Annotated in this window: 50 protein-coding genes (1 of these 50 only partly in view); 19 read left to right on the top strand and 31 right to left on the bottom strand. The window is 72.4% G+C overall.

Annotated elements, in window-relative coordinates:
• Nucleotides 1–290: 290 nt before the first annotated feature.
• Genes ACGFIM_RS29155 through ACGFIM_RS29145 form a run of 3 tightly spaced genes read right to left on the bottom strand, consistent with a single transcriptional unit; the run spans nucleotide 291 to nucleotide 3346 of the window.
• On the bottom strand, nucleotides 291–773 hold the full coding sequence (locus ACGFIM_RS29155; protein ID WP_393206349.1) for a CoA-binding protein: 483 nt from the start codon (nucleotides 771–773) through the stop codon (nucleotides 291–293).
• Nucleotides 770–2107 carry an O-acetylhomoserine aminocarboxypropyltransferase/cysteine synthase family protein gene (locus tag ACGFIM_RS29150; protein ID WP_393207749.1) on the bottom strand — a complete coding sequence of 446 codons (1338 nt, stop codon included), beginning with the start codon at nucleotides 2105–2107 and terminating at the stop codon, nucleotides 770–772. Before ACGFIM_RS29150 ends, ACGFIM_RS29155 begins: the two co-directional genes overlap by 4 nt.
• An 18-nt stretch (nucleotides 2108–2125) precedes the next feature.
• Nucleotides 2126–3346: a homoserine O-acetyltransferase gene (locus tag ACGFIM_RS29145; RefSeq protein ID WP_393206346.1), complete on the bottom strand. Its 1221-nt coding sequence runs from the start codon at nucleotides 3344–3346 to the stop codon at nucleotides 2126–2128.
• A 79-nt stretch (nucleotides 3347–3425) separates the two neighbouring features.
• Here ACGFIM_RS29145 and ACGFIM_RS29140 point away from each other — a divergent pair, with 79 nt between their 5' ends.
• From ACGFIM_RS29140 to ACGFIM_RS29130, 3 genes are all read left to right on the top strand, one after another.
• The gene (locus tag ACGFIM_RS29140; protein WP_393206343.1) at nucleotides 3426–3974 is read left to right on the top strand and encodes an OsmC family protein; all 549 of its coding nucleotides are present in this window, start codon (nucleotides 3426–3428) and stop codon (nucleotides 3972–3974) included.
• Nucleotides 3971–5227: an FAD-dependent oxidoreductase gene (locus tag ACGFIM_RS29135; protein ID WP_393207746.1), complete on the top strand. Its 1257-nt coding sequence runs from the start codon at nucleotides 3971–3973 to the stop codon at nucleotides 5225–5227. Before ACGFIM_RS29140 ends, ACGFIM_RS29135 begins: the two co-directional genes overlap by 4 nt.
• Before the next feature lie 198 nt (nucleotides 5228–5425).
• The gene (locus tag ACGFIM_RS29130; protein WP_393206340.1) at nucleotides 5426–5734 is read left to right on the top strand and encodes a YbaB/EbfC family nucleoid-associated protein; all 309 of its coding nucleotides are present in this window, start codon (nucleotides 5426–5428) and stop codon (nucleotides 5732–5734) included.
• A 205-nt stretch (nucleotides 5735–5939) separates the two neighbouring features.
• On the opposite strand, the gene ACGFIM_RS29125 is transcribed toward ACGFIM_RS29130, so the two are convergent.
• From ACGFIM_RS29125 to ACGFIM_RS29105, 5 genes are all read right to left on the bottom strand, one after another.
• Nucleotides 5940–6890, bottom strand: a complete 951-nt coding sequence (locus ACGFIM_RS29125) for a hypothetical protein (RefSeq protein ID WP_393206338.1) — start codon at nucleotides 6888–6890, stop codon at nucleotides 5940–5942.
• A 10-nt stretch (nucleotides 6891–6900) separates the two neighbouring features.
• A complete protein-coding gene (locus ACGFIM_RS29120; RefSeq protein WP_393206336.1) occupies nucleotides 6901–7302 on the bottom strand; it encodes a hypothetical protein in 402 nt (133 codons plus the stop codon).
• 197 nt (nucleotides 7303–7499) lie between these two features.
• Nucleotides 7500–8513 (bottom strand): NADPH:quinone reductase, encoded by a 1014-nt coding sequence (locus ACGFIM_RS29115; protein ID WP_393206333.1) that lies wholly within the window; start codon nucleotides 8511–8513, stop codon nucleotides 7500–7502.
• A gap of 28 nt (nucleotides 8514–8541) precedes the next feature.
• Entirely contained in the window at nucleotides 8542–9315 is a 774-nt protein-coding gene (locus ACGFIM_RS29110) for a BBE domain-containing protein (RefSeq protein WP_393206330.1), read from the bottom strand.
• A gap of 92 nt (nucleotides 9316–9407) precedes the next feature.
• A complete protein-coding gene (locus ACGFIM_RS29105; RefSeq protein WP_393206327.1) occupies nucleotides 9408–10490 on the bottom strand; it encodes an LLM class flavin-dependent oxidoreductase in 1083 nt (360 codons plus the stop codon).
• A 101-nt stretch (nucleotides 10491–10591) separates the two neighbouring features.
• Here ACGFIM_RS29105 and ACGFIM_RS29100 point away from each other — a divergent pair, with 101 nt between their 5' ends.
• Nucleotides 10592–10975, top strand: a complete 384-nt coding sequence (locus ACGFIM_RS29100; RefSeq protein WP_393206324.1) for a winged helix-turn-helix transcriptional regulator — start codon at nucleotides 10592–10594, stop codon at nucleotides 10973–10975.
• A 305-nt stretch (nucleotides 10976–11280) separates the two neighbouring features.
• On the opposite strand, the gene ACGFIM_RS29095 is transcribed toward ACGFIM_RS29100, so the two are convergent.
• Entirely contained in the window at nucleotides 11281–12231 is a 951-nt protein-coding gene (locus tag ACGFIM_RS29095; protein WP_393206321.1) for a teichoic acid biosynthesis protein C, read from the bottom strand.
• A 223-nt stretch (nucleotides 12232–12454) separates the two neighbouring features.
• Here ACGFIM_RS29095 and ACGFIM_RS29090 point away from each other — a divergent pair, with 223 nt between their 5' ends.
• Nucleotides 12455–13960 carry an alkaline phosphatase D family protein gene (locus ACGFIM_RS29090; RefSeq protein ID WP_393206318.1) on the top strand — a complete coding sequence of 502 codons (1506 nt, stop codon included), beginning with the start codon at nucleotides 12455–12457 and terminating at the stop codon, nucleotides 13958–13960.
• Here the strand turns inward: ACGFIM_RS29090 and ACGFIM_RS29085 are convergent.
• Nucleotides 13950–14972: a zinc-dependent alcohol dehydrogenase family protein gene (locus ACGFIM_RS29085; RefSeq protein WP_393206316.1), complete on the bottom strand. Its 1023-nt coding sequence runs from the start codon at nucleotides 14970–14972 to the stop codon at nucleotides 13950–13952. The two genes, ACGFIM_RS29090 and ACGFIM_RS29085, sit on opposite strands and share 11 nt — an antisense overlap.
• A gap of 179 nt (nucleotides 14973–15151) precedes the next feature.
• On the opposite strand from ACGFIM_RS29085, the gene ACGFIM_RS29080 reads away from it, so the two are divergent.
• The 3 genes from ACGFIM_RS29080 (at nucleotide 15152) to ACGFIM_RS29070 (ending at nucleotide 18918) form a co-directional block, all read left to right on the top strand.
• Nucleotides 15152–16984 (top strand): serine hydrolase, encoded by a 1833-nt coding sequence (locus ACGFIM_RS29080; protein WP_393206313.1) that lies wholly within the window; start codon nucleotides 15152–15154, stop codon nucleotides 16982–16984.
• Nucleotides 16985–17224: 240 nt separating this feature from the next.
• Nucleotides 17225–18463, top strand: a complete 1239-nt coding sequence (locus ACGFIM_RS29075) for an Ig-like domain-containing protein (RefSeq protein ID WP_393206310.1) — start codon at nucleotides 17225–17227, stop codon at nucleotides 18461–18463.
• 146 nt (nucleotides 18464–18609) lie between these two features.
• Nucleotides 18610–18918: a hypothetical protein gene (locus ACGFIM_RS29070; RefSeq protein ID WP_393206307.1), complete on the top strand. Its 309-nt coding sequence runs from the start codon at nucleotides 18610–18612 to the stop codon at nucleotides 18916–18918.
• A 177-nt stretch (nucleotides 18919–19095) separates the two neighbouring features.
• Here the strand turns inward: ACGFIM_RS29070 and ACGFIM_RS29065 are convergent, their stop codons facing one another.
• From ACGFIM_RS29065 to ACGFIM_RS29055, 3 genes are all read right to left on the bottom strand, one after another.
• Nucleotides 19096–19371, bottom strand: a complete 276-nt coding sequence (locus ACGFIM_RS29065) for a hypothetical protein (protein ID WP_393206304.1) — start codon at nucleotides 19369–19371, stop codon at nucleotides 19096–19098.
• On the bottom strand, nucleotides 19368–20018 hold the full coding sequence (locus tag ACGFIM_RS29060) for an SPFH domain-containing protein (protein WP_393206301.1): 651 nt from the start codon (nucleotides 20016–20018) through the stop codon (nucleotides 19368–19370). The genes ACGFIM_RS29065 and ACGFIM_RS29060 overlap by 4 nt, the downstream gene beginning before the upstream one ends.
• 399 nt (nucleotides 20019–20417) lie before the next feature.
• Entirely contained in the window at nucleotides 20418–20810 is a 393-nt protein-coding gene (locus ACGFIM_RS29055; protein ID WP_393206298.1) for a hypothetical protein, read from the bottom strand.
• Between the two features lie 164 nt (nucleotides 20811–20974).
• Between ACGFIM_RS29055 and ACGFIM_RS29050 the strand changes: the two genes are divergently transcribed.
• Nucleotides 20975–21772 carry a GNAT family N-acetyltransferase gene (locus tag ACGFIM_RS29050; RefSeq protein WP_393206295.1) on the top strand — a complete coding sequence of 266 codons (798 nt, stop codon included), beginning with the start codon at nucleotides 20975–20977 and terminating at the stop codon, nucleotides 21770–21772.
• A gap of 48 nt (nucleotides 21773–21820) precedes the next feature.
• The gene (locus ACGFIM_RS29045) at nucleotides 21821–22252 is read left to right on the top strand and encodes a nitroreductase family deazaflavin-dependent oxidoreductase (protein WP_393206292.1); all 432 of its coding nucleotides are present in this window, start codon (nucleotides 21821–21823) and stop codon (nucleotides 22250–22252) included.
• Between the two features lie 183 nt (nucleotides 22253–22435).
• On the opposite strand, the gene ACGFIM_RS29040 is transcribed toward ACGFIM_RS29045, so the two are convergent.
• From ACGFIM_RS29040 to ACGFIM_RS29005, 8 genes are read right to left on the bottom strand one after another with little or no spacing between them, the layout of a single operon-like run.
• Nucleotides 22436–22720, bottom strand: a complete 285-nt coding sequence (locus ACGFIM_RS29040) for a YciI family protein (protein WP_393206289.1) — start codon at nucleotides 22718–22720, stop codon at nucleotides 22436–22438.
• 34 nt (nucleotides 22721–22754) lie between these two features.
• The gene (locus ACGFIM_RS29035; protein WP_393206286.1) at nucleotides 22755–23648 is read right to left on the bottom strand and encodes an amidohydrolase family protein; all 894 of its coding nucleotides are present in this window, start codon (nucleotides 23646–23648) and stop codon (nucleotides 22755–22757) included.
• Nucleotides 23649–23653: 5 nt separating this feature from the next.
• Nucleotides 23654–24769 carry a VWA domain-containing protein gene (locus ACGFIM_RS29030; RefSeq protein WP_393206283.1) on the bottom strand — a complete coding sequence of 372 codons (1116 nt, stop codon included), beginning with the start codon at nucleotides 24767–24769 and terminating at the stop codon, nucleotides 23654–23656.
• Nucleotides 24762–25691 carry an AAA family ATPase gene (locus ACGFIM_RS29025; protein WP_393206281.1) on the bottom strand — a complete coding sequence of 310 codons (930 nt, stop codon included), beginning with the start codon at nucleotides 25689–25691 and terminating at the stop codon, nucleotides 24762–24764. The genes ACGFIM_RS29030 and ACGFIM_RS29025 overlap by 8 nt, the downstream gene beginning before the upstream one ends.
• Nucleotides 25681–26697: a xanthine dehydrogenase family protein molybdopterin-binding subunit gene (locus tag ACGFIM_RS29020; RefSeq protein ID WP_393206278.1), complete on the bottom strand. Its 1017-nt coding sequence runs from the start codon at nucleotides 26695–26697 to the stop codon at nucleotides 25681–25683. Before ACGFIM_RS29020 ends, ACGFIM_RS29025 begins: the two co-directional genes overlap by 11 nt.
• A gap of 3 nt (nucleotides 26698–26700) precedes the next feature.
• Nucleotides 26701–28086: a xanthine dehydrogenase family protein molybdopterin-binding subunit gene (locus ACGFIM_RS29015; protein WP_393206275.1), complete on the bottom strand. Its 1386-nt coding sequence runs from the start codon at nucleotides 28084–28086 to the stop codon at nucleotides 26701–26703.
• Nucleotides 28083–28592 carry a (2Fe-2S)-binding protein gene (locus ACGFIM_RS29010; RefSeq protein ID WP_393206272.1) on the bottom strand — a complete coding sequence of 170 codons (510 nt, stop codon included), beginning with the start codon at nucleotides 28590–28592 and terminating at the stop codon, nucleotides 28083–28085. The genes ACGFIM_RS29015 and ACGFIM_RS29010 overlap by 4 nt, the downstream gene beginning before the upstream one ends.
• A gap of 11 nt (nucleotides 28593–28603) precedes the next feature.
• Nucleotides 28604–29401 (bottom strand): FAD binding domain-containing protein, encoded by a 798-nt coding sequence (locus ACGFIM_RS29005; protein WP_393206269.1) that lies wholly within the window; start codon nucleotides 29399–29401, stop codon nucleotides 28604–28606.
• An 83-nt stretch (nucleotides 29402–29484) separates the two neighbouring features.
• On the opposite strand from ACGFIM_RS29005, the gene ACGFIM_RS29000 reads away from it, so the two are divergent.
• The 7 genes from ACGFIM_RS29000 (at nucleotide 29485) to ACGFIM_RS28970 (ending at nucleotide 37238) form a co-directional block, all read left to right on the top strand.
• Nucleotides 29485–30177 carry a GntR family transcriptional regulator gene (locus ACGFIM_RS29000; protein ID WP_393206266.1) on the top strand — a complete coding sequence of 231 codons (693 nt, stop codon included), beginning with the start codon at nucleotides 29485–29487 and terminating at the stop codon, nucleotides 30175–30177.
• Nucleotides 30178–30314: 137 nt separating this feature from the next.
• Complete coding sequence (locus ACGFIM_RS28995) at nucleotides 30315–31826, top strand: serine/threonine protein kinase (RefSeq protein WP_393206263.1); 1512 nt, start codon at nucleotides 30315–30317, stop codon at nucleotides 31824–31826.
• Nucleotides 31826–33346, top strand: coding sequence for a protein kinase (locus ACGFIM_RS28990; RefSeq protein WP_393206260.1), 1521 nt, complete (start codon nucleotides 31826–31828; stop codon nucleotides 33344–33346). The genes ACGFIM_RS28995 and ACGFIM_RS28990 overlap by 1 nt, the downstream gene beginning before the upstream one ends.
• A 160-nt stretch (nucleotides 33347–33506) precedes the next feature.
• The gene (locus tag ACGFIM_RS28985) at nucleotides 33507–33899 is read left to right on the top strand and encodes a hypothetical protein (protein ID WP_393206258.1); all 393 of its coding nucleotides are present in this window, start codon (nucleotides 33507–33509) and stop codon (nucleotides 33897–33899) included.
• Nucleotides 33900–34013: 114 nt separating this feature from the next.
• The gene (locus tag ACGFIM_RS28980; protein ID WP_393206256.1) at nucleotides 34014–34304 is read left to right on the top strand and encodes a hypothetical protein; all 291 of its coding nucleotides are present in this window, start codon (nucleotides 34014–34016) and stop codon (nucleotides 34302–34304) included.
• Nucleotides 34305–34618: 314 nt separating this feature from the next.
• A complete protein-coding gene (locus tag ACGFIM_RS28975) occupies nucleotides 34619–35338 on the top strand; it encodes a leucine-rich repeat domain-containing protein (protein ID WP_393206254.1) in 720 nt (239 codons plus the stop codon).
• A 571-nt stretch (nucleotides 35339–35909) separates the two neighbouring features.
• A complete protein-coding gene (locus ACGFIM_RS28970) occupies nucleotides 35910–37238 on the top strand; it encodes an LLM class flavin-dependent oxidoreductase (protein ID WP_393206252.1) in 1329 nt (442 codons plus the stop codon).
• A 153-nt stretch (nucleotides 37239–37391) separates the two neighbouring features.
• Here ACGFIM_RS28970 and ACGFIM_RS28965 read toward each other — a convergent pair whose 3' ends face one another.
• From ACGFIM_RS28965 to ACGFIM_RS28955, 3 genes are all read right to left on the bottom strand, one after another.
• On the bottom strand, nucleotides 37392–39884 hold the full coding sequence (locus ACGFIM_RS28965) for an Hsp70 family protein (RefSeq protein ID WP_393206250.1): 2493 nt from the start codon (nucleotides 39882–39884) through the stop codon (nucleotides 37392–37394).
• Nucleotides 39881–40240 carry a hypothetical protein gene (locus ACGFIM_RS28960; RefSeq protein ID WP_393206248.1) on the bottom strand — a complete coding sequence of 120 codons (360 nt, stop codon included), beginning with the start codon at nucleotides 40238–40240 and terminating at the stop codon, nucleotides 39881–39883. The genes ACGFIM_RS28965 and ACGFIM_RS28960 overlap by 4 nt, the downstream gene beginning before the upstream one ends.
• 91 nt (nucleotides 40241–40331) lie before the next feature.
• Nucleotides 40332–42035 carry a hypothetical protein gene (locus ACGFIM_RS28955; protein WP_393206246.1) on the bottom strand — a complete coding sequence of 568 codons (1704 nt, stop codon included), beginning with the start codon at nucleotides 42033–42035 and terminating at the stop codon, nucleotides 40332–40334.
• Nucleotides 42036–42307: 272 nt separating this feature from the next.
• Between ACGFIM_RS28955 and ACGFIM_RS28950 the strand changes: the two genes are divergently transcribed.
• A complete protein-coding gene (locus ACGFIM_RS28950; RefSeq protein WP_393206243.1) occupies nucleotides 42308–43129 on the top strand; it encodes an FHA domain-containing protein in 822 nt (273 codons plus the stop codon).
• Nucleotides 43130–43240: 111 nt separating this feature from the next.
• On the opposite strand, the gene ACGFIM_RS28945 is transcribed toward ACGFIM_RS28950, so the two are convergent.
• From ACGFIM_RS28945 to ACGFIM_RS28920, 6 genes are all read right to left on the bottom strand, one after another.
• On the bottom strand, nucleotides 43241–44812 hold the full coding sequence (locus ACGFIM_RS28945; RefSeq protein ID WP_393206240.1) for a glycoside hydrolase family 31 protein: 1572 nt from the start codon (nucleotides 44810–44812) through the stop codon (nucleotides 43241–43243).
• Between the two features lie 75 nt (nucleotides 44813–44887).
• On the bottom strand, nucleotides 44888–46096 hold the full coding sequence (gene manD / locus ACGFIM_RS28940; protein WP_393206237.1) for a D-mannonate dehydratase ManD: 1209 nt from the start codon (nucleotides 46094–46096) through the stop codon (nucleotides 44888–44890).
• Nucleotides 46097–46883: 787 nt separating this feature from the next.
• Entirely contained in the window at nucleotides 46884–47645 is a 762-nt protein-coding gene (locus ACGFIM_RS28935; RefSeq protein ID WP_393206234.1) for an ABC transporter permease, read from the bottom strand.
• Nucleotides 47642–48418, bottom strand: coding sequence for an ABC transporter ATP-binding protein (locus ACGFIM_RS28930; protein WP_393206231.1), 777 nt, complete (start codon nucleotides 48416–48418; stop codon nucleotides 47642–47644). Before ACGFIM_RS28930 ends, ACGFIM_RS28935 begins: the two co-directional genes overlap by 4 nt.
• 34 nt (nucleotides 48419–48452) lie before the next feature.
• Nucleotides 48453–48842 (bottom strand): DUF1048 domain-containing protein, encoded by a 390-nt coding sequence (locus tag ACGFIM_RS28925; RefSeq protein ID WP_393206228.1) that lies wholly within the window; start codon nucleotides 48840–48842, stop codon nucleotides 48453–48455.
• The gene (locus tag ACGFIM_RS28920; RefSeq protein WP_393206225.1) at nucleotides 48839–49174 is read right to left on the bottom strand and encodes a PadR family transcriptional regulator; all 336 of its coding nucleotides are present in this window, start codon (nucleotides 49172–49174) and stop codon (nucleotides 48839–48841) included. The genes ACGFIM_RS28925 and ACGFIM_RS28920 overlap by 4 nt, the downstream gene beginning before the upstream one ends.
• Before the next feature lie 462 nt (nucleotides 49175–49636).
• Here ACGFIM_RS28920 and ACGFIM_RS28915 point away from each other — a divergent pair, with 462 nt between their 5' ends.
• A complete protein-coding gene (locus tag ACGFIM_RS28915; protein WP_393206222.1) occupies nucleotides 49637–55909 on the top strand; it encodes an RHS repeat-associated core domain-containing protein in 6273 nt (2090 codons plus the stop codon).
• 196 nt (nucleotides 55910–56105) lie between these two features.
• Here the strand turns inward: ACGFIM_RS28915 and ACGFIM_RS28910 are convergent, their stop codons facing one another.
• Nucleotides 56106–56628: the 3' portion of a low temperature requirement protein A gene (locus ACGFIM_RS28910; protein WP_393206219.1), read on the bottom strand. Its footprint extends 641 nt past the window's final position; the window shows 523 of its 1164 coding nt (coding positions 642–1164); the start codon falls outside the window, past its right edge — the gene reads right to left on this strand; the stop codon is at nucleotides 56106–56108.

The raw sequence follows: 56628 nt of genomic DNA, 5'->3' as shown, positions 1-56628 counted from the left end.
CGCCGGACCGGCCGCCGCGCCCCACGCCCTCGCTGTTTGCGTCCCCCCGCCGCAGTTCGTGCCCGGCTCGGCACGCCGCCCGTCCGCCTGGCCACTCCGCCACGGGGCGTGTGAGGGGGCGTCCCGCCTGTGGGGGCGCCGGGCTGTGAGTGGTCGGGCCGGCGGAACGGGCTGTTGGTGTTCGGCCTGAGGGTGACCGAGCTGGCGATCGCGGGCCGGGCAGTGACCGGGCAAGGGCACGTCGTACCCTCACCCGGACAGACCGGCGGCCCGCCGGGAACTCATCGGAGCTACTGCAGTCCCGACCGCACCGACGTGATGCGCTGGGTGTTGAAGCCGAGCCAGTGCATGCGCCCGACGTAGCGGGCGTGCTCGACCTTCAGGCACCTGTCCATGATCACGGGCAGGCCGGCGTCCTCGGCGATCCGCGCGCCCTCCTCGTTGATCACCCCGAACTGGCACCACAGCGCTCCGGCCTTGACCTCGACGGCCTCGCGGGCGATGGCGGGCAGGGCGTCGGGGGCGCGGAAGACGTCGACGAGGTCGATCGGCACCGGGACGTCGGACAGGCTCGGGTAGCTGGTCTCGCCGAGGATCTCCTTCTCGCGCGGGTTGACCGGGATGACCTGGTAGCCGTGGCGCTTGAGGTAGTAGCCGACGAAGTTGCTGGGCCGCAGCTCGTTGCCGGACAGGCCGACGATCGCGATCGTGCGGGTGGCGTGGAGCACCCGCTGGATCGTCAGCGGGTCCTGGTAGCGCGCGAGGTCGGTCATGCCGTCTCCTCCTTGCCGATCGTCGCGGCGACGCGGGCGAAGCCCTGCTCGAGATCCCAGATGAGGTCGGCGACCGACTCGGTGCCGACCGACAGCCGGACCGTGCCGGGACCGACGCCGGCGGCGCTCAGCTCGTCGTCGCTGAGCTGGCGGTGTGTCGTGCTCGCGGGGTGGATGACCAGGCTCTTGGCGTCGCCGACGTTGGCGAGGTGGGACCAGAGCGTCAGGCCGCTGATGAGGCCCTGCCCGCCGGCCCTGCCGCCCGCGCAGTCGAAGGAGAACACCGCGCCCGCGCCGCGCGGCAGGTACTTGTCGACCAGCGGCTTGTACGGGCTGCTCGGCAGGCCGGGGTAGGTGACCTTGGAGGCCAGCTCGTGCCCGTCGAGGAACTCGGCGACCGCGAGCGCGTTCTCGACGTGGCGCTCCATCCGCAGCGACAGCGTCTCCAGGCCCTGCAGGAACAGGAACGCGTTGAACGGCGACATCGCCGCGCCCAGGTCGCGCAGGGTCTCGGCGCGCAGCTTCATCAGGTAGCCGTACATGCCGAACGTCTCGTGGAAGCGCAGCCCGTGGTAGGCGGGCGACGGGTCGGCGACGACGGGGAAGCGGCCGTTGGACCAGTTGAAGGTGCCGGCCTCGACGACGATGCCGCCGATGCTGGTGCCGTGGCCGCCGATGAACTTGGTCGCCGAGTGGACCACGATGTCGGCGCCCCACTCGATGGGCCGGCACAGGTACGGCGTGGCGAACGTGTTGTCCACGATCAGCGGCAGCTCGTGCTCGTGGGCGATGGCCGCCACGGTCTCGATGTCGAGGACGTTGCCCGCCGGGTTGCCGATCGTCTCGGCGAAGAACGCCTTGGTGTTGGGCCGCACCGCCTTGCGCCAGGCGTCGGGGTCGTCGGGATCGACCCAGCTCAGCTCGACGTTCATCTTGCGCAGCAGGTGCTTGAGCTGGTTGACGGTGCCGCCGTACAGGGCGGATGAGGACACCACGTGGTCGCCCGGCTGCAGCAGCGTGAACAGCGCGGCCGCCTGGGCGGCGATGCCGCTGGCGAAGGCCACGGCGCCGCTGCCGCCCTCCAGGTTGGCCACCCGCTCCTCGAGCACGGCGACCGTGGGGTTCATGATCCGGGAGTAGGTGTTGCCGTACTCCTGGAGGTTGAAGTACGCCGCGGCGGACTCGGGGTCCTCGAAGACGTAGCTGGTGGTCTGGAATATCGGTACGGCGCGCGCCCCGGTGTTGGGGTCGGGCCGCTGCCCGGCGTGCAGCTGCCGGGTCTCGAACCCGAACGCGCGGGCCTGCTCTTGACGGGGGTGTTGCTCGGTCACCAGGGCCTCTTCCTCAGACGTTCACCCGGCCCCGCCACGGGCAAGGAACCGGCGGATGATGGGCGTCTGTCGCGCTTCTTCCAGCAGGAAGCAATCGTGGCCGTACGGCGCGTCGATCACTTCGAACTCTACCGGTTTGCCCAGGGAGCGCAGCGCCTGCTCGATGTCCTGGGACGCCGACGGCGGGTAGAGCCAGTCGGAGCTGAAGGCGATCAGCAGCGTCCGTGCGCGCACGTTCGCGAGCGCGCGTTCCAGAGAGCCGCCGCCGTGCTGCCGCGCGAGGTCGAAGTACGTCAGCGCGCGCGAGATGTAGAGGTAGGTGTTGGCGTCGAAGCGCTTGACGAAGGAGTCGGCCTGGTGGCGGAGGTAGCTTTCGACCTCGAACTCGGGCTCGGTGATCGTGTAGCGCAGGTCGTCGGAGAACTGCAGGCGCCGGCCGAACTTGTCCTCGAGCGCGGGCCCGGACAGGTAGGTGATGTGGCCGACCATGCGTCCGACGCCCATGCCGGCGTCGGGGGCGCGGCCGGTGCCGTAGTAGTGGCCGCCCTGCCAGGCCGGGTCGCGCATGATCGACTCGCGGGCGATGGCGTTCCATGCGACGCCCTGCGGGTGGAGCGCGTGGGTGCTGGCGATGACCACGATGGAGTCGACCTGGTCGGGGTAGCTGACCGCCCATTCGAGCGCCTGCATGCCGCCGAGCGAGCCGCCGGCCACCGCGGCGAGGCGTTCGACGCCGAGCGCGTCGAGGAAGGCCCGCTGGGTGCGGACCATGTCGCCGACCGTGATGACGGGGAAGTCCGAGCCGTACGGGCGGCCGGTGGCCGGGTCGATGGAGGACGGGCCGGTGGTGCCGCGGCAGCCGCCGAGCAGGTTGGTGGAGACCACGAAGTAGCGGTCGGTGTCGAACGCCTTGCCGGGGCCGATCATGCCGTCCCACCAGCCGAGTGCCTTGGCGCTCGCGCCGTCGCGCTCCTCGGCGCCGAAGCCGTCGCGGGTGCCGGCCTCGGGCGGGGCCTTGGCGATGCCGGCCGCGTGGGCGTCGCCGCTCAGCGCGTGGCAGACCAGGATGACGTTGTCACGCTCGGGGGAGAGCGTTCCATAGGTCTCGTAGGCCACGCGTACGTGGTGCAGCTCTCTGCCGCAGTCGAGCCGTACGGGGTCCGGCAGGTCGAGATAGTGGGTCTCGACGACGCCCACGGAGCCGGGTTCGCCGGTCGCGGGCGTTCTTGCTGGCTGCGACATGACGCTTATGCTAGCCGCCACGCCAGGTATATGGTCAAATACCTACCGGAAAACCGGTGAACTTCTGAAGGGCGAAGGTATGACCACGGTCAGCAACGGTGTCAACGTGCAGGCACTCCTCGAGGCGCGCGACGCGTTGAAGGGTGCGCCCGAGGCCGCCCAGTTCGTCTGGAAGGCCACCTCCAAGTGGCAGAACGGCGTGCACAGCACGATCACGGTCAAGGAGTTCTACGGTCTCGGCGAGGAGCGGGCCCACCGCAAGGAGTCCGTGTTCGACGCCGACCACCCCGAGGTCTTCGCGGCCGAGGACAACGGCATCACCCCGATCGAGTACCTCCTCGTCGGCCTGGCGAGCTGCCTGACGGCCGGCGTCGCCTCCGTCGCGCAGAACCGCGGCATCCAGCTCCGCTCGGTCGAGGCCAGGCTGGAGGGCACCCACGACATCCGCGGCATCCTCGGCGCCGACAGCGACGTGCGCAACGGCTTCAACGACATCAAGGTGACCTTCGACATCGACGCCGACGCCTCCCGCGAGGACATCGAGGCCCTGGTCGCCCAGTCGCAGAAGCGCTCGGCCGTGTTCGACGCCCTCACCAACCCGACGAACGTCACCGTCGAAGTCGCCTGAGGGAGCCGGCCATCATCGAACGGGTCACGACGGTCGTCATCGGCGCGGGGCACGCCGGCCTCGCCGCCTCCCACTTCCTGAGCGCGCGCTCGATCGACCACGTGGTCATCGAGCGCGGCGAGGTCGCCAACTCCTGGCGGCGCGAGCGATGGGACTCCTTCCGGCTGCTCACCCCCAACTGGCAGAGCCGCCTGCCGGGCCTGGCCTACGACGGGCCCGACCCCGACGGCTACATGACCACGAAGGAAGTGACGCAGTTCATCGAGCGCTTCGCCGAGCTGGCGGGGGCGCCCGTGCGCACCGGGACGACCGTCACCTCCGTACGTCGTGCAGACGACGGCTACCGCGTGACCACGGACCGCGGGGAGATCGCCTGCCGCACGGTGGTGATCGCCAGCGGTGCCTGCAACCTGCCGTCGGTGCCGTCCTTCAGCGAGGCGGTGCCGGCGGGGGTGCGCCAGATCACCCCGTACGAGTACCGCGAACCCGGCCGGCTGCCCGACGGGGGCGTGCTCGTCGTGGGCGCCTCGGCGACCGGCGTGCAGCTGGCCGCCGAGGTCCGCGCCTCCGGCAGGCCGGTGACGCTCTCGGTGGGCGAGCACGTCCGGCTGCCCCGCACCTACCGCGGGCGCGACGTGCTGTGGTGGATGGACGCCTCCGGCGTGTGGGACCAGCGCCACGACGAGCTGGACGACCTGACCAGGGCGCGGCGGCTGCCCTCCCCGCAGCTCGTGGGCACGCCCGAGCGGGCCACGCTCGACCTCAACGCGCTCACCGGCATGGGGGTCGAGCTCGTCGGCCGCTGGGCCGCCGTGCGCGACGGCAAGGCGCTGTTCTCCGGCGGTCTGCGCAACGTGTTCTCGCTCGCCGACCTGAAGATGAACCGGCTGCTCGGCACGTTCGACGAGTGGGCGCGCGAGAGCGGGCGCGACGGCGAGGTGGGGCCGGTCGAGCGGTTCGAGCCGACCCGGGTGCCCGCGTCGGCGCGCTGGCAGATCGACCTCAACAGCGGCGAGTTCAGCACGATCATCTGGGCGACCGGGTTCCGGCCCGACTACCGGTGGCTCGACGTGCCGGTGCTCGACGAGAAGGGGCATCTGCGTCACGACGGCGGGGTGGTGGACAGCCCCGGGATGTACGCGCTCGGGCTGCCGGTGCTGCGGCGGCGCAGGTCCACGTTCATCAACGGGATCGAGGACGACGCCCGCGAGGTGATCGCCCACCTCGCCGGGCACCTGTCCGGGCGGTCGTGACCGGGCGGTGCCACGGTCGCCGGGTCGGCCAGACCGGGTCGCGGTGGCCGTGCCGCCTGACCGGGCCGCCTGACCGGGCCGCCTGACCGGGCCGCGTGACCGGCGAGGACACCGGTGCCGGGTCGCCCGCCCTCACACCCGCTAAATCCCGATTTTTACGCATTGCCACTGATATGGGTGATCTGTAAATAATGCGGGATGGCAGAACGTGATCTACGAACCGGCGACCTCGAGCTCGACCGGGTCATGGCGGAGTTCCGCGCGAACTCCCGGGAGTTCTCCGACGTCATGGCCCAGGTCGGCGACGTCACCGGCGAGGCGGCGAGCCGCGACGGCAAGATCAGTGTGCGCGTCACCGCGACAGGCCAGCTGACCGGCCTGCGCATCGACCCGCGCGCGATGCGGATGGGCTCGCAGGAGCTGGCCGAGGCGATCCTGGAGGCGTCGCGGCGGGCGACGGAGGACGCGGCCCGCCGCCTCATGGAGGTGACCCGCCCCTACCTGTGACCCGCCGTCACCGGTGACGCGGGCCTCGCGCCGGGGGGTGCGGAACCCGTGCCGGGTGATGCGGAACCCGCGCCAGGGGTGCGGGTCCCGCGCTGGGTGGCGCGGAGTCCGCGTCTGGGTGGCGTAGGCCCATGATCCGGGGTATGCGGGACCCGCGCCCGGTGATGAGGCCGGCGTCCCGGCCTCGAGGTGCGGGAGGCCGGCGTCACAGGCGCGGGATGAAGCTGCGGGTGCCGTGCACGATGTACTTCTGGTACATCTCCTCTTCGGTCAGCCCGTGCTCGGTGCCCGGCAGCGGGTTGTCGCCGTGCTGGAGGTCCAGCGTCATCGTGTACGCGGTCGAGGCCGCCATGCGGGGCACGAAGCTGCCGGTGTTGAGCGTCACGCCGTTCGGGAACTCCGCGTTGGTGGCGAGGGTGCGCAGACCGGGCACCTTGGTCATCAGCGCGGTGCCGCCGTCCACGACGCTGTCGAAGACCATGTTCGCCACGAAGTTCTCGCGGAACGTCTTCAGGTTGTGGTCCAGCGACTGCACCTCGTTGCCCGACATGTCGGTCTTGATGCCGCCGAGCTTGTTGGCGGCATACGGCAGCAGCACCTCGCCCGACGCGTAGAGCGCGCTGTCGGCCACCCAGTACGCGAACGTCGGCAGCAGCATGGTGACGAACCGCTTCGCCGTGAACGTCAGCAGCAGCGCCTGCCGCTTCATGATGGCCTGGAAGAGCTTCCACGTGAAGACCTGGTAGCCGATGGTGTACATCATGTCCACGGTGAGGATCGTGCACAGCACCTCGAGCGCGTGGTTGATCTTCTCGATGACGTCGGCGTAGGCCCGGCAGGCGCCGGCGACGCTGCGGTACTTGAGCGAGACGGCCATGACGGCCGGGCCGAACTCCTCGTTCCAGAACCTCTTGAACGCCTCGGTGCCGGGGCCTTCGTTCCCCTGCCACACCTTGGCGGCCTCTTTGTGCGCGTCCTGGAACTGCTTGTCGACGGCGTCGGCGATCTCGTCGAGGATGTCGGCGGCCTTGTTGATCTTCTCGGGGTCGCCCGACAGAAAGGAGACGCCGAACAGGAACTCCGGGGCCAGCATGCCGGCGGCGCCGGCGCCCGCCATGCCGCCGAGGACGACCTTGCTCGCGAGCCCGATGGACACGTCCCGCTCCTCACTCCAGCTCGACGTTGGTGGACGGCACGGGGATGTCGCCGTCGCCACGGCGGGCGAACTCGATCAGGTTCCGCAGGTAGGCGTTCTTGTCGATCATGCTGGCCCACTCGGCGGCCTTGACGTTCGTGCTCATCGCCACGACGCCCTGCCCGATCGCCTTGTACGACTCCACCAGGTTGCGCAGCGCCTTGTCCAGATCCTCCAAGGCGTCGTCGAACCCGGGGTGGCCCTCCGTGCCATGGCGGAAGATGCGCGCGGCCTCGTCGCTCTCGGGGTCGCCGAAGTGGGGGAGCAGCGGTTCGAGGTCTCCCCGGATGCGGCCGGCGGCCATGCCGAACTGGATCGCGCTGTCGTGGATCGACGCTCCACTGTTCCGCATGATCGAGTGATCGATTTCCACGTGACTCCTCCCGCGCAACGCTCGGGTGGCCAGTCTCTGCACCGTTCATTTCCGTCAGATGACCATTCGGTTGCCTTTCGGTTGGGGGAGACGGCGCCATAGGGACGAATGTGGATATTTCGGTCTTGTGGGAGCCGGGAGCCGGGGAGCCGGGAGCGGTGGAGGGACGGGCCGTGGTGCCCGCCCCTCGCGCCGCGTCAGGCGCTGGGGTCCACGATCACCTTGCCGACCGCGCCCATCTGGACGGCGTCCTGGGCCGCGCCCGTCTCGGCCAGCGGGAAGCGGTGGACGGGCAGACCGTGCTCCTCGCCCACGCCGAACGCGCCGTCCCGCAGCGCCGCCGTGACGTCGTCGGCCGCGGCGGCCATCCGGTCGAAGTCGGTGAAGAGGATGAGGAACTGGTAGCGGACGTCGAGCCGGAGGTTGGTGAGGATGTCCAGCTCGACCGTGGGCCGGTCGTCGGCGTAGACGGCGATCGTGGCGCCGTTCCTGATGACCGCGAGGTCGAGGTCGTTGTTGCGGGCGATGGCGACCTCGGCGACGATGTCCACGCCGCCGGGGGCGGCCGACCTGATCTCGGCCGCCGGGTCGCCCTCGCGGTAGTTGACCACGTGGTGCGCGCCGGCGGCGGTGGCCAGCGCCGCCTTCTCGGGGCCGCTGACGGTGCTGATCACGGTGGCCCCGGCCCAGCGGGCGAGCTGGATCGCCGCGTTCCCGACCGCGCCCGCGCCGCCCGCCACCAGCACGGTGCGGCCGTCCAGCGCCTTCGGTGCCAGGCGGCGAGGCCCGTTCTCGGCGACGGTGAGCGCCCGGTGCGCGGTGAGCGCGGGCACCCCCAGCGCCGCGCCCAGCTCGTACGGGGCGCCGTCCGGCAGCGGCCGCACCTTCCAGACGGGCAGCACGGTGTACTCCTGCGCGGTCCCGGTGAGGCGCCCGAAGCGCGCCGCCATCACCCACACCCGGTCGCCGGGAGCGAACGTCTCGGCGCCGGGGCCGACCGCGTCGATCACGCCGGCGCCGTCGTGGTGGGGGATGACCTCGGGGTACTGCATCGGCCAGCCGGGGGTGGAGCGCGAGCGCCAGTCGGTGGGGTTGACGCCGGAGGCGAGCACGCGTACCCGGACCTCGCCGGGCCCCGGCTCGGGCACGTCTCGCTCGATGAGCTGCAGCACGGACGGGTCGCCGATCTCGCGGTACAGGACGGCTCTCATCTGTCTCTCCTTGGACAGCCGGCGCGGGTCAGGAGCCCGCGGGGTCGATGGGGAAGTTGTCGCGGAACAGGCCGGTCGGGTCCCAGCGGCGCTTGAGCTCGCGCAGCCGCCGCAGGTGGCCGGGCGGGAAGGCGCGGGCCAGGACCTCCGGCCCGGTGCCGGTCTCGAAGCTCAGGTACGCGCCGTCGAACAGCGGCAGCAGCCGCTCCCACCGGACGGCGAGGTCGCGCGAGGCGCCGCCGAGCGTCGCGACCAGGAAGTTCGCCTCGCGCCACGCGTAGGCGGTGGCGTCGGCGGGCACACCGGCACCGCCGGCGGAGCGGATCGTGAGGATGAAGCGGTCGCGGGCGGCCATCAGATCGGCGAGGCGCGCCGCGACCTCGGGGGTCAGGTGCCGGACGAGCCCGGAGTGCGCGACGGGCCGCCCGTGGCCGTGCTGCACCTCCTCACCGGGAGGCACGGCGAGCAGCGCGCTGTACGGTGTGAGCCGTACCGACTGCCCGGCCGGCGGCGCCGGCCCGGCCAGCGGCGTGAGCCGCTCGACGACCGTGTCGGGGTCGGCGGAGTCCACCATGATGAGGGCCTGCACGGCGGCCGGGTATCCGGCGGGGGCCGGGCTCATCATGAGCGAGCCGGACACGCTGGGGTGGGCGCTCTCGAGCGCGGCGCCCCACTCGTGCAGGAACCGCGCGAGATCGTCCGGTACGTACGCCAGCATCGCGAACCCCACCCGTTCGCTGACCGGATGGGCATCGAACTCGAACGCCACCGCGACGCCGAAGTTCGACCCGGCGCCGCGCATCGCCCAGAACAGGTCGGGGTTCTCCGCGCCGTCGGCCCTGACCAGCTCGCCGCCGGCCGTGACGAGCTCGACCGCGCGCAGGTGGTCGATGGTCAGCCCGCGCTGCCGGGCGAACCAGCCGATCCCGCCCGCCGTCGCCAGCCCGCCCGCGCCGCAAGCCGCGCGGGTACGGGCTCACCCCCGAACGCGACGACCCGGCCGCTGGTGTCCCCCGGCACGGGGACGCCGTCTCGCGCGCGGGGCTCGGATAAGGAGCCGCCGTCATCTGAGCGGGCCTGGGCCGGGGAGCCGCCGCCGGGAGCCACGCCCCGGCCGTCCCCCTTTCCCGCGCGGGACTCGGCGACGCGTTCGCGGATCTCGGGGGCGGTCTCGCGGGCGAACCGGCGCAGCTCGGACGGATCGTCGGTGGCGACGATGAACACGCTCACCCCGTCGTCGGCGGCCAGCCTGGCGAGGTCCTCGGCCTTGTCGCCGGGGGTGACGTTGAGCAGGCGGGTGACGGCAACGCGCGGGTCGCGGCCGGCCTGGACGGCGGCCTCGTCGATGACGCGGTTGCCGCGGGCGAGGTCGCCCGGCCCCAGCCGGGGCAGGCTGGGCAGCCACCCGTCGCCTTTGCGGCCGATGACGCGCTGCATGCGCGGCTTGAACGCGCCCAGCCAGACGGGCACGTCGTGCGCCGGCGACGGCCCGCGCGGCATGCCGTCGATCCGGTAGTGGGCGCCGTCCACGCGCAGCGGTCCGGGGTCGTCGCCCGCCCAGACGCCGCGGATGACGTCGAGCGCCTCGTCCAGCGCGCTCACCGCCTGGGCCGGGGTCCTTCGCGGCCCGCCCATCGCGGCGATGGCGTCCCAGAAGGCGCCGGTGCCGAGCCCGAGCGCCGCCCGGCCGCCGCTGAGCAGGTCGAGGGCGGCCACGGAACGGGCGAGCACGGCGGGCGGGCGCAGGGGAAGGTTCGTGACGTTCGCGGCGACGTGGATCGCCGTCGTGCGTGCGGCCGCCCAGGTGAGCACGGTCCAGGCGTCGAGGAGGCGGCCCTGGTACGGGTGGTCCTGCACGGTGACCAGGTCCAGGCCCTCGTCCTCGCTGAGCAAGGCCAGGTCGGCCACGTGCTGCGGCCGGTCGGCTGTGGGTGTGACGAAGCTGCCGAAGCGCAGCTCGTGACCGTAGTCGGGCATGGCTCAAGGCTTGCCGCCGCCGCGCGAGCGCACAAACACCCGGTAACCGACTTACGAAAAGTAAGTGCTCGTATCTGCAAGAACCGACTTACACTGGGTAAGTGACCATCCCGAGAACGCACGCGCCGCGCACCCCGCGCACCCTGTGGGACCACAGCGACGAGGCCGAGTGCCGCCGCGCCGGTCGCGCGCTCGAGGTCGTCGGGCAGCGCTGGGCCCCCGGCGTGCTGCTCGCGCTGGCCAGGGGCGCCGAGCGGTTCACCGAGATCGCCGCGTCGGTCGACGGCATCTCCGCGCGCATGCTGACCGTCCGGCTCAAGCAGCTCGAAAGCGCCGAGCTGGTCGAGCGCACGGTCATCCCCACGACCCCGGTCTCGGTGCGCTACCGGCTCACGCCGCGCGGCGCCGACCTGCTCGCCGCGATCCGCCCCATCGCGGACTACCTCACGCGCTGGCCGGACGTCGGCACGGACCCACCGGAGTAACGGCCCGGACTCGGGCAGGGCGGGGCTCAGAACCGCCGCACTGAGCGCCGGTAGCACCGGGTGCGAGCGCGGGCCCGCCGAGTGAGCGCCGGTCGCACCGGGGCAGAGCGCGGGCCCGCTGAGTGGGAACCGGTCGCGTCCGGCGGGTGAGAGCCGGACGCACCGGGGGCGAGAGCCGGGCGCGGTGGGGCGAGAGCCGGGCGCGGTGGGGCGAGAGCCGGGCGCGGTGGGGCGAGAGCCGGGCGCGCCGGGGCGAGAGCGTGCACCCGCCTGGGCAGGTCCACGCGCCCCACCGGCGCGCGAGGTCAGATCATCTCGCTCTTGTAGAAGATGCTGGCCAGCCGGGCTCCCGACTCGCCCGATGCGAGGCCCAGGCACAGCCGCGGCTGCCCGTTCGCGATCTGGATGCCCATGCCTTCGGGCTCGCGGAAGTCGAGCGACCGGCCGGCCTCGGTGCGGGCCCGCTGCACCTGCTCGCCGGTGCGCAGGTCGAGGCAGGTGATGAAGCTGTTGCCGGGCGGGGGGTTGTCGCTGCTGTAGGCATTGCCGGTCAGGAAGTAGACGAAGTTGCCGTACGCGGCGTACCCCTGGAAGGTGCCGAGCCCGGACGGCTGGGGGATGTGGAAGATCGGGTCGTACCTGCCCGCCTTGACGTCCGCCAGGTTGTAGGCCGCGTAATGGAAGATGCTGCCGTCGTGGTAGCGCATCACCAGCCGGTCGGTGGACGGGTCGATCGTGCAGGTGGTATTGCGCACGCCGGAGATCGGCGTGTGCTTGGTGAGCGCGGACGACGACGTGGTGAGGGTCTGCCCGTTGACGAACTTGAACCGCGCCAGCCTGGTGCCGCGCGAGCTGTCGTCGTCGCTGATGCCGTCGGTCTCCGTCCACATGTACGCGCTGGAGCCCGACGGCTCGACGCCGAACTGCACGCCGTGGCCGAAGCCCATGAGGTACATGTGGCCGAGGATCGAGCCGGACAGGCTGAGCTTGGTGAGGCAGAGGTCGCCGGCGGCGTTGGAGCCTTTGCCGTTCTTCACTTGCAGCGTGTAGATGTGGCCGTTGCGGTTGTCGAAGGCGAAGGACTGCATGACGGTCTGGTCGTGCAGCGGCTTCTTCCATAGCAGCGAGGTCGAGGGGGCGGTGAGCTGGAACCGGCCTTCGGCGGCCGCGGCCGGCTCCGTCGCGAGGGCGGCGGCCGCGACCGCACCTGCGCCGATGGTGAACAGGTGCCTGCGGGAAACGTTTACAGAATGCATGCGTGACGGTCACCTTCCTCGCAGCCCAGCCTGGGCGCGCGTCCGGGGGTAAGGCGCGCCGTCAGGTTAACACCGGGATGTCAGATGAGCGAGGGTCCGGTGTTATCTCTGTAACATCAGCGACATACTCCGCCGTACCGGGTGAGCCGGATCTGTTCTTTGCCTGGCGGCTGGCGTGTCATCGTCCGCATAGATGCCGTTCGCGGCGATCATGCTTGCTGTGGTGAGCAGGAGATCCTTCCTGGCGGCCGGCCTCGCCTGGGGCCTGCCGTCCCTGGTGCCGTCGGCCGGCTTCGGCGAGCCGTTCACGCTCGGCATCGCCAGCGGCGACCCCGACCCCGGCGGGTTCGTGCTGTGGACCAGGCTCGCGCCGGAGCCGCTGGCCGAGGACGGATACGGCGGCATGCCGGACACGCCGGTGCCGGTCCACTGGCAGGTCTTCGCCGACCCGGCGGGCAAGCGCGTCGTCCGCAGCGGCACTCAGCTTGCCGTACGCGAATGGGTCCACAGCGTGCACGTCACCGTGACCGGCCTGCGGCCCGGCCGCCCGTACTGGTACCGCTTCAAGGCGGGGCCGTACGTCTCGCCCATCGGCCGCGCGCTCACCGCGCCCGCGCCCGGCACGACCGGCACCCCGCTGCGCATGGCGGTCTGCTCCTGCGCCAACTACCAGCACGGCTACTTCACCGCGTACGCGGCGCTGGCCGCCGAGCGTCCCGACCTCGTGGTGAACCTCGGCGACTACATCTACGAGCAGGGCAGCGACCACCTGCTGGGACCCGGCGGCAACATCCGCGACCACGGCGGCCCCGAGGCCATGACGCTGACCGACTACCGGCGCCGCCACGCCCTCTACAAGACCGACCCCGACCTGCGCGCCGCACACGCCGCCGCCCCGTGGGTGGCCGTCATGGACGACCACGAGGTGGTCAACAACTGGACCAACCTCATCCCCGCCGTGCGCCGCGCGGCGGCGTTCCGCGCCTACTACGAGCACATGCCGCTCCGGCCCGCCGCCCGCCCCGGCGGCACCGCCATGCAGCTTTTCCGCCGCCTGCGCTGGGGCGGCCTGGCCACCCTGCACGTGCTCGACACCCGCCAGCACCGCGACCCGCACCTGTGCGGCGCCGGCTTCCACGACTGCCCGCAGCCCGACGGGCCCAGCAGGACGATGCTCGGCCTGGACCAGGAGCGGTGGCTGCTGGACGGTTTCCACCGCTCGCGCGCCCGCTGGGACCTGGTCTGCCAGCAGGTCTTCTTCGGCCAGCGCGACCGCGACCCGGGCCCCGGCCGCCTGGTGCGCCAGGACGCCTGGGACGGCTACACCGCCGCCCGGCTGCGGGTCAGCGAGGGCTGGTTGCAGGCGGGCGCCCGCAACGTCGCCGTGCTGACCGGGGACGTGCACGCGCACTGGGCGGGCGACATCGTGCTCGACTACGACGACCCGGCGGCGCGCCCGATCGGCGCCGAGCTCGCCGTCACCTCGATCACCAGCGGCGGCGACGGCGTCGACATCGACCCGGCCGCCGATCCGCTGCTGGCCGGAAACCCGCACTTGAAGCTGCACCTGAGCCGCCGCGGCTACCTCATGGTGGACGTCACCATGAGCACGCTGACCGCCACCTTCAAGATCCTGCGGTACGTCAGCCGTCCGGGCGCGACCGCCGAGACCGCGGCCGTGCTCGCCCTGCAGGACCGCATCCCCGGCCTGGTCGAGGCTAGGGCGTGAGGAGCACCTTGACGGCGCGGCGCTCGTTCATCGCCCGGTAGCCCTCGGCGGCCTCATCGAGCGGCAGCGTCATGTCGAAGACCCGGCCGGGGTCGATCTCGCGGTTCCAGATGAGGTCGATCAGGTGCGGCAGGTACTGGCGTACGGGAGCCGGCCCGCCGTGCAGGTGCACCAGCGAGAAGAACAGCTCGTCGCCGGGCAGCGCCACGTCGTGGGCGTACCCGATGAAGCCGACGTGGCCGCCCGGCCGGGTGGAGCGGATCGCCTGCAGCATCGACTCCTGCGTGCCGACCGCCTCGATGGCGCTGTGCGCGCCGAGCCCGTTCGTCAGTTCCATGATCCGGGCCACGCCCTCGTCGCCGCGCTCGGCCACGATGTCGGTCGCGCCGAAGGCGCGGGCGAGCTCCTGGCGGGGCGCGTGCCGGGTCATCGCGACGATCCGCTCCGCGCCGAGCCGCCCGGCCGCCAGCACCGCGCACAGCCCGACCGCGCCGTCACCGACGACCACCACGGTCTTGCCCGGCTCCACGGCGGCGGCGACCGCGCCGAACCAGCCGGTGCCCAGCACGTCGGAGGCGGCGAGCAGGCTCGGCACGATGTCGGGATCGGGGGTGCCAGGGGTGGCCACCAGCGTGCCGTCCGCGTGCGGGATGCGCGCGAGCTGCGCCTGCGTGCCGATCGAGCCCATCAGGACGCGGTTGACGCAGCCGCTCTGGTAGCCGGCGCGGCAGATCTCGCAGGTGTTGTCCGACGCCCAGAACGAGCCGACCACGAACTGGCCCGGCCTGACCCTGGTCACCTCGGGACCGACCTCCTCGACGACGCCCACGTACTCGTGGCCCATGGGCGCCGCCTCGGCGGTCTCCTCCAGGCCGCGGTAGGACCACAGGTCGGAACCGCAGATGCAGGTCGCGGTCAACCGGATGATCGCGTCGGTGGGCTCGACGATCTCCGGGTCGCGGCGCTCTTCCACACGGACGTCGCCGGGTCCGTGCAGGACCGCTCCGCGCATCGCAGGTCTCCTTCCGGCGCTCTCCTCCGTACCTCCTCGTTTGTTTCCTGGTACGGGCCCGCGCCGGCGCCCCGCCCGGAACTTTGGCCCGTTCCAGGGGTTTCGCGGACTCGCGCATGACGATCGGGGTGCCGCTATGATCACCGCCCATTGCCGTCTGTGAGGAGTGAGTGATCGATATGGACCGCCGTCGTTTCCTGGCGCTCGCCGGCGCCGCCGCGGGTGCGGGCATCGCCGCGCCCGCCTACGCCGCGAGCTACCCCGGTTACGACGGCGGCGTGCCGGCGGAGATGCACGACAAGCTCGCCGGGCTGGCCCCGTACGGCATCACGGCCCTGGCCTTCACACCGTCGGGCGGATGGGTGATCGTCACCAGGGACGGCCGCTACTTCGCCCGCGGCATCCCCGACGCGTGCTTCACCGAGCTCGGCTCGCTGGTGCAGGCCGGCCGGCAGATCACCTGCGTGGCGTTCCCGCCCGAGGGCGGCGACCGCTGGGTGATCACCACGGACAAGGGCGTGTCGGCGCGCGGCGTGCCCGCCGAGTGCCGAGAGCGCATCGAGGCGTACTACGACGCGGGGCAGCAGGTCGTGTCCGTCGCCTTCCCGCCCGCCGGCGGCGACCGCTGGGTCGTGGCCGCCTCCGGCGGCTTCTACGCGCGGGGCATCGACGACGAGTGCTTCCAGATGATGCGCAACCTGACGCAGGGCGGCCGCCGCATCACGCACGTCGCCTTCCCCAAGGACAAGGGCTGGGTGGTCGTCGCGCAGGACACCTACTTCGCCCGGAGCATCCCCGACGCCTGCTACTCCCGCATGGGCACCCTCCACAACGGCGGCTGGCAGGTGCACGCGCTGGCCTTCAGCCCGTCCGGCGGCTGGGCGCTCAGCACGCGCGGCACGCTGCCGTCCCTGCCCGCCGACAAGGTGCGCAAGGTCGAGAACTCCGTGGGCGGCGGCACCATCTGGCAGCGGATGAACGCCTACAAGACGCCCGGCGTGGCGGTCGCTGTGGTCACCGGCAACAAGATCGCCTGGTCCACCGGTTACGGCTGGCTGGAGGCCGGCAGCGGCGCGGCGGCGCACCCCGAGACCGCGTTCCAGGCCGCCTCCATCAGCAAGGCGGTCGCCACGGTCGGCGTGCTGCGGCTGCTGCAGACCCGCGAGATCGCCCTCAGCGCGGACGTGCGCCCCCACCTCGGCTGGACGCTCGGTCGCCGCTCCTGCGTCACCTCCAGCGCCGTGCCCACCATCGACCGGCTGCTCACCCACCGCGCCGGCGTCATCGGCCGGGGCTCCACCTCACCGGCCGGCGTCTGCTCCGGTTTCGACGCGGGCGGCGGCGGCTTCGCCGGGTACGGCCCGAACGCCACCGTGCCGTCGCTGCTGCAGGTCATGAACGGTGAGGGCAACTCGCCGAAGATCGAGCTGACCACCGCGCCCGGGGCCGAGTACCACTACTCGGGCGCCGGGTTCGTCCTGTTGCAGCGCATGATCGAGCAGGAGACCGGGCGGTCCTTCGCGGCGTACATGGCCGACGAGGTGTTCGCGCCGCTCGGCATGAAGTCCAGCTCGTACGCCCTGTCGCCCGGCTTCGAGCTGGCCGCCGGCCACACCTCGGCCGGCGCCGTCATCCCCGGCAAGCGCAACCGCTACCCCGAGTCGGCCGCCGCCGGCCTCTACACCACGGTCCTCGACCTGTGCCGCCTCATCTCCTCCCTCAACCGCGCCTACACCGCATCCGGCACCATCGACGGCCCGCTGACCAGGGCCTCGGTGCACACCATGCTCTCCACCGGGCCGCAGCCGACCATGGGGCGCGGCGTGTTCCTCGCGGGCGTCGGCACCGACCGCTTCTCGTACCTGCACGACGGCTCCAACTACGGCTTCAGATCGCTGTTCGAGGGCTTTCCGAAGCTGGGCGGCGGGTACGCGGTGCTGGCGAACGGCAACGAGACGGGGCTGGTGACCGAGATCGGCGCGGCCATCAAGAAGGTGTACGGCTGGGCGTGACGATCGTGCATGGCGTCACCGGGGCCTGAGCCGTCGTCACCGCCGTCCCCGCCTTGCGGCTGAGTACGTCCCGGTCACCGCCCTGCGCGCGGGGCGGGCGCGACGACCGGGTTCCACGGTTACGGGTCCGAAGTCTCGCATCACCGATGATCACCGACTGGTCACAGAATGTCAGCATGATTACCCTCAGTCACGGGCATAACGCTCACCGTCCCGCCAAGGGGCTACCTAGTCGGATATATGGGGGAATCGGAGGCGTCGGCGATGCGGAACGGCGGCACCCTACTCATCAGCACCTGCGCGGCGGTGCTGCTCGGCACCGCCGCCTGCGCACCGGCCGGTGACTCCGGCCCGCCGCCGGAGCAGCCGCGCCGGGCCCCGCTCCCGCCGCCCACGCTGTCGATCACGCCGGCCCATGGCGCGAAACGGGTGCCGCCGGACGCCGGGATCGGCCTCAAGGTCACCGGCGGCAAGATCACCTCGGTGTCCGTCACCGACGCCAAGGGCCGCGAGGTGCCCGGACGCCTGGGCGCCGACGGGACGTGGCGCCCGGCCTGGCCGTTCACGCCGTCGACCGCCTACACCGTACGGGCCCAGGCCGCCGCGCCCGACGGCGGAAAGACGGTCACCGAGCGGGCCGCGTTCACCACGCTGAAGCCCAAGCGCGTGCTGGAGACCGGCATGTCGCCGCTCGACGGCGAGAAGGTCGGCGTCGGCATGCCCATCCAGGTCCTGCTGTCGAAGCCGGTCACCGCGCAGAAGGACCGCGCGGCCGTCGAGCGGTCGCTCACGGTCCACATGTCCAAGCCGGTCGAGGGCGCGTGGAGCTGGGTGAGCGACCGGGAGGTGCAGTACCGGCCCCGCGAGTACTGGCCGGTGGGGGAGAAGGTGACCGTGGTCGCCCACATGGCCGGGCTGCGGATCGGACGCGACGTCTGGGGCACCAAGGATCGCACCGTGCACTTCACCGTCGGGCCCCGCCACATCACCACGATCAACAACAGGACGCACCGGGCGGTCGTCCGCAGCAACGGCAAGGTCGTCAAGACCATCCCGGTCAGCCTGGGCAAGCCCGGCTACGAGAGCTGGTCCGGCACCATGATCGCCCAGGAGAAGGCGCCGGACTTCCTCATGGACTCCGCCACCATCGGCATCCCGGGCGAGTACCTGCACCACACCAAGTGGAACGTCCGGCTCACCTACAGCGGCATGTTCTTCCACGCCGCGCCCTGGTCGGTCGGAGACCAGGGCCGCCGCAACGTCAGCCACGGCTGCGTCAACGCCAGCACCGCCAACGCCCACTGGTTCTACAACTTCACTCAGCGCGGCGACATCATCAAGATCACGGGTACCTCGCGCAAGCTCCGCTTCGGCAACGGCCCCACGCCCTGGACCAAGACGTGGGAGGAGTGGCTGGCCGGCAGCGCGCTCAAAACCTCGGCCGCCACCCCACCCGGCGCCGCCTCAACGGACGCCTGACCCGCTCGGCCTTTGACGGACGCCCGGCCCGCCGGGCCTTTGACGGACGCCTGACCCGCTCGGACTTTGACAGGCGCCCTGCCCGCCGGTTACCCGCCGGGCAGGGCCGCCGACCGCACGCCTGACCTTCTGGATGGAGCACTCCCATGAACCTCGCCGCCACAACGACGGCCACCGGACTCACCGCCCTGACCTGCCTGCTCGCCTCGGCCCCGGCCCCGGCGTGGAGCGCCGCGCCCGGGGGCAACGCCCCGATGTGCGTCGCCGTCTGGCAGACCACGGGCCGGTTCACCAAGACCGGCTACGCCCGCAACGACTGCAACACCCGCCTGCGCCTGAAACTCCTGTGGGGACGCGGGAGGGACGGCGACTGCCAGACCGTCGACCCCGGCAAGACCATCTCCTCGCAGGTCTTCCGAGGCGTCCGCGCCTTCGACGGCGCCAGCACCTGCTGAGCCGGCCGGCAGACCCCGGCGCTTGGACGCCGGCCGGTGTGCCGTGCCGGGTGGCGGCCGGCGTCAGAGCCGTGGCCCGGTGGGCCGCGGGTGGCGGTGGCGGGCCGTCGCTCCGGGGCGGTCCGCCACCACGGTGGGCCGTCGCTCAGGGGCGGTCCGCCACCGCCGTGCGGGGCGTTATCGGCGAGCCTCGTGCAGGATGTCCTCCAGGCGCTGTTCGACCGCGGCCAGCCGGTCAGCGAGCGGGCGGCTGTGCAGCAGGTCGGCGAGCTGGTCGGCCTCCAGCTGGTCGAGCTCCAGGGTGACCGCCGGGGTGTCGGGGTTCTGCCGGTCGTACAGGATGAGCGTGCGCTGCCCGCCGGCGCTGACGATGACGGCGAGGTGGTCGCCTCGCCGGGTGTCGCAGTGATGGACGGTGCCATCGCCTGGGACGTGGGTGTGCGTGATGTTCACCGGTGGGTGTCTCCTTCCGTGAGGGGCACTGCTGCCGCGGGGGCGGGGACGGGGCGGCGCGGGAGCTCCGCTCGCCGGACGCGGGCGATCAGCTCTCCCCTGAGCGGGAGCCGGACATCGGTGACGGAGAGCAGGGTGACGCGTACGCCCCACCGCCGCGCCGCCCGGCTGACCCGCTCGGCGAGGTCGGGTCCGGCGTGCGTGACCAGGCCGGGAAGGTCGGCCAGGTCCCGGTTGCCGACCTCCCTGCGCAGCTCCGCCTCGGCGGCGATCGTGGTGGCGGTGAGCGGGCCGTCGGCGGCGATCGCGTACCGTACGGGGTCGTCGACGGCCGCCACGGCGGTGGCCTTGACCTGCACGGTCACGCCGTCGCGGGTGACCAGCTCCTTGGCGAACAGGTCCAGGTACGTCAGGCGCAGCGACACCCGTACCGCGCGCTCCACGAACGGCCACACGATGACGAGCCCGGGACCGCGCAGCCCGGCCGCGCGCCCGAGCCGGTGCACCACGAGCCGCTCGTCCTCCCCGACCACGCGCAGTGTCCGGGCGGCGAGCGCGGCGAGCGGCAGCAGGGCCACGAGCAGCCACATCGGCGGCTCCGCCATCGTGAACGCCTGATAGAGGGAGGTCGCCCGGTCGTTCGTCATGCCCTCGCCCCCTCACCGTTCGTTCCGTTCGCCGGGAATCGGGTCCGTCTGGTTACCAGCTTGGCCGCTGCCTGGTGCCGCCACCATCGGGCCCAGCACCCATCTCCGCGGGTGGAGACCATGCAGACGCGTTCCGGTGAGGGCCGACGCCGGGGCGGGAGGCGTGTCGCGGCCGGGCACCGTGTGCGGCGGCGGGTGCCCGGCTCTGCTGCGGCTGCGGTGGGCGGCAGGGGCGAGGGCGACCGGGGGCCGGGGGTGATCAGCCGGCCTCCGGTCGCCGTCGGTCAGGGCGGCGGTGGCGGACGGGGCGCGTGACGGGCCGTACCGGGATCGGACACGTCCCCCTCGGTGAGAACGCCCCTCCGTCAGGGGCTCGGCGGGTGTCGCGGCCGCGGCCGGTCAGCGGACGCGGATGAAGACCGGGTTCGGGCAGAACCACAGGTCTTCCCACGGGCTCTCCTCGCCGTCCGCCTGCGGCTCCATCTCGTCGGTGCCGGTGCCGCGCACCCGCAGGTGGCTGTCATGGCCGACGTCGCGCAGCGTGTGGCGGATGACGCGGTCCTGGCCCTGGCGGCGCCAGTCGTTCGGGCCGAAGCGGGCCACGACCGCCGGCCCGCCACATGCGGCCCTGGTTGCCGCCGCGGCCGAACGTGCGCTCGTCGTCGGCCTGCGCGGGGTGCCGCCTGCGAGGGGCGCCGCGGCGGCGAGCGTCGCGCCGATGCCCGCGTACGTGACCAGCCGGCGGCGGGGAAGCCCGGAGCGCTCGGTCTCCTCCGCCTCCTTGTTCTTCACGATGCTGCCTTTCCTGCAACAAAGAGGGTGACAGCCGACAAATTCCTAAGAGCTGCATGAACGCCTTATGAAGCCGCGCCGGCGTCCAACAGTGCACGCCAGGTGGCCACGGCGGGGCGATAACCGTTTGAGGGGGCCGGAGAGCGCTGGTCAGCCTGCCGTTCATGACTTCGCTCGTACGGCACCGCCTGACCCCCGATCAGGCCGGCCCGGCGCTGCGCGCGCTGAGTGAGTGGACCCCCGAAGACGTTCCCGCGGGCGGCGTGCACCCCGGCGACATCGGGTGGTATCTCCGGTTCGACGACGCGGTCGTTCACCTCTGGACCGCCGATGGCACGCCGGTGGCTGCCGGGTTCCTCGACGGCAAGGCGCTGCGCGTGACGACCGCGCCGGGCGCCGGCGTCGAGGCGATCGCGGCGGACGCCGAGGAGCTGCTCGCACCGGACGAGCGCCGTACGGACGGCCTGCCGATGCCCGGGTTCCGGCGCGAGCTGGAGGACCCCTGGGCGGTCCTGTCGTGGACCCCGCGCCCGGTGGCCGCCACCCGCGCCGAGTTCGTCGACGCGGGCTCCGCCGCCGACCGGGTGCTCGTGCAGCGCTCCGCCTTCCCCGGTTCCACGTTCACGGTCGAGCGCTGGCACGCCATGAAGCGCTCACCGGCGGGCGACCTCGCGGTGGAGACGCTCGTACGCACTCCTGAAGGCGCGCCCGCCGCCGCCGTGACGGGCTGGTTCGCGGGCGAGGGCAGGTGCGCGCTGCTCGAACCCGTCGGCACCCACCCCGACCACCGCGGCCACGGTTACGGCCGCGAGGCGGTGCTGGCCGCGTGCGCGGCGCTGGCCGAGCGCGGGGCGAGCGCGGTCGCCGTCGTCACGCCGAAGTCGCTCACGCTGGCGGTGGCGCTCTACCGCTCGGCCGGGTTCACCCTCGTACGCGAGAATCACGACTGGGTGGCCGCCTGACCCGGGCGGCCGGGAATGCGGGCGGCGAGCCCGTTGTTGATCTCTCTCATGGCTGACCAGAACGTCGAGCTGAGCCCCACCGAATGGGTGCGGGAGCAGACGAAGAAGATCCTGGAGACCGGCACCACCGAAGGCGTGCAGGTCCAGGGCCGGCCCGTGGTGCTGCTGACCGTGCGCGGCGCGAAGACCGGCAAGCTGCGCTACACGCCGGTCATGCGGGTGGAGCACGAGGGTAGTTACGCGGTCGTGGCGTCCAAGGGCGGTGCTCCCGAGCACCCGACGTGGTACCACAACATCAAGGCGCACCCCGAGGTCCGGCTTCAGGACGGCACCGTGACCCGCACGTACGTCGCCCGCGAGGTCGACGGCGAGGAGCGGACCGCCTGGTGGGAGCGGGCGGTCGCGGCCTTCCCGCCGTACGCCGATTACCAGGTGAAGACCGAGCGCCGCATTCCGGTGTTCGTGCTCGACCCGAAGTGACGAGCGCGCCGCGGTCGCCCGTCCGGCACAGAACGTGACGAGCCCGCCGCCGCCCGTCCGGCGCACAACGCCGAAGTGATGAGCCCGCCGCCGTCGCCCGTCCGGCACAAGAGGCGACGGCGGCGGAGTCCATGGTGCCAGGATCCGGCGGTCAGGGGGCCGGCATCCGCAGAGGATCTACGCTCAGGAGTCCGCGGCCAGGTCGCCGGCCGTCACGCGCCACTCGCGCAGCCGCCGGTCCTTGGTGACGCCGAGCCGCGTGTAGGGGTCCCGCTCGACGAGCGCCTGCGCGGCCTTCTCGTCCTCCGCGCGCAGCACGATCATGCCTTCGGTCAGGTCCGTGTACGGCCCGGCGGCGACGAGGCTGCCCTCCTCGTGCAGCGTCTTCAGATGGGCGAGGTGGTCGTCGCGGCGCTCGGCGCGCAGCGGGGTGTCGTGGTAGCCGTAGGTCAGGACGAACAGTGGCATGGCGGGCTGATTCCTTCCATACGTGTCATACGAGTCAACTTGTGAGCCCGTACACCCGGCGTGCGGTGCCGGCGAAGACCGCCTCCTGGTCGGCGGGCGGGAGGTGGGCCAGCGCGTCCTTCCACGCGCCGACCAGCGGGGGCATGGCGGTCCACAGCTTCTCGACGGGAAAGTTGGTGCCGAACATCGCACGGTCCGCGCCGAACCGGGCGATCACCTCGTCGGTGACCATGGAGATCAGCTCCGGGTCCACCCGATGCACGAACGTGCCCTGCCCGGTGAGCTTGACGACGACGTTCGGCAGCCCGGCCAGCGCGGCCATGCCCGAGCGCCACGACTCGGCCTCCTCCTCGCCGATCAGCATTCCGGCGTGCACCAGCACGAACGTGACGCCGGGGAAGCCGGCCACCAGGTCGGCGGCGTCGGCCATCTGATCGGGGAAGACCTGCAGCTCGAACAGCCAGCCGAGATCGGCGAGCGCGCCGACGTTCTTCCTGAACACCGGGTCCTTCATGCGGTCGGGCCCGCCGGCGAAGCGGAACTCCGGCCGCTCGTGCCAGTGCAGCTGCTGCCGCACGCCGCGCACCAGCGGGGTGATCGCGGCCTGCCGCCGCATGACCTGCGGCGCGTCCTCGTCGAACATGTCGGCCGCCGCCACGACGGCCATCGGCCAGCCGCTCTGCTCGTGCACCTCGCGCAGCCAGCGCACCTCGTCCTCGACCCGGTCGAGCGGCCAGTTGGTCTGCACGTAGATGGAAGCGGTGATGCCGCAGGCGGTGGCCTCGGCGACGTACTCGTCGATCAGGTAGTCGCGGCGGATCGCCTCGTACGGGCCGAAGATGCGCGGCACCATCGGCCCCGACAGCCATGGCAGGTCCGCCTTGCGCCAGATGTGGTGGTGAGCGTCGACGATGGGGCCCGTGTACATGACGATCACTTCCTACCGAGGGTCTGGAGCTGCTCGTACGCCGTGCGCAGGTCACGAACGCCCGCCAGCCCGTCCAGGTGGCCGAGCACGGCCGACATGCCGCGCGTGACCGGCCGGTACGCCGGATCGCAGGCCAGCGGCGTCCACCACAGCAGCCGGTGGCCGAGCAGCGACATCCGGCGTACCGCCGCCCGCATGGGTTCGCAGTCGCCGCGCTCCAGGCCGTCCGACAGCACGATGATCAGCGCGCCGCGCGCCATCGTGACGTAGCGCGGGTTGCCCAGGAACGCCTGGAGCGAGGCGCCGATCCTGGTGCCGCCATCGGCGTCCAGGACGACCTCGCTCAAAGCGGCGACGGCCGTGTCCACGTCCCGCGCCCGCAGCGCCGCGGTCACCCGGGTCAGCCGGGTGCCGAACGTGAACACCTCGGCCCGCTCGAGCCGTGCCGTCACGGCGTGCGCGAAACGCAGGTAGGCGGCGCTGTGCTGCTTCATCGACCCGGAGACGTCGATGAGCAGCAGCACCTTGCGCGGCCGCCGGGGCCGGTCGCGCCTGCGCAGCGTCACGATCTCGCCGTGGGTGCGCCAGGATTCGCGGCAGATCCTGCCGAGGTCGATCCACGGGCCGCGCCGTGCGGGCCGGCGGCGGCGCGATCGCACGGCGGGCACCGCGCGGCGCAGGTCGCGCCGCAGCAGCGTGAGCACCGCCCGCTCGTCCTCGCTCGCCGGCCCGAACGCCGGCCGCCGCTCGTGCTCGGCCTGCCCTGCCTCGCGGCCCGCCCGGCCGCCGAGCGCCGCCGCGAAGGGAGCGTCGTCCCCTCCGCCGCGCGGCGCGGGCGTCTCGTCGTCGGGGGACTCCTCACAGGGTGCGGGCCGCGCCCGCGCCGTGCCGAACCAGCGCTCGAACACCGGCGTGTAGATCTCCAGGTCCTCGGGGGACGCGGTGAGCGTGCTCGCTCCGATCCAGTACAGGTGCGTGAGGTCGCGCGGGCCCGCGGCCTCGATCGCCCGCAGGAAGACCAGCCGCCGGGGCACCGGCACCCGCAGCCCCTGCTCGTGCAGGTCGCGCAGGAAGCCGTGCACGTGCCCGGCGACGCGCCCGGCGAGAGCGGGGTCAGTCACCGAACACCTCCGCCGCGTGCCGTTCGACCAGCGCCAGGTCCTCCTCGTGCTTGACGAGCAGCCCGGCCGACCTGCGCATCGCCTCCGGCCAGCTCGCCCCCTCTCCGGCCAGCGTGCGCACGCCGCGCGCCCACGACGCCGACTCGGCGATGCCCGGCCGTTTCAGCAGCTCAAGCGCGCGGATGCGGTGCACGGCGGCCACCAGCCGGGCCGCGCTCCGCTCGTCCAGGCCGGGCTCGCGCGCCTGGATGATCGCCCGCTCCCGCTCGGCGTCGGGGAAGGGGATCCAGTGGTAGAGGCAGCGCCGTTTGAGCGCGTCGTGCAGCTCGCGCGTCCTGTTGGAGGTGAGCACGACGAACGGCCTGCTCGCCGCCCGCACCGTGCCCAGCTCGGGGATCGTGATCTGGAAGTCGCCGAGGAACTCCAGCAGGAACGCCTCGAACTCGCTGTCGGCCCGGTCGATCTCGTCGATCAGCAGCACCGCGCCGCGCTCGGCCCGCAGGGCGCGCAGCAGCGGCCGCTGCAGCAGGAACTCCTCCCGGTACAGCGCGCCGACGCCCCGCCCTTCCACCTCGGCGGCCCGCAGCGCCAGCAGCTGCTTCGGGTGGTCCCACTCGTACAGGGCCTGGGAGGCGTCCAGGCCCTCGTAGCACTGCAGCCTGATCAGCTCGCGGCCGAGCACCCTGGCCAGCACGTTCGCGATCTCGGTCTTGCCGACGCCCGGCTCGCCCTCCAGCAGCAGCGGCAGCCCGAGCACCCCGGCCAGGTGCACGGCGGTCAGCAGGCCCTCGCCCGCCAGGTAGCCCTCCGCGCCGAGCCGCCGGCCCAGCTCGTCCTGGTCGGCGAGCACTGAGTCGCCGGGCACTGAGTCGGCGAGCACAGAGTCGGCGAGCACCGGGTCGGCCGGCTCCTCAGCCCGCACGGCCGGCCCGCAGCTCGTCGAGGCCGCGCAGCACCTTCTCCGGCGTGAACGGCATGCTCGTCAGCCGCACGCCGACCGCGTCGTACACGGCGTTCGCGATCGCGGGGATCGGCGCGTTCGCGGTCATCTCGCCGATGCCCTTCGCCCCGAACGGCCCGTTGTCCGCAGGGCGCTCGAGTAACACGCTGGTCTGCACCGGGAGGTCGGCGGGGCCCGGCATCAGGTACTCGGTGAAGTCGAGCGGGCCGTGCTCGCGCGAGTGCGGATAGTACGGCTCCGTCGACTCGAACAGCGCGTGCGACAGCCCCATCCAGGCGCCGCCCTCCACCTGCTGCGTCGCGATGGCGGGATTGAGCGCCCTGCCCACCTCGTAGGTGTTGTACAGCCGTAGCACCTCGATGACGCCCGTCTCGTCGTCCACCTCGACCTCGGCCACCGTGCACGCGTGCGCCTGGCAGGAGTCGGGGTCCATCTCCCCGGTCTCCGGCACCACCGTGCTCGGCTCCTTCAGGAACATGCCGCGGCCGGAGATCGTGCGGCCCTGGCGGAAGTGCGCGGCCAGCGCCACCTCGCTGACGTGGATCCTCTTCTCCGGCGCGCCCTTCACCCGGATGTGGCCGGTGCCGTCGGTCTCCAGGTCACCCGCGTCCACCTCCAGCTCGTCGGCCGCCACCTGCAGCATGACCTCCCTGGCCTCGCGCGCCGCCATGATCACCGCGTTGCCGACGCGGTGCGTGCCGCGGCTGGCGAACGTCCCCATGCAGTGCGGCCCGGTGTCGGTGTCGGCGGTGTCGACGATGACGTTCTCGATCGGGACGCCCAGCGTCTCGGCCGCGCACTGCGCGACGACCGTGCGCAGCCCCTGGCCGAGGTCCACCGAGGAGAGCGTCACCACGAACCCGCCCATGGTGGTGGCGTGCACCAGGGCCTGCGACGGGTCGCCGCCCAGGTTCATCCCCGTCGGGTAGTTGACCGCCGCGTACCCGCGCCCGCGCCGCAACGCCATCGCTCAGCCCTCCGCCCGTTCGCTCGACGACATCGCCCGGTACTCGTCCGGCAGCTCGTGCCCCACCAGGTCGGCGGCGCGCTGGATCACCTCGACCAGCGCCGTCCCCGACGCGATCTTGCGGTGCGCCTTCATGTCGCCGTCGCGGTAGGCGTTGAGCAGCCGCAGCCGCAGCGGGTCCATGCCCAGCTCCCTGGCCACGCGGTCCATGTGCGACTCCAGCGCGAAGTCGCCGATCGTCACGCCGAAGCCGCGCATGGCGCTGGACGGCGTCCGGTTCGTGTAGACGCAGTAGCAGTCCACGTGCACGTTCGGGATCGTGTACGGGCCCGGCATGTGCGCCGCCGCCTTCGTCACCCCGTACGGGCTGTGCCGCGAGTACGCGCCCGCGTCCACGTACAGGGTGACCTGGCGGGCGATGATGCGGCCGTCGTTCATCACGCCGTCCTTGATGTAGATGCGCTCGGCCGCCCGCGTGGACGACACCTGCATCTCCTCGGCGCGGCTGTAGACGTACTTGGCGGGCCGGCCGGTCAGCATGGCCGCCAGGCAGGCCAGCGGCTCCACGATCACGTCCACCTTCCCGCCGAAGCCGCCGCCCACCGTGCCGCCGACCACCCGCAGGTCCGTGGGCGGGACGCCGAGGATGAGCGCGGTGTTGTCGAGCGTGAAGAACGCCGCCTGCGTGTCGCTGTGGATGCGCAGCCGCCCGTCGCCCTGCGGCACGACGATGCAGCCGGTCGGCTCGACCGGGGCGTGCTCGATGGGGGAGGAGTCGTAGCGGCCCTCGATGATGCGGTCGGCCTCGGCGAAGGCCCGCTCCACGTCGCCGAAGCGCACCCTGCGGCAGTGGTGCCCCTCGTAGACGAAGTGGTTGGTGCCGGCCTGCTTGATGATCGGCGCGCCCTCGGCCAGCGCCTCCTCCACGTCGAGCACGGCGGGCAGGTCCGTGTACTCGACCTTGACCCGGGCGGCGCCCTCGCGGGCGGCCTCCTCGGTCTCGCCGACCACGGCGACGATCGGCTCGCCCCGGTAGAGCACCCGGTCCTCGGCCAGCACCGGCTCGTCGTCGGGCCCCACCCCGATGAGGCGGAGCACGACGTACCAGTTGTTCGGCACGTCCTTGTACGTGATGACGCGCAGCACGCCCGGCACCCGCAGCGCGCCGGAGACGTCCACGCTGTCGATGAGGGCGTGGTGCCGGGTGGAGCGGTGGATCTTGACGTGGACCAGGCCCGGCGGCGTCATGTCCTCGAAGAACGCCGTGCGGCCGGTGACGTGGGAGCGGGCGTCGGAGCGCTGGACGGGGGAGCCGATGACGGAGAAGCCGCCCTCGCCCCGCTCCCGGGCGAAGTACGCGGTGTCGATCGGGGTGAGGCGCGGGCTCATCGCTCGGCCCCCGCGGGCGCGCGCTCGGACGTCGCCTTGCGGCGGCGTTGTGCCGCGTCGAGCACGGCGTTGATGATCGGCTCGTAGCCGGTGCAGCGGCAGACGTTCCCGCAGATCGCCTCCACGACGTCCTGCCGGGTCGGCTCCGGGTTGCGATCGAGCAGCGCCGTGGCCGACATGATCATCCCGGGGGTGCAGAAGCCGCACTGCGTGGCGAACCCGTCCACGAAGGCCTGCTGCACGTCGCTGAGCCGCTCGCCGTCCGCCTGGCCCTCGATCGTCTCCACCGACGAGCCGTCCACCGTCACCACGGGGACCAGGCACGACACCACGGGCCGGCCGTCCAGCAGGACCGTGCAGCTGCCACAGCCTCCCTGGGCGCAGCCGCGCTTGGCGCCCATCAGCCCGAACGTCTCGCGCAGGGCGGTCAGCAACGTCATCGAAGGGCGGGCGATCAGCTCCCGCTCCGCACCGTTCAGCGTGAGCGTGACGATCCGTGCCGGCATGCGATCCCCTTTCAGGCCCCGAGCAGGGCGCGACGCAGGTGGACGGGGTAGACCCTGGCGCGGTACCACGCGGAGGCGTACGCGTCGTCGAACGGCTCGAAGGCGTCCGCTCCGGCCGCACGGGCGATGACCTCGGGGGTGAGCGGCGCGCCGAGCAGCACCCGCTCGGCGCCGGCGGCCCGTACCAGGCGGCGCGCCATGCCGCCGACGGCCAGCCGCACATCGGCCACCACGCCGTCCTCGGCCGCGATCCGTGCCGCGATCGTGACGATGGAGCCCGAGTTGAGCCGCCGCCTGGCCGCCTTGTGGAAGCGGAACGTCCCCTGCTCAGGGGCGGTGAACCGGATGCGCGTCACCAGCTCGCCCGCGGGCAGGCCGTCCGCGGCGATCCGCTCCAGGGGCTCGGCGCGGACGCCGTCCGCGCCGAGCACGTCCACCTCGGCGTCCAGGGCGAGCAGCGCCGCCGCGAGGTCGCCGTACGGCTGCGGCACGAAGAGGTTGCCCGCCACCGTGGCGAGGTTGCGCACCGGCGGGGAGGCGATCGAGCGCACGCAGGGGGAGAGGTAGGGGAGCCGGGGGTCGTCCTCGACGTCGGCGAGCGTGGTGGCCGCGCCGATCACCACCCGGCCGTCGTGGACGTCGATGCCGCGCAGCCCGGCCTTGCGCAGGCTGACCAGCCGTACGTCGGTGCCGGCCGCGTCGTTCAGCCGGGGCATCAGGTGGGTGCCACCGCCCAGGGGGAGGGCTCCGTCCCGGAGGTGAGTCCTGGCCGCGTCCGCGCTGTCCGGCATCTCGATCGATATCAGCATCTGCGCTCCAATTATCGATATCGATAATTTGAAGCTAGATGAGAGGATTTAAGAGTCAAGAGGGAGTTTTCGAGGGAGGTCTGGTGGCGGAACCCCCGGTCCACTCGTCGAGAGCGCCGCGCTCCGCCCGGCCCACCCTGAGCCGGCAGATCCGCGACGGCCTCCTGCGGCGGATCGTCACCGGCGAGCTGGGCGAGGGGGAGCGGCTGATCGAGACGAGGATCGCCGCCGAGTACGGCACCAGCCAGGCCCCCGTGCGCGAGGCGCTGCGCCAGCTCGAAGGCCTCGGGCTCATCGAGAGCCGGCCCCGGCACGGCAGCCGGGTGCTGCCCTTCGCCGAGCAGACGATCCGCGAGGCGTACATCATGCGGGCGGCGCTGGAGGAGACCGCGACCCGGCTCGCCATGCTCGCCGGGTCGCTGCCGCTCGACCGGCTCGAGGAGGCGGTGGCCGACATGGACGCCTGCGCCCGCGCCTCCGACGTCGCCGGCATCGGCCTGGCCAGCGCCCGCTTCCACCGCCACGTCGTCCAGGCGGGCGGCAACGGCCTGCTCACCCGTGCCTGGGAGGCGCTGCAGATCGAGGCCCGCACCGCCATCGCCCTCATGGTCACCAGGCCCGCGCTGGAGCGGGTCGCCGACGAGCACCGCGAGCTGCTGGAGGTCATGCGCACGGGGGACGTGGAGGCGGCCTGCCGGCATGCCCGCGACCACCAGTGGGCGTACGCCGACACGCCGCACGACGCGTACGGGACGCCGAGGCGGCCGGCGTCCTGACCCTGGGCCGGCCGGGGCATGGCGGCGTGATGCCGGCTATGCGACGTTAGCGGCCGGTGAATTTCTGTGACTTTTCGTGATGCTCACGACCTTCCGGCTAAGGTGCTGAAGATCAAAGTAGTGACACGGGGGACTTCATGCCGCAGGCCGAACCGCTCTGGGAGGAAGATCCGCCCGCCGTGGGGCCCTACCGGCTGCTCGGCCGGCTGGGCTCGGGCGGGCAGGGCGTCGTCTACTTGGGGCGGCTTCCCGGCTCCGCACCGGTCGCGATCAAGGTGTTCCGCGACGGGAGCGGCGGGGAGCGGTTCGCCCGGGAGGTCGAGGCGGCGCGGCGGGTCGAGCCGTTCTGCATCGCGCAGGTGCTCGACGCCTCCTTCGGCGAGCGGCCGTACATCGTCACCGAGTACGTCGAAGGGCCCTCGCTCCAGCAGGCCGGCCGCCACCACGGCGCCGACCTGCAACGGCTCGCGGTCGCCACCGCCACCGCGCTGGCCGCCATCCACCAGGCCGGCATCGTGCACCGCGACTTCAAGCCCGCCAACGTGCTGCTCGGCCCCGGCGGGCCGCGCGTCATCGACTTCGGCATCGCCCGTTCGGCGGCGGCCGGGCCGTCCGGGGTCAGCGGCGTCATGGGGACGCCCGCGTACATGGCGCCCGAGCAGCTCGCGGGAGCGCCGGTCGGGCCCGCCACGGACGTGTTCGCATGGGGCTCGGTGATGGTGTTCGCGGCCACCGGCAGCCCGCCGTTCGGCGAGGACACGCTGCCCGCCGTGATCAACCGCATCCTGCACAACGAGCCGCGCCTCGGCGACCTGGCCGAGCCGCTGCGCACGATCGTCCTGCACTGCCTGGCCAAGGACCCCGCGCGCCGCCCGACCATGCAGGACGTGCTGCTCCGCCTGCTCGGCGGTGGCCCCCACCGGTTCGGTGGCCCCGCCGTGCACACGTCATCGGCCCCCGGCGCCGCCGTGCCCTCCGCCGCCCGGCGGATGTGGCTGGTCGCGGGCGCCGCCAGCGCCGTGACGCTGGTGGTCGCGGGCGGCGTCACCTGGGGTGTCCGGAACGTCTGGGCCGACCGGCAGCCGCCCGCCGCGCAGGCCCTCGCCTCGACCACGACCCCCGCGCCCCCGACCGCCGGCGCCGGCGAGCCCCCGAAACGGACCCGCACCTCCTCCCCGAGCCCGCGCCGGCGGCGGACCACCTCGCCGACGGCGCGGCCTACGACCGGACCTCCGGCGCCGACGCCGACGCGCACGCAGCCCACCCGCACCGCCGCGACCCGCACCGCGAAACCTCCGGCGAAGCCCGCCACGACGGCCCCGGCGTCGGGCGGCGGCACCCTCCGCATCGCCAGGGTGTGGGCCTCCGGCAACACCCACGCCGACACCCCAGGCTGCCTGTTCGGCAGTGTCAACGTCTTCGGCCTGGTCGAGGGCAGCAAGCTGTACACCCACTTCTCGTACGAATGGCTTCTCGACGGCAAGGTCGTCCGCCGTTACAGCGACGGCATCTCCAGCGTCCACACCCGGCAGGTCACCGGCCCCCTGGTCGAGGCGGAGGGAACCCACCAGGTCGTGCTCCGCCTGACCTCGCCCCAGAAGGTCTCCAAGGCGCTCACCTTCCGCATCTGCTCCGACGAGGACGGGTGATGGGCGCGCTGCGGCCCGAGGACCCGGCCGCCATCGGCCCGTACCGGCTGCTGGGCAGGCTCGGCGAGGGCGGCCAGGGCGTGGTGTACCTGGGGGAGGACCCGGGCGGGCAGCGGGTGGCCGTCAAGGTGCTCCAGGACGGCTACGCCGGCGACCACCGCTTCGCCAAGGAGGTCGAGACGGCCCGGCAGGTGGAGCCGTTCTGCATCGCGCAGGTGCTCGACGCGTCGATGGGCGGACGGCCGTACATCGTCACCGAGTACGTCGACGGGCCGCCGCTCAGCCAGGCGGGCCGGCACACCGGGGCCGACCTGCAGCGCCTGGCGGTCGCGACGGCGACGGCGCTGGCCGCGATCCACCGGGCCGGGGTCGTGCACCGCGACTTCAAGCCCGCCAACGTGCTGCTGGGCCGCGACGGGCCGCGCGTCATCGACTTCGGCATCGCCCGCGCCCCCGGGCACTCGCTCACCGTGACCAGCAGCATCGTCGGCACGCCCGCGTACATGGCTCCCGAGCAGCTCGCGGGCGAGCCCGTCGGCCCGGCCACCGACGTGTTCGCGTGGGCCGGGGTGATGGTGTTCGCCGCGACGGGGACGCCGCCGTTCGGCAACGACTCGCTGCCCGCGGTGATCCGCCGCATCCTGCACGACGAGCCGTACCTCGGCGACGTGCCCGCCCCGCTGCGCCCGATCCTGCTCGCCTGCCTGGCCAAGAACCCCGCCGCCCGGCCGAGCATGCAGGACGTGCTGCTCTGGCTGCTCGGCTCCCGCCCGGCCCCGCCGATGCCCCCGGCACCCCCGATCTCCCAGGTGCCGCCCACCGGGCCCGCCATGTCGTCGCCGTCGGGGGCGCCGCGCAGGCGCGGCAAGGGGACGGCGGTGCTGATGGGCGCCGGTGCGGTGGTGGTGGCCGGAGCTCTGGTGGCGGGCGCGGTCGCGTTCCTGCCGCCGGGCAGGAGCGGCGCGGCCGCGCCCCCCGTACCGTCGCCCGCCTCTGAACGGACGGGGCAGAGCGCCTCGGCGACCGGCAGCCCCGGGACGAGCGCCTCACCCGCCGAACGGACCACGCCCCGCCGCAGCGGCACCCCCGAGCAGACCCCCGAGCAGACCCCGTCACGGACCACCCGCTCCACGCCGCGCCCGGCCACGCCGAAGACCACCGCTGCCGCGCCGAAGACCTCCGCCCCGAAGGCCACGAAGACCGGCACCTCATCCGGCGGCACCGTCCGGCTGGTGTCGGTGACGCTCGACGGCGTGAAGATGGGCGGCTGCTACAGCCCCAGCACGTTCCCGGTCGCCACGCTGGCCGGGCCGGCGGGCAAGCAGATCCCGTACGGCTACCGCTGGATCGTGGACGGCGAGGACGAGGGCTGGCTGACCGGATACCTCACCAACGGCTCCGACGTGCTGCGGCGCAGTCCGTTCAGCGCGTTCTCCGCCGGGCGGCACACGGTCGTCTTCCGCCTGCTCACCCACGCCAAGGCGTCGAGGACGCTGACGTTCACGATCTGCAAAATCTGACCCGGCCGCCGGATGGGGCAGGCTCGCGCGAAACCCGCGCTGTCCACGGGGAAACCGCGCCGCGGACAAGATCGGCGAAGGCGGGTGCGCCGAAATCGGACCGTACTCAGTTCCGTGGAGGGATGCCCTTTTTCGTACGGTCTGGGCTATGGTCGGGCTTATGGCGGGACCGTGGGGCACCACGACACCACGAGGCTCCCTCGCGCTCTGCGGCGTGATGGGCCTGCTCCTGCTGTCCCTGCTCGCGGCCGGCCTGATGGCCGGTGCGCCCTCGGGCTGGAACGGCCCCGACCTGGTGACCCGTTCCGCCCTGGCCCCGAGCTCGACCGGCGACGAACACGCCGGCGACGACGGCTTGGCCAGCCTGCCACCGCAGGCCGCCGGCGTCCGCGAACACCCCGCGCTGACGTTGTGGCCGCCCGTGCGCGGCACGCACGACGAGGCCGCCCACCTCGCGCTGCTGCCCGGCCCGCGCCCCGACGCGGACCTGACCGGCGATCCCCAGCAGGTCGCACACCGCACGATGGGCTCGCGCAGCCCGCCTCTGATCTGACGCCACCTCCGTCTTCACGATCACCATCACTCCAGCGCAGCGCTGGAGACCCCCGCATCCGACGCGGACGCGCCGTCATCCCTTTTCGCGTACAGCGAGGAGCAGATCAGCGTCATGGCCGACGACAGATCAGTCCACACCCACCTGCAGCACTACACCGAGCACCTGAACCGGCTCGAGGAGCTGCGCGAGCTGCTCGACGAGCGGCTCGCCGCCACCGACCCCGTGCTCGACCACGCCGCCGCCCGCCGCATCAGCGACGCCCTGGACCGCATGGACCGCGGGCTCTACGGCATCTGCGAGTGCTGCGGCATCTTCATCCCCTTCGACCAGTTGCTGCAGGCTCCTGACCGTACGGCCTGCGCGAGCTGCTCGCACGTACGCCGCGAGGAGGCCGCCGCCTGATCGAACGCCGCCTGATCGAACGCCGCCTGATCGAACACGGCCTGATCGAACACCGCCTGATAGAAGCTCCCCGGGGTGGCCGTCGCCCGCACCAGCGACCACCCCGGGGACCCGCCCTCAGGTGCGCGGTAGTCCGCGCAGGCCGGTCCGGCCGCGGCAATCGTCAGAGCGTCAGAGGTGGCGCGCGAGGAAGCCGAGCAGCGTACGGGCCGGCGTCACCCGCTGATCCGACAGCGCGTGGTCCGTGGGCAGGACGATGTGGTCCAGGCGCTCGACGGGATGCTTCTCGTACGCCGCGTTCGAGAAAGGACCGCATGCGCGACGTGCTCGATCTGTGGCGACAGCCCCTCGGCCGGGTGCCCGGCGAGGTCTGGGAGCGTACGGGGCTGGAGGTGCTGATCCTCGCCGAGACCGGGCTCACGGAGCTCCCGCCCGAGATCGGACGGCTGCGCCGGCTGGTCACCCTGGACCTGGGACACAACGAGCTGACCTATCTGCCCGACGAGCTGGGCGGGCTGGCCGGCCTGAGCGGCTGCCTCTACCTGCACGGCAACCGCCTGCGCGAGCTGCCGGACGCGCTGGGACGGCTGGCCAGGGTGCGCTACCTCAACGTGGGGGAGAACGAGCTGACCGCCCTGCCGGAGTCCATCGGCGACATGGCCGCGCTCACCGAGTTGCGGGCCCAGCACAACCGGCTGGCCGCGCTGCCCGCCGGCATCGGGCGGCTCTCCCGGCTGCGCGAGCTGTGGCTGCGCGGCAACCGCATCGAGCACCTGCCGCCCGCGGTGGCCGGCCTGCGCGAGCTGCGCCACCTGGAACTGCGCGACAACCGGCTCGCGGAGGTGCCGGAGCCGATCGCCGGGCTGCCGCTGCTGCGCCAGGTGGACCTGCGGAGCAACCGCATCACCCGGCTGCCCGGCTGGATCGCCCGCATGCCCGCCCTGGAGAAGCTGGACCTGCGCTGGAACCCCTGCGACCCCGACCCCTCCCTGCTGGCCGAGCTGGAGGATCGCGGCTGCGTCGTTCTCACCTGACGCGCGCGCCAGACCTCCCCGCAGGCGCGCGCCGATGCTGCCCGGCGTGCGCGCTGGAGGCGCCCTGCCACTGATGGGTTCCGCCCACCTTGGCCCCCGGGCAGGAGGCCACCCCGCCAAGGATGGATTCCGCCCCCTCGGTCCCGGGCGGAGGCTCCCCGCCACTGATGGATCCGCCACCTCGGTCCCGGCCGGAGTCCGCCTCGCCACTGATGGTTCTGCCGCCCCGGTCCCCGGGCGGAGGCCGCCGAGGCCGCTGATGCCCCGTACTCGCCCCGCCCGATACCGTCGAGCAGTATTTCATGTATAGCCTGTAGGAAATATTGACTTTGGGAGAGCGTGATCGTACCTTCGAGTGCATGAGCCAGGGCCTTCTCCTGACCCGGCGCCCGCACGTGGACCACGGCCACGTCTCCAGCGCGCAGTGTCGCTGATCACGGATCCTCCTCGCCCCGTGCCCGCCTCGGGGGCGGGCACGGGGGAGGACACCCCTCTTTTCCCCGGGCACCCGGGCATCGGCGCGCCCGCCGCCTGACCACCGCCGAGCGCCGCTTTCCACCTGGAGGACCACGTGACGAGAAAACTGCACCTCAACGCCTTCCTCATGGGCGTCGGCCACCACGAGGCGGCCTGGCGCCACCCCCGCAGCGAACCGGGCAGGATCACCGACGTCCGCCACTACCAGGAGCTGGCGAAGATCGCCGAGCGTGGCACGCTGGACTCGGTGTTCCTCGCCGACGGGCTCGCGCTGCGCGGCAAGGTACGCCACAACGCCCTCGGCGGCCTCGAACCGCTCACCCTGCTGACGGCCCTGGCCACCGTCACCGAGCACATCGGGCTCATCGCCACCGTCTCGACCACGTACAACGAGCCCTTCCACGTGGCGCGCAAGTTCGCCTCCCTCGACCACATCAGCGGCGGCCGGGCCGGCTGGAACATCGTCACCTCGGCGAGCGAGGCCGAGGCCGCCAACTTCGGCATCGAGCGCCCCGCGCACGCCGCCCGCTACGCGCGGGCCGCCGAGTTCCTCGACGTCGTCACCAAGCTCTGGGACAGCTGGGAGGACGACGCGATCCGCGCCGACCGGGCGGCCGGCCTGTACGCCGACACCGGCAAGATCCACGCCATCGACCACGTCGGCGAGCACTTCTCCGTCAAGGGCCCGCTGAACACCTCGCGCACCCCGCAGGGCCGCCCGCTGCTCGTCCAGGCCGGCTCGTCGGAGGACGGCAAGGAGTTCGCCGCCCGCCACGCCGAGGCCGTCTTCACCGCGCAGCAGACCCTGCAGGACGGCCAGGAGTTCTACTCCGACCTCAAGCGCCGTCTGGCCGACTACGGGCGGCACCACGACGACCTGCTCGTCCTGCCCGGTATCTCACCGATCATCGGCTCGACCGAGGAGGAGGCACGCGCCCTGGAGCGGGAGCTCGACGAGCTCATCATCCCCGCGTACGGGCTGGCGCAGCTGTCCTACCTGACCGGTATCGAGCTGACCGAGGAGCACCTGGACGGCCCGCTGCCCGACGTGCCCATCGAGACCGAGGGCGCGCAGAGCCGCCGCAAGCTCGTCGTCGAGCTGGCAAGGCGCGAACGCCTCACCGTCAGGCAGCTGCTGTCGCGCCTCGCGGGCGGGCGCGGGCACCGCGTGGTCACCGGCACGCCCGAGCAGATCGCCGACCAGCTCCAGGAGTGGTTCTTCAACGGCGCCGCGGACGGCTTCAACATCATGCCGCCGCTGCTGCCCAGCGGCTTGGAGGTGTTCGTGGACCACGTCGTGCCGGAGCTGCGGGCGCGCGGGCTCTTCCGTCACGAATACGACACCCACACCCTGCGCGCCCACTACGGCCTGCCCCGGCCGCCCTCCCGCTACGCCGCCCGCCGCGAACCCGTCGCGGTCTGACCAGAGCAGGGGAGAGGGGGCGCCCGGCCGGCTCCGGGCGCCCGCCGCGCAGGGGGAAGCGCGCGGGGCCGGTCACGCAGGCGCGCAGCCGGGCCAGGGAACGGGGCCGGTCAGGCGGGCGCGGGCGGCCGTAGCCGGTGGCGCGGGGCCGGGTCAGGTGGCCCGGACGGTGCTCAGGCTCGGCGGCGGCGGAGGCTCGGGGAGCAGGGACTGCAGCTCGATGTTGATGGCGCGCAGCCGTTCCCGCTCGCCGGCGTCCAGGGCGCGTTCGCCGTCACGGATGAGGCGGTCCGCCGTGGCCTTGTGACGCATCCGGCCCCGCAGCCGCGCCAGGTCCTGGAACACCAGCGGCTGCAGCACTCCGGCGCGGTCCAGCACCCGCAGGGCGTGGTCGCGGAGCTGGTCGGTGCGCTGGCGCAGCAGGTCGGCGTCGCGCGACTCGATGGCCGCGGCGATCTCCCGTTCGAGCAGCGGCAGGTCGTCGCGGTCCGACGGGCTGCCGTGTGCGGCGACCAGGTCGCGCACCTCGGTCATCATGGACTCGGCCGCGCGCACCAGCTCGGGCCAGGCCAGCTCGTCCTCGACGGCGTCAAGGGCGAGCCGCAGGTCGAGCAGGGCCTTGGCGGCGTGGCCCGTCTCCTCGGGGCTGTGCCGGGCGGCCTGGACGGCACGGTCGAGCTCGTCCAGCAGACCCTCGTCGTCCACCCGCTCCAGCAGCAGGGCGGCCACCGTGTTGCCCGCCGAGCGGCAGCGTTCGCGCAGCGCCGCGTGCCGCGCCTTCTCCGCGTCGGCGGTCAGCACCAGCTCGGCGTGGTCGGACGCGGGCTCGCTGAGCAGGTTGACGGTGGTCTCGAACACCTCGTCCAGCAGCGGGACGAACGCGCTGACCTTCACCAGGCGCGAGGCGTCGATGTCGATCGTCAGCCGCACCTCGCTGCCGGCGGGGACGGTCCGCGCCACCTGGTCGGCGGTCACCTCGATGCGGCCGATGATCCGGTTGCGGTCGGCCCTGGGCCGCTCGCCCTCCAGCACGGGGATGCGGATGAGGCCGCCGCTGTCGCCCTTCTGCACGGTGACGGTGGTCCGCAGCGGGGCGGAGCGCCGCACCGGCAGGCGCGCGCCGCGCTCGACCAGCTCGCGCACCTGGTTGTCGGCGAGGCCGACGCCGATGGCGTGGGTGAGCATGGGCTCGGTCTCCACCGCGCCGACGGTGTAGGTGAGCTGGTCCGGTGTGAGGTCGCGGCGCGTCCCCCTGGCGTCGCTCAGCAGGACCGTGAACGTGTTCAGCCGGCCCGGCTCGGCCCGCAGGACGCTGCTGAACTCGCCGCGGCCGGAGAGCGCGATCCGCCCGCTGCGCCACGGCGGGTCCGACCGGTCGTTGACGATCTCGACGGACATTCCGGCGGCGGGCGCGCCGTCGGGCCCGGTCACCCTGCCGATCACCACAGGGTCCACATCCGGGCTGATCCGCGGATACTCGCAGCGCAGCGTGTAGACGCCGGGCTCCGGCGCGGCCGCCGTCCAGTCGTCGGGGAGCGGCTGGCCGCCGGCGAAGATCGCGGCCCCGCGCGCCACGACGGTCATCGGGTCCTGGCCGAAGTCCAGCGGGATGCCCAGCCCCTGGCGCGGGTCGGCGAGGCGTTCACGCAGGTAGGGCATGGCGGTCTGGCCGCCCACCATGATCACCTTTTCGATGTCGTCCCGCTCGGCGCCCAGCTCGCCGAGTGCCGTCCGGCACAGGTTCACCGACCTTGTGACGAGGGGTTCGGCTAGTCGCTCCACGTCCGCGCGGCTCAGCTCATAGTCGAACTCGAACCTGCGGCCCGTGTCGTCGGCGAGCTCGACGAACACGTCGGCCGTCGCCGACCTGGACAGCCGGATCTTCGCCAGCTCCGCCGCCTGCTTCAGCGTGGCGACGGCGGCGCGCCAGCGCGGATTGCCCCGCGCCAGGCCTGCGAGCTGCCGGATCTGCCGCTCGGCCGCCGGTATCAGCAGGTCCTCGACGATGCGCCAGTCGAGGAGCTTGCCGCCCAGGTAGTTGTCGCCGCAGTGCCCGATGACCGAGAACTCCCCGTCGCGCAGCCGGATAACGGCGGCGTCGAACGTGCCGCCGCCGAAGTCGTACACCAGCCACGTCGCGTTCTCCTCGGTGGCCTGGAAGCCGTAGGCGTGCGCGGCGGCGGCCGGCTCCTGGATCAGCCGGGTGTGCTCGAACCCCGCCAGGGCGGCCGCGCGGCGCGTGGCCTCGCACGCGCTCAGGTCGAACGCGGCGGGCACCGTGATGACGGCCGCGCGGACCTCCTCCTCCAGCCGGGCGGTGACGTCGGCGCGCAGCGACGACAGCACCTCAGCCGACATCTGCTCGGGCGACATCGTGCGGCCCGACGCGGGGAAGTGCTTGTCCTGGCCCGCGTGGCCCATACGGAGCTTGAACTCGACGCAGGTGTTCTCCGGGTCCCGCTCGCTGCGCTCCTTGGCCGCCCGGCCCACGAAGAGCCGGTCGCGGCGGTCGATCCAGATCGCCGACGGCGTCGTGTCGTCGCCGTCGTTGTTCTTGATCACCTCGGTCTGCACGCCGCGCAGCAGGGCGACCGCGCTGTTGGTCGTACCGAGGTCGATGCCGACGTCTATGGTGCTCCTGCTCACCCTTCCTCGCTCCCCTTCCCGGCGGGGCAGCCCGGCTCGTCCTCCTGAGGCACCCCGACGATGACCTCGCCCAGCGTGATGGGGACTCCGTGCAGGTGCACCGCGGGCCGTACGGTCTCCACCACCTCGTCGCGCTCCAGGCCGGCCATCGGCTGGTACGCCAGCACCCGCAATCGCAGCCCCGGGTCGAACACGGTGCCCTCGTACGAGCGCGTCGTGACCCCGCACTCGGACAGGGCGTCCACGACGGCCTGCAGGTGCCGGTGCACGGCAGCGGGCAGGCCCGGGGTGGACTCGATCTTGTTGCGCAGCCGCCAGACGGCCGTGGCGAGCTCGGCCAGCGAGACTGCCTCCATCGTGACGGGAGCGCTGCGGGAGCCTGTCCCGGGAACCTCGCCCCCGGTCCAGAGCGGCCTGGACGGCATCGTGTCACCATCGCTTTCACTCTTATGGCCAGATGGCCGCTAGGAAGGCACCAATGCCGAAGATCACGGCGAGCACATACATCTCGTTTTTCCAATACACCGCAGCCAAGATCCCCAGCGCTATCGTGCCGACCCACCAACCGACGAGCGAGCCCCACCCCTGGCGCGGTTCGTCCGGCTGCCGGGGTGCGGGGCGCTGCGGGGGCGTTGCGGACCACGGCGGGGGCGTGAGGGCGGGGATCTGCTGTGCGGGTCGCGCGCGGTCGCCCAGGAGTTCCAGCGCACGGGAGAGCGTGGTGATGTTCTCCATGATCACGGCCTGGCCTTCACTGCTGGCCACGACCGCCAGTGCCTTGCGGTAACCCTGGAGGGTCTGCTCCATGTTCTGGGTCGCGTCGAAGTAGTCGTTGAGCAGGCGGCATGCGGTGAGGGCGACGCTGTCGTGAAGCTGCTCCGTCTCGGCGCCGTCAGGCCGTAACACGCGCACCTCGCGCAGGCGGTCCTCGGTGGTTTTGAGCAGCCGGACCGCCTCCGCATGGCCGCTCTCAGGCGCCGCGTTCACCCGTTTCAGCGCCTTGTCGCAGGCGAGCAGGAGATCGTTGCCCAGCAGGGTGACGAGGTTGTCCGCGATCATGGCGCGCACGTGCCTGCCGGCCGCGAGCCGGCGCGCCGCCCGCAGATGCGCCGCGGCCTTGGCGAGCATGCCGGAGGCGTCCTGCCCATCGAGCACCAGGCCGTTGGCGCAGGCCACCGCGCAGCCGCTGACCGCGGTCGCCAGCGCGTCGGCCGCGCCGCACCACACGGGATGCGCCTTGCCGAGCACGGCACGCAGCACCCTCAGGTCGGGCTCCGAGCCGGTCAGCAGTGACGCGGCGGCCCGCTCCAGTACCGCCGGCTCGTCGCGGGGATCGGCGGCCGTCTCGGCGCGGTGCCTGAGGGCGGCGACCGTCGGCGCGGTGGCCCGGCGCAGTACGGCGTCGAGCAGCTCCTCGTCCGCCGCGAAGTCGCGCATCAGCGACACGTGGCCGCTCGCCGCCTTCTCGCCTCCCCAGCGCCGCGCGTCCTGCACCGCGACGCCGGCGTGGGCCTCCACCAGCGCGGCCGGCAGCGCCTCGCGGAATGCGCCGCTGGACACCGCGCGTAACCGGGGATCGTCGAGCGCGCGGATGCGCTCGTCCAGCCACCGCCAGCAGCCCTCGTCGTCCAGCACCATGCGCCACTGCCGGTAGGCCTGCCGCCATAACGCGTGGCGGACCGTGATGCTCTGGTGGGACTCCGCCTCCACCGCCTTCGCATGGCCGGCGACGGCGAGATTGTGCAGGGCGATGCTCCGCGCGGCCGAGTCCTCCGCGCCGGCCTCCGGGTCCTGCTCGGCCAGCCGCTTCCACGTCTGCTTGGCCCTGTCCAGCCCGATCCCGTCGGTCTCCGCCAGCGGCCAGAACCAGAAGAACTCGTCCACGACCCGCCGCACCGGGTCCTCAAGCCGCCGCAGCGCCTCGCGGACGGCGTCGTGATCGGGTGCGGGCTTGAGCGGCAGCCACCGCGCCTCGGGCGCCGCGGGAGGTCCGGCCCGCCCTGCCCCTAGTGACTCGGCCGCCCGCACCTGGGTCGCCCGCCGCCGCACCTCGCGCGAGGTCGCCGTCACCGGCAGGCCGCTGATCCTGAAAGCGTTGTCGCGGTAGAGGTCCGTGGTCGTGGCCGGGCGCAGCCACGTGGGCACCTCCACCGCGTTCACTCCATTCCCCGGCGGCCGTCCGTCCCGATGCCTCCCGACCGTAACGCCGATGGCCCGGGACCCTTCCCGAGCGCACGGCTGCGTCCCCTCCCACGGAGAGGTGCGGCCGTGCGAAGTCCATCTTGCACGATGTATCCGCTCTCCAACAGACTGTGACGAAAAATGATCGCATTCCCGGTACCGGAGAGGTGATGAGCGCCTTCCGTACCGGCCGGCCAGGATTGACGTTGACTTCATGCCGCGGGGACGGAAAAGATCACGGTATGGCGCGCACCGAACGTCGGCCGCGCAGCAAGGTGCACCTGCTGCCGACGTCCCAGGGAGACGACATCGCCGGGTTGCCGCCCGACGTGCCCGGCACCCTGTACGTCCGCGGCGGCCGCGGCGGGATCAGGGTCGCGCCCGATGCGGGGTTCGAGGTGGTGTTCGGCCGTTCTGAGCCGGACGTGCACGTCTGCGTGGGCCCCGACGACCCGTACGTCAGCCGCCGCCACGGCTCCATCGTCCGCGAGGGCGGGCAGTGGGTGCTGTGCAACCTCGGCAACCTGCCGATCCGCCTGCCGGGCGGCCGCCTGGTGCTCACCGGGCACAGGACACCGCTGACGGCCGCGTACACGCCGCTGTTCATCGTCGCCCCCGAGCAGGAGCACCTGCTCGAAGTGCGGATCGTCAGAGCCGCCCCGGCAAGGGGCGCGGGCGCGGAGACGCACGCCCGCCTGGAGGCCGAGACCCGCGAGCCGAACGGCTGGGCGCTCAGCGAGGTCGAGCGGCTGGTCCTGGTCTGCCTCGGCCAGCGTTACCTGCGGCCCGAGCCGTGGCCGCAGCCGCTCACCTGGTCGCAGGTCGCCGACGAGCTGAGCCGGCTGCGCCCCGGCGAGCAGTGGACCGCCAAGCGCGCGGCCCACATCGTCACCCAGACGCGCAAGCGGCTGAGCAAGAAGGTGCCGGGCCTGCTGGAGGAGGAGATCCCGCCGCCGCTGGGCAACGCGCTCAACCACAACCTCATTACCGCCCTGCTGGTCAGCGCCACCATCGGCCCCGCCGACCTCCGCCTCCTCGACGAGCCTGACGACCCGGCCACCTGACCGCCCTCACCTGCGGTCCGGCCGCGGACACGGCTTCCGTGCCGTTGCGCAGGCGGCCGGGACCTGACCGCGCCGCGCAAGGCCCCGTACGCGGATCGCCGGCCGGAACGGTCAGGCGGCGGGGAGGCGTTCGAAGCGGGGGAGGCGGGTCAGGCCGCAGGCGACGGTGATGCGGGCGGGCCCCTCGGCTACCGTGCCGTCGTCGGCGCGCCAGCGGCCCTCCGGCAGCGCGACCTCCCGCTCGACGGCGCCCTGCGCGAGCACCGGCGCCACGACGAGATCCGGGCCGAGGAAGAACTGGTCGGTCACGTCGTCGAGCCCCGGCGCGTGGTACGCCATCGGCCGCACGATCGGCTCGCCGGTGGCGGCGGCGTGGTCCACCAGGCCGAGGATGCGGGGGAGCAGCGCCTCCCGGACGGCCAGCGCCTCGCGGACGGCGGCCAGGTGCTTCTCGCCGAGCACGCGGGTGGGCAGCACCGAGAACTGCATGATGGGGGCGAGCGCGGCGACCTGGGCGTACCGGACGAAGAACTCCTGGTCGGTGGCCTCCTGCGCGGACACCGACCCGATCTCGCCGCCGCCGATCATGTCGGGGCAGACGAACGCGTGCCCGATCAGCCCTTGGGCGAGCATCTCCGGGATCAGTGACCCGATCCCGTCGGGACCCCACAGCGCCGGCTTGTCCTGCAGCCGCTGGACGAGCGGCCGGCCGCCCATCCGCCAGCAGGCGCGGAACTCGTTGTACGGATACCGCAGCCCCACCCGCGCCCACGCCTCGCACAGATCGACCGGCTCGGCCGGGCGGGCGGTGCGGTCGTCGGCCCGGTAGTCGCGGACGTCGCCGGCGTCGAACTTGAACCCGTCCACCCCGATCTCCTCGACGAGCGCGTCGAGCCGGGAGGTGATCCACTCGACGGCGCCGGGGTGGGTGAGGTCGAGGGTGGCGCTGAAGCCGTTCCACCACCGCCGGATCGCGGTCTCGCCGGAGGCGTCCCGCAGCAGCAGCCCGCGCCCTTCCAGCTCGCGGAACGCGGCCGAGTCCGGGCTGACGAACGGCACCACCCAGAGCATCACCGAGCAGCCCCACTCGTGCAGCCGCGCGACCATCGCGGCCGGGTCGGGGAAGCGGGCGCGGTCGAAGCGCCAGGTGCCGTAGTCCTCCGCCCACAGGTCGTCGATCAGCACCGCGCCCGGCGGCAGACCGGCCTCCAGCAGGTCGCGGGCGAAGCGCAGCACGCCCTCCTGGGTCGGCGTGTACGGGTGCTCGATCCACGTGCTGTACTGCGGCCCGGAGAACAGCCGCCGGGCGGGCGCCCGCCCGGACGGCGGGAAGAAGCGCCGGGACGCCGACAGGAACGCCTCGCGCAACGTGCCGCCCGCCCTGCTCACCTCGATGCCGCGCCCCGACAGCCGCAGCACGCCGTCGCCGAACGCGAACGCGAACGGCCGCTCCGACCACACCACCCGCCCGCGGGTGGACAGCAGCACGGGAGCGCTCTGGTTCGACGGCCCCGCCGGCTCGCGCGGCCCGGCGAGATCGCGGGCGAAGGGCCGCCTGCCGTACGGCATCGACAGCCCGTCGTCCACCGAGCCGCCCCACCACCGCTCGCCCGCCTCGACCGGCAGCTCCAGCTCGTCACCGGCGAGCAGCGGTTCGACGGCGGGGCGGGGAGAAAGCGTCATCGGTGATCCCTCGCGGGTAGGCGCGCGAATTTCGGATCGACGCTAAAGGAGCGGCCCGGCCGCCGCAATCCCGTTCTACCAGTTGAACATCGTGCCGTCCTCCAGGCGGCTGACCGGCAGGTACGCCCGCTTGTACGGATACCGCTCGGCCAGGTCGTCCCGGTAGTCCACGCCCAGGCCGGGCGCGTCGCCGGGGTGCAGGTAGCCGTCGGAGAACGTGTAGGCGTGCGGGAACACCTCGTCGGTCTCCGGCGTGTGCCGCATGTACTCCTGGATGCCGAAGTTCGGGATCGACAGGTCGAAGTGCAGCGCCGCGGCCATGGTGACGGGCGACAGGTCCGTGGCGCCGTGGCAGCCGGTCCGTACCTGGTGCACCGCCGCGTACGCCGCCGCCGTGCGCAGATGGGTGATGCCGCCGCCGTGCACGACGGTCATGCGCAGGTAGTCGATGAGGTTCTCGCGCAGCAGCAGGGTCGCGTCGTGGACGGTGGTGAAGATCTCGCCGACGGCCAGTGGCGTGGTGGTGTGCTGCCGCACGATCCTGAACGCCTCCTGCTGCTCGGCCGGCACCGCGTCCTCCAGCCAGAACAGCGAGTACGGCTCCAGCTCACGCCCGAGCCGGCCCGCCTCGATCGGGGTGAGCCGGTGGTGCGCGTCGTGCAGCAGGTGCACGTCCCTGCCGTACTCCTCGCGCACCCTGGCGAACAGCTCGGGCACGGTGGCCAGGTACTTCTCCGTGCTCCAGACGTCCTCGGCGGGCAGGCCCTCACCGGCGGGCTCGTAGAACAGGTCGCCCCTGCCCACGCCGTACGTGGCCGCCAGCCCCGGCACGCCGGCCTGCACGCGCACGGCCTTGTACCCCATGTCGAGGTAGCGGCCGACCGCCTCCACCGCCTCGCCGACGCTCTGGCCGTTGGCGTGGCCGTACACCATGACGCCGGTGCGGCAGGCGCCGCCGAGCAGCTCGTACACGGGGACGTTGAGCGCCTTGCCCTTGATGTCCCACAGCGCCATGTCCACCGCGCCGATCGCGGTCATCGTGACGGGGCCGCGCCGCCAGTACGCGCCGCGGTACAGGTACTGCCAGATGTCCTCGATCTGGAACGGGTTGCGGCCGATCAGGCAAGGGGCGACGTGGTCGCGCAGGTAGGAGGCGACGGCGAGCTCGCGGCCGTTGAGCGTGGCGTCGCCGAGCCCGTACACGCCTTCGTCGGTGCGGATGCGGATCGTCACGAAGTTGCGTCCCGGGCTGGTGACGAGCACTTCGACGTCGGTGATCTTCAACAGGTCTCCTTAGGTACGCGCGCGCATCCCGGACAGGGGGCTGTTCCACGACGCTAACCGGGACGGTCACGCAGGCGCGCGCGGTGGGGCCGCGCCGGATGCCGTCCACCGGCTGCTCGGGGAGCTGCGCGCCGCGCACCCCGGCGTGACCGCCCCGCCCTCGCCGCTTCTCCCCGAGCGGTCGGCTGTGGTGTACGTCGGGGCTGGCGGCGCCGTCGGCATCACGGCGTGACCGCGCGTATAGCGGATTTGTGGTGCTGATGTGGCGGATGTTCCTAGGCTGGCGCACGCCATCGAGGACCTCGCGGAAAGGGGACCCTGGCGAACCCACCGTGACGGCGTGCCGGGCCCGCGCCGCCGCGCCCCGCCGGACATCGGGACGCGGACGCGTGAGCCTGCGCACCCTGCGCTCTCCTCGAAAGGCGCGGCTGGCCGGCCCACCCCTCCACGGCCGGCCGCGCCGGCTCCTTCCCGGCACCTCCCCCTTGACCGGCCAGGCGCCCGCCGGACTCCGCCCTGGCCGGACACCTTCCCGCCGGGAAAGCGCGCGGGCGCCCCGCAGCGGCGCCCGCGCCCCATTTCGCACCAGCCGTTCCACACCAGGCCCGCGCGGGTTCTCTCACGCTCGCGCGGCTTGCGCGCTCGCGTTCGCGTTCGCGCGGCTTTCGTACGCCCGTGCCCGTGCCCGCGCTTCGTGCGCACACACCCCCTGTCCGCGCCCGCCTTCTCCAACGAGAGCCGGTGGTGAGGCGACAGCGCTCGGGATGCCGCGCCGCGGTCCTGACCGTCAGGCGATCTTGCGGTGGTAGGTGACCATGGCCAGGGCGTACGTCGCGACGAGCAGGCCCGCGCACCAGCCGAGGGCGGTCCACACCTCGGCACCCGCCGGGTGCCCGGCCAGCAGGTCGCGGATGGCGTTGACGATCGCCGTCACCGGCTGGTTCTCGGCGAAGGCGCGTACCGGGCCCGGCATCGTCGCGGTGGGCACGAAGGCCGAGCTGACGAACGGCAGGAAGATGAGCGGATAGGAGAACGCGCTCGCGCCGTCGGCGCTCCTGGCCGTGAGCCCGGGGATGACCGCGAGCCAGGTGAGCGCGAGCGTGAACAGCACGAGCAGCCCCGCCACGGCGAGCCAGGCGGGCACGCCCGCCGATGAGCGGAAGCCCATCAGCACGGCGACCAGCACGACCACCGCCAGCGAGATCAGGTTCGCGACGAGCGAGGTCAGCACGTGGGCCCACAGCACCGACGACCGGGCGACCGGCATCGACTGGAACCGCTCGAAGATCCCGCTCTGCATGTCGAGGAACAGCCGGAACGCCGTGTAGGCGATGCCGGAGGCGACCGTGATGAGCAGGATGCCGGGCAGCAGGTAGTCCACGTACGCGACGGGCCCGGTGTCGATCGCGCCGCCGAAGACGTACACGAACAGCAGCATCATGGCGATCGGCATGAGCGTCGTGGTGATGATCGTGTCGGGGCTGCGCGCGATGTGCCGCAGCGAGCGGCCCAGCATCACGGTGGTGTCACCGAGGAAGTGCCGGGTCATGGGGCCTCCTTGGAGCCGGTGCCGACGAGGGCGAGGAAGATGTCTTCGAGGGCCGGCTGCTTCTCGACGTACTCGACCTCCGTGGGCGGCAGGAGCCGCCGGAGCTCGTCGAGCGTGCCGTTCACGATGATCCGGCCCTGGTGGAGGATGGCGATGCGGTCGGCGAGCTGCTCGGCCTCGTCCAGGTACTGCGTGGTGAGCAGGATCGTGGTGCCGCGGCCGGCGAGCTCCCTGACCGCCCGCCACACCTCGATGCGCGCCTGGGGGTCGAGCCCGGTGGTGGGCTCGTCGAGGAAGATGACCGGCGGGTCGCCGATCAGGCTCATCGCGATGTCGAGGCGGCGGCGCATGCCACCGGAGTAGGCCGCCACCCTGCGCCCGCCGGCGTCGGTGAGCGAGAACCTGGCGAGCAGGTCGTCGGCCACCTCGCCGGGCCGCTTCAGGTGGCGCAGCCTGGCGACCATCACGAGGTTCTCCCGGCCGGTGAGCATCTCGTCCACGGCCGCGAACTGGCCGGTGAGGCTGATGGACGCCCGCACATCGTTGGCCTGGGTGACGACGTCGAAGCCGTTGACGGCGGCGCTGCCGGCGTCCGGCTTGAGCAGCGTGGACAGGATGCGCACGGTCGTGGTCTTGCCGGCTCCGTTCGAGCCGAGTAGCGCGAAGACGCTGCCGCGCGCCACCTCGAAGTCCACGCCGCGCAGCACGTGCAGGTTCTTGTACGACTTCTCCAGCCCGCGCACGCTGATGGCGGGCCCCTGCCGGGTGGTCATGTCGTGTCCGTTCTGTCGGGTCACGTCTGCCGGGTCACGGCCGCTCGTCGGCGACGCGGTCGATGGCGTCGGCCAGCCGCTTGCGCTCGCGGCTCAGCCACTGGCCTTCGGGGTAGTTGCGCAGGAACGTCTCGGCGAACTCGACCGGGTCGTCCCCGACGATCTCGCGGACCGGCGTCCCGCTCGCCGCGCTCTGCTCGAAGAGGTCGGCGAGGTCCTCCAGCATCGTCAGCAGGCTCTCGCCCGTGCCGGGGCCGAAGTAGATCATGTACCGCTGCAGCGCTTCGACGGCCGTGCGGTGGCTCGCGGGGAGCCGTTCGACCCGCGCTTTGTAGGCGCGGTAGCGCTTCTTGTGCTCCAACGATCCGGTGAGCACTTCCACGTAGTGCCGCAGGCCCTTCCTGGGCTCGCCTTCCGTGGTCATGACAGGTGGCCTCCTTCGCGGAGCTGGTCGAGGCGTTCGGCGAGGAAGCTCCAGGTCCTCCAGAACTCGTCGAGGGCTTCGCGGCCCTGCGCGTTGAGCGTGTACACCTTGCGGGGCGGACCCTTCTCCGACGGGACCTTCTCCACGTCGACGAATCCGCGCTGCTCGATGCGCACGAGCAGCGCGTAGACGGTGCCCTCGGCGATCTCGGAGAAGCCCTGGTCGCGCAGCCACGCGGTGATCTCGTAGCCGTACGCGGGGCGGCCGGACAGGATCGCGAGCACGATCCCCTCCAGCGTGCCCTTCAGCATCTCCGTCAGCTGCCTGCCCATGGACGCCCTTCATCAGCTACTCAGCAACGTTAGGTACTGGTACATAGTAATGCTGAATAGCCATGGCGGCGCAAGTGCCTTTGGGTCGCCCCTTCGCCGTGTGCGGGCCGGCGGGCCGGCTCTGGCCGCCGCCCGGGAAGGTCTGTGCGGGTGGGTGGGGCCCTATCGCTGGGCGGCGGGTTGCGCAGGCCAGGGGCCGTTCCATCGCGCTGAGCGGGCTGTGCGGGGACGTTGCGCCGGTGCGGCGGGCGAAAATTTTCAGTGGTGGCAGTGTGGCTGGAAAAAATTGTGAGCAGAACGAGCAGAAGTCTGGACCTCCGGCTTGCCGCAGGTGACGATGCGATCACCGTCGTGATCGTCTCCTCACCCCCGTAAGCGAGACCCCGCGAGGGTCTCGTACGCACGGCGCGCCGGGCGCCGCACCCCCGCCCGGTCGGCGTCCCGAAGCACTGGAGAGCCCTCATGGATCTGCCGGACGAGTTAGACCTGCCCGACTCCCGATGGAACGGCCTGCGCCAGAGGCCACCGGATGGCACCGACGGCACCGACACCCCGGATCGGTCCTGGAACCGGTTCGCGACGGCGGAGGACAAGCCGCCCTCGCGCTGGCCCCGCAGATTGGCCTCTTTCCTCTCCGTGGTCCTGATGGTGGACATGGTCTTCGCCATGCCCGCCCAGGCCGAACGCCGTTCGGCCCCCGCCGTCCAGCGGGAGAAGCCGGTGACCGGCACCAAGGTCCCGGTCAAGTCGCCGCTTCCCGACCCCGCCGCCGAACAGGCGTGGAAGGCCGCGCCCGCCGTCAGCTGGCCCAAGCCGCAGAAGGCAGAGCTGGGCGGCGCCGCCGCCAAGACGGTCGCGTCGGACTTCCCGGTCCGGCTGGCACCGAGCGCCGACAAGTCCGGCAAGTCGGCCAAGGCCGGGGAGAGCGGCGCGAAGGACGCCACCCCCATCACCGTCGAGCTGCTCGACACCGACCTGCTCGGCCTGGCCATGCGCATCACGCCGGGACAGGGCGCCGCGACCGCCAAGGCGGCGGAGAAGACCCGCGTCGAGGTCGACTACTCCGGTTTCCGCTACGCCTTCGGCGGCGACTACGGCTCCCGCCTGCGCCTGGTGAAGCTGGAAGAGTGCGCGCTCACCGGCGCGGCGAACTGCGCCCCGCCGGAGCCGGTCAAGAGCGACAACAACGCCACCGCCGGCACGGTCACCGCCGAGGTCGAGACCGGCGGCCTGTACGCGCTGACCGCCGCGCCGTCGGGCCCGTCCGGCGACCACTCCGCCACGTCGCTGTCGCCCGCATCCGACTGGAGCGTCGGCACCCAGTCGGGCGACTTCAGCTGGACCTACGACATGCGCGTGCCGCCTGCGCTCGGCGGAGAGGAGCCGGAGATCACGCTCGGCTACTCCTCGCAGAGCGTGGACGGCCGTACCGTCTCCACCAACAACCAGACGTCCTGGGTCGGCGAGGGCTTCGAGCTGAACCCCAGCGGGTTCATCGAGCGCCGCTACAAGGCCTGCATGCTCGACGGCAAGAAGACCGGCGACCTGTGCTGGGACCAGGACAACGCCACGATGTCGCTCGGCAACTCGTCGGTCGAGCTGATCAAGGACGCCACCACCAAGCAGTGGCGCCCCAAGCGCGACGACGGCACCAGGATCGAGCTGCTCACCGGCGCCACCAACGGCGACGACAACGGTGAGTACTGGCGCGTCACCACGCCGGACGGCATGCAGTACACCTTCGGCATGAACCGGCTGCCCGGCTGGAGCAGCGGCAAGCCGGAGACCAAGTCCGTGCAGACCGTGCCCGTGTTCGGCAACAACAGCGGAGAGCCCTGCCACAGCAGCACCCCGGCCAACGCCTGGTGCCAGCAGGCCTACCGCTGGAACCTCGACTTCGAGGTGGACCCGCACGGCAACGCCACCACGTACTGGTACGAGCGCGAGACCAACCACTACGGCCGCAACATGAAGCCCGAGCAGGGCACCCAGTACGTGCGCGCCGCCTACCTCACCCGCATCGACTACGGCTACCTGAGCAGCGAGCTGTTCACCAAGCAGCCCGCCGCTCGCGTGGTGTTCGACGTGGCCGAGCGCTGCCTGCCCAGCGGCTCGATCACCTGCGCGCCCGACCAGCTCAAGAAGGACACCGCGAGCCACTGGCCGGACGTGCCGTTCGACCAGATCTGCGACAGCGGCGCCAAGTGCACCGACCGGCTGGCGCCGACGTTCTTCACCCGCAAGCGGCTCGCCAAGGTCACCACCCAGGTGCGCGACGCCTCGGGCCAGTTCACCGCGGTGGACTCCTGGACGCTGACGCACAGCTTCCCCGCAACGGGCGACGGCATGAGCCCGGCGCTGTGGCTGGCCTCCCTCCAGCAGACCGGGCACGTGGGCGGCACGATCACGCTGCCGCCGGTGACGTTCACCGGCGTGCAGCTGCCCAACAGGGTGGACTCGAACGAGGGCCGCGCCCCGCTGGTCAAGTGGCGGGTGCAGGCCATCGACAACGAGTACGGAGGTGAGCTGCGCATCAATTACTCGGCGGCCGACTGCGAGCCGGGCGACGTGCCCGCCGCGGCCGACAAGAACACCAGGCGCTGCTTCCCGCAGCGCTGGGCGCCGCCGGACGAGCCGGAGGTCACCGACTGGTTCCACAAGTACGTGGTCACCCAGACCATCGAGGTGGACCGGGTGGGCGGCTCGCCGGACGTGGTCACCGACTACGAGTACCTCGACGGCGCCGCCTGGCACTACGCCGACAACATCCTGGTCAAGCCCGAGCACCGCACGTGGGCCGACTTCCGCGGCTTCGGCCGGGTCCGCGTCCGCCGGGGCGACGGCCAGGACGGCAAGCGCACGCTGACGGAGTTCCGCTACTTCCGCGGCATGCACGGCGACCGCCTGGCCGACGGCTCCAAGCGCAGCGTCCAGGTGGAGGACTCCGAGGGCGGCAAGAAGGACGACCTCGACCAGCTCGCCGGGTTCGAGCGTGAGGAGATCCTGTACGACGGCGACGGCGGCGCGGTGCTGACCGCGACCGTCCAGGACGCCTGGTCGGCCAAGACCGCCGAGTCCACGCAGGGAGGCGTCACCAAGACCGCGCACATGGTGCAGCCGAGCTCGATGGTCACCCGCACCGCGATCGCGGGCGGTAAGTGGCGGCGTACCGGCGAGGACCGCACGTACGACACCAACGGCCTGCTGCTGCAGGTCGAGGAGAAGGGCGACCTCGCCACCGGCGAGGACGACCAGTGCATCCGCTACACCTACGCCCGCAACGACACGAGCTGGATGCTCGACTTCCCGAGCAGGGTGCAGAAGGTGGCGGCCCCCTGCGAGACCGGGCCGGCCAAGCTGTCCGCCGACGAGATCGTCTCCGACGAGAGGATCCAGTACGACGGTCAGTCGAACGGCCAGGCCCCGACCAAGGGTGACGTGACGGCCGTGCAGGAGCTCGTCTCGCCCGACGGTGAGACGATGACCGGCAGCACCCGCACGTACGACGTGTACGGCCGCGAGCTGACCGAGACCGACCCGGTCGGCACCAAGTCGGTCACCACCTACAGCCCGGCGACGGGCGCGCTGCCGACGGAGACGACCGAGACCAACCAGCTCGGTCACACCGAGCGCACGCTGCTCCAGCCGGCCTGGGGCGAGCCGATCGCGGAGATCGACGCGGCCGGGCGGCGCGTGGACACGGAGTACGACGCGCTCGGCCGGCTGATCAAGGTCTGGCAGCCTGACCGCAGCAGGGCCGCGGGCCAGTCGCCCAGCACCGAGTACTCCTACCTGGTGCGCAACGACGGCCCGAGCGTCATCACCACCAAGACGCTCAACGCCGACGGCACCTACACCACCAGCCACGAGCTGTTCGACGGCCTGATGCGCGAGCGCCAGACCCAGGAACCCGCGCCCGTCGACGAGACGGCGTCCGACCCGTCGCTGCGCGAGGGCCGCACGATCACCGACACCTTCTACAACTCGCAGGGCGAGGAGTCCAAGGCCAACACCGGCTACTTCGCCACCGGCAGCCCCTCGACCGAGCTGCTCGGCGTGGCGGACACCGCCGTGCCCTCCCAGGTCGTCAAGCTCTACGACGGCGCGGGCGAGGCGAACGCCGAGGTCTTCAAGGTCAAGGGCGTGGAGAGGTACCGCGTCTCGATCAAGGACGAGGGCGACAGGATCCACATCACCCCGCTGCCCGGCGACACCGCCACGACCAGGATCGGCGACGCCCACGACCGGCTCATCGAGCTGCGCCAGTACAAGGGCTCCACGCCGACCGGGGAGTACGACTCCACCAAGTACACCTACGACCGCGCCGGCCGGCTCGCGTCGGTGACCGACCCGGCGGGCAACGTCTGGCGGTACCACTACGACATGCGCGGCCGCCAGATCAAGACCGAGGACCCCGACAAGGGCGTCACGACCACCACGTACAACGACGCCGACGAGGTCGTCACCACCACCGACGCCCGCGGCAGGACCCTCTGGTACGGCTACGACGCGCTGGGCCGCAAGACCCAGATGCGCGAGGGCTCGGAGAACGGCACGCTCCTCGCGGAGTGGAAGTACGACGGGCTCGCCAAGGGGCACATGCACGCCTCCATCCGGTACGTGGACGGGCAGGCGTACAAGGCCGAGATCAACGCGATCGACGCCGACTACCGCACGCTGCGCCAGACCATCACCATCCCGGAACGGGAGGGCAGGCTGGCCGGCTCCTACCAGCTCAACACCCGCTACACGCTCGACGACCAGGTGCAGTCGATCAGCTTCCCCGCCGGCGGCGGCCTGGAGGCGGAGCAGGTCGTCTACACCTATGACGACCTCAACCAGCCGGTCAAGGTCACGGGCCTGTCGGCGTACGTGACCGCGGCCCGCTACAGCAAGCTGGGCGAGACCCTGCAGTACGAGCTGGGCCAGGGCGGCAAGAAGACCTGGCTGACCTACACCTACGACGAGGGCACCCGCAGGCTCACCGGCATGCGGCTGGACCGGGCCGAGGCGTCCAAGAGCGACCTCGACCTGGTCTACTCCTACGACGCGGTCGGCAACATCACCAAGATCGCCGACCGGGCCGACCAGGACACGCAGTGCTTCACCCACGACCATCTGCGCCGGCTCACCGCCGCGTGGACGGCCACCGACGACTGCGCGAGCGGCGCGCCGCAGGACGGCAAGATCGGCGGCGTGGCGCCGTACGCGGTCAGCTACGAGTACGACGTCACCGGCAACCGTACGAAGGAGGTCAAGCACGGCTGGGGCGGCACCTCCGACAAGGTCCGCGCCTTCACCTACCCGAAGGCGGGCGAGAAGCAGCCGCACGCGCTGCAGAGCGCAGGCTCCGACGTGTTCGCCTATGACGAGGCGGGCAACACGATCAGGCGCAAGGTCGGCAACGCCGACCAGACCCTGGTCTGGGACGCCGAGGGCAACCTGGAGTCGGTGACCGAGGGCGGCAAGACGACGTCGTTCATCTACGACGCCGACGGCGACCGGCTGCTGCGCAAGACGCCGACCGACGCCACCCTCTACATCGACGACATGGAGCTGCGGTTCGACTACGCCAAGGACACCGTGGAGCAGACCCGGTACTACACGATCGGCAACGAGGCCATCGCGGTCCGCACGCCGGATGACCAGGTCTACTTCATCGGCAACGACCACCAGGGCACGGCGCAGGCGATGGTGAACGCCGGCACCGGTGAGCCGGCCATCCGCAGGCAGACCCCGTTCGGCGAGGATCGCGGGACACCGCCACCATGGTGGCCGGGTGAACGCGGCTTCGTCGGCGGCACCAAGGACGCCACCACCGGGCTGGTGCACCTCGGCGCCCGCGAGTACGACCCCGCCAACGGCCGCTTCCTGTCGGTGGACCCGATCATCGACGTGGCGGATCCGCAGCAGCTCAACGGGTACGCCTACGCCAACAACAGCCCGGTGTCGATGAGCGACCCCGACGGGCAGATCGTCTGGATCGTGGCCGGCATCGCCGCGCGGGTGGCCGCGCGGTGGGCGATCAAGAAGGCGCTGCAGGCCGCGGCCCGGCGTGCGGCAGCGGCGGCGGCGCGGCGTGCGGCGCTCGCGGCGGCCCGGCGCAGGGCCGCGGCCCTGGCCAGGAAGCGTGCTCTCGAGGCGGCCCGGCGGCGCGCCGCGGAGGCGGCCAGGAAGCGGGCGGCGGCCGAGGCGAGGAAGCGCGCCATCGAGGCGGCCAAGCGGCGGGCGGCCGCCATCGCCAGGCGGAAGGCGGCGCTGGCCCGGCAGCGGGCGGCAGCGGCGGCGGCCCGGCGGCGGGCGGCGGCAGCGGCACGCCGTGCCGCGGCGGCCCGGCGGCGCGCGGCGGCCGCGCGCAGGGCGGTGACCAGGCGGGCGGCCAAGCCCAGGGTGACTCACCGGCAGCGTCCGGCGGTCCGGCCGAGCAGCCGCAAGGCCGTGCAGCGGCAGACGCCGCCGAAGGCGCAGCGGACGCCGGCGAGCAACTCCCAGCCGCGCGGGCTGAGCGAGGCGCAGAAGCGCTCGATCGACCAGCAGCTCGGCCGGGTGCACCCCACCGGGTCGTTCACCAGGGCGGCCCCGAGGGAGGCGGACACCATCGCGCACCAGGGCACCGGCTGGGGCCCGGCGTCGAAGCCGTACACGTCGGAGACGCCGCGCTCGGGCTGGAAGGGCTGGACGGTCCTCTACCGGCTGTGGGAGATCTTCAGGCCGCCGGCCGTGCCTCCGTCCTGATCGATCACCTAGGCGATCGGATCCGAGACAAAGGACGCACCGAGCCCCCGCTTCCGGACGCGACCCGTCCGGGGCGGGGGCTCCCCGCGTCCGCGGCCCGTCAGGAGTGCCGGGCCTCGCGGGGCCCACGGCCGTTACGGCCTCGCGAGGGTGCACGGCCGTTACGGCACGGCGGCGCCGCGGCGGGGACCGGCGTTCATCCGGCGGCCGGAGCCCGCCGGCGCTCGGCGAGCAGCATCGCCACCAGCAGCGCGAACAGCACCGCCAGCTCCGCGAGCCCCGCCCACAGTCCGGCCAGGGCGGCGGCCGGGGCGGCGACCGCGACCACGCCCTTGACCCGCGCCCACGGCAGCCTCAGCACCCGGCGGAACCAGTAGTCGCCCGCCAGGTACAGGGTCACGCCCGCGGCGAGCACGAGTGCCGCCGACGGCTTGAGCGGGTCGGCGGGATGCCCGATCACCTTCTTGATCCCGGCCGACACCGCCACCACGCCGAGCAGCATCGGGATGTGGCCGTAGAAGTAGGCGCCGAGGATCATCCTGGTCCGCCGTACCGGCTCGGTGGCGGCCAGGGTGCGCTCGGCGGCCTGCTCGTCCTCGCCCGCGAAGTACGCCCACCACAGGCACGCGGCCAGGCACAGCGCGAGCACCCCGGCCGCGCACAGGCCGAGGTCGACCGGCAGGTCCTTGGCGCCGATGCCGAGCGCCAGCATCGACTCG

The sequence above is a fragment of the Nonomuraea sp. NPDC049309 genome (genome assembly GCF_043196965.1).
Lineage (GTDB): Bacteria > Actinomycetota > Actinomycetes > Streptosporangiales > Streptosporangiaceae > Nonomuraea > Nonomuraea fastidiosa.
The sequence above is the reverse complement of the archived record's forward strand: the minus strand, read 5'-3'. Positions and strand labels throughout refer to the sequence as shown.

Coding starts and splice junctions, on each gene's coding strand:
- ACGFIM_RS29155 (WP_393206349.1), bottom strand. CDS start 773: ATGACCGACCTCGCGCGCTACCAGGACCCGCTGACGATCCAGCGGGTG.
- ACGFIM_RS29145 (WP_393206346.1), bottom strand. CDS start 3,346: ATGTCGCAGCCAGCAAGAACGCCCGCGACCGGCGAACCCGGCTCCGTG.
- ACGFIM_RS29140 (WP_393206343.1), top strand. CDS start 3,426: ATGACCACGGTCAGCAACGGTGTCAACGTGCAGGCACTCCTCGAGGCG.
- ACGFIM_RS29130 (WP_393206340.1), top strand. CDS start 5,426: ATGGCAGAACGTGATCTACGAACCGGCGACCTCGAGCTCGACCGGGTC.
- ACGFIM_RS29115 (WP_393206333.1), bottom strand. CDS start 8,513: ATGAGAGCCGTCCTGTACCGCGAGATCGGCGACCCGTCCGTGCTGCAG.
- ACGFIM_RS29110 (WP_393206330.1), bottom strand. CDS start 9,315: ATGCGCGGCGCCGGGTCGAACTTCGGCGTCGCGGTGGCGTTCGAGTTC.
- ACGFIM_RS29105 (WP_393206327.1), bottom strand. CDS start 10,490: ATGCCCGACTACGGTCACGAGCTGCGCTTCGGCAGCTTCGTCACACCC.
- ACGFIM_RS29095 (WP_393206321.1), bottom strand. CDS start 12,231: ATGCATTCTGTAAACGTTTCCCGCAGGCACCTGTTCACCATCGGCGCA.
- ACGFIM_RS29085 (WP_393206316.1), bottom strand. CDS start 14,972: ATGCGCGGAGCGGTCCTGCACGGACCCGGCGACGTCCGTGTGGAAGAG.
- ACGFIM_RS29080 (WP_393206313.1), top strand. CDS start 15,152: ATGGACCGCCGTCGTTTCCTGGCGCTCGCCGGCGCCGCCGCGGGTGCG.
- ACGFIM_RS29075 (WP_393206310.1), top strand. CDS start 17,225: ATGGGGGAATCGGAGGCGTCGGCGATGCGGAACGGCGGCACCCTACTC.
- ACGFIM_RS29070 (WP_393206307.1), top strand. CDS start 18,610: ATGAACCTCGCCGCCACAACGACGGCCACCGGACTCACCGCCCTGACC.
- ACGFIM_RS29060 (WP_393206301.1), bottom strand. CDS start 20,018: ATGACGAACGACCGGGCGACCTCCCTCTATCAGGCGTTCACGATGGCG.
- ACGFIM_RS29050 (WP_393206295.1), top strand. CDS start 20,975: ATGACTTCGCTCGTACGGCACCGCCTGACCCCCGATCAGGCCGGCCCG.
- ACGFIM_RS29045 (WP_393206292.1), top strand. CDS start 21,821: ATGGCTGACCAGAACGTCGAGCTGAGCCCCACCGAATGGGTGCGGGAG.
- ACGFIM_RS29040 (WP_393206289.1), bottom strand. CDS start 22,720: ATGCCACTGTTCGTCCTGACCTACGGCTACCACGACACCCCGCTGCGC.
- ACGFIM_RS29035 (WP_393206286.1), bottom strand. CDS start 23,648: ATGTACACGGGCCCCATCGTCGACGCTCACCACCACATCTGGCGCAAG.
- ACGFIM_RS29020 (WP_393206278.1), bottom strand. CDS start 26,697: ATGGCGTTGCGGCGCGGGCGCGGGTACGCGGCGGTCAACTACCCGACG.
- ACGFIM_RS29015 (WP_393206275.1), bottom strand. CDS start 28,086: ATGAGCCCGCGCCTCACCCCGATCGACACCGCGTACTTCGCCCGGGAG.
- ACGFIM_RS29010 (WP_393206272.1), bottom strand. CDS start 28,592: ATGCCGGCACGGATCGTCACGCTCACGCTGAACGGTGCGGAGCGGGAG.
- ACGFIM_RS29005 (WP_393206269.1), bottom strand. CDS start 29,401: ATGCTGATATCGATCGAGATGCCGGACAGCGCGGACGCGGCCAGGACT.
- ACGFIM_RS28995 (WP_393206263.1), top strand. CDS start 30,315: ATGCCGCAGGCCGAACCGCTCTGGGAGGAAGATCCGCCCGCCGTGGGG.
- ACGFIM_RS28990 (WP_393206260.1), top strand. CDS start 31,826: ATGGGCGCGCTGCGGCCCGAGGACCCGGCCGCCATCGGCCCGTACCGG.
- ACGFIM_RS28985 (WP_393206258.1), top strand. CDS start 33,507: ATGGCGGGACCGTGGGGCACCACGACACCACGAGGCTCCCTCGCGCTC.
- ACGFIM_RS28980 (WP_393206256.1), top strand. CDS start 34,014: ATGGCCGACGACAGATCAGTCCACACCCACCTGCAGCACTACACCGAG.
- ACGFIM_RS28975 (WP_393206254.1), top strand. CDS start 34,619: ATGCGCGACGTGCTCGATCTGTGGCGACAGCCCCTCGGCCGGGTGCCC.
- ACGFIM_RS28960 (WP_393206248.1), bottom strand. CDS start 40,240: ATGGAGGCAGTCTCGCTGGCCGAGCTCGCCACGGCCGTCTGGCGGCTG.
- ACGFIM_RS28950 (WP_393206243.1), top strand. CDS start 42,308: ATGGCGCGCACCGAACGTCGGCCGCGCAGCAAGGTGCACCTGCTGCCG.
- ACGFIM_RS28945 (WP_393206240.1), bottom strand. CDS start 44,812: ATGACGCTTTCTCCCCGCCCCGCCGTCGAACCGCTGCTCGCCGGTGAC.
- ACGFIM_RS28935 (WP_393206234.1), bottom strand. CDS start 47,645: ATGACCCGGCACTTCCTCGGTGACACCACCGTGATGCTGGGCCGCTCG.
- ACGFIM_RS28930 (WP_393206231.1), bottom strand. CDS start 48,418: ATGACCACCCGGCAGGGGCCCGCCATCAGCGTGCGCGGGCTGGAGAAG.
- ACGFIM_RS28925 (WP_393206228.1), bottom strand. CDS start 48,842: ATGACCACGGAAGGCGAGCCCAGGAAGGGCCTGCGGCACTACGTGGAA.
- ACGFIM_RS28920 (WP_393206225.1), bottom strand. CDS start 49,174: ATGGGCAGGCAGCTGACGGAGATGCTGAAGGGCACGCTGGAGGGGATC.
- ACGFIM_RS28915 (WP_393206222.1), top strand. CDS start 49,637: ATGGATCTGCCGGACGAGTTAGACCTGCCCGACTCCCGATGGAACGGC.